General features: G+C 71.2%; 53 protein-coding genes. 22 read left to right on the top strand and 31 right to left on the bottom strand.

Annotated features, from left to right (window positions below; genetic code table 11):
- Nucleotides 1–61: 61 nt before the first annotated feature.
- From ABZW17_RS39180 to ABZW17_RS39150, 7 genes are all read right to left on the bottom strand, one after another.
- Complete coding sequence (locus ABZW17_RS39180) at nt 62–1162, bottom strand: glycosyltransferase (RefSeq protein ID WP_354825677.1); 1101 nt, start codon at nt 1160–1162, stop codon at nt 62–64.
- Nucleotides 1163–2722 (bottom strand): ABC transporter ATP-binding protein, encoded by a 1560-nt coding sequence (locus ABZW17_RS39175; protein WP_354825674.1) that lies wholly within the window; start codon nt 2720–2722, stop codon nt 1163–1165. It lies immediately after the preceding gene.
- Entirely contained in the window at nt 2719–3543 is an 825-nt protein-coding gene (locus ABZW17_RS39170) for an ABC transporter permease (RefSeq protein WP_354825671.1), read from the bottom strand. The genes ABZW17_RS39175 and ABZW17_RS39170 overlap by 4 nt, the downstream gene beginning before the upstream one ends.
- Nucleotides 3536–4489 (bottom strand): ABC transporter permease, encoded by a 954-nt coding sequence (locus ABZW17_RS39165; protein WP_354825701.1) that lies wholly within the window; start codon nt 4487–4489, stop codon nt 3536–3538. Before ABZW17_RS39165 ends, ABZW17_RS39170 begins: the two co-directional genes overlap by 8 nt.
- Entirely contained in the window at nt 4486–6093 is a 1608-nt protein-coding gene (locus tag ABZW17_RS39160) for an ABC transporter substrate-binding protein (protein WP_354825668.1), read from the bottom strand. The genes ABZW17_RS39165 and ABZW17_RS39160 overlap by 4 nt, the downstream gene beginning before the upstream one ends.
- Before the next feature lie 126 nt (nt 6094–6219).
- Nucleotides 6220–6858 carry an HNH endonuclease family protein gene (locus ABZW17_RS39155; RefSeq protein WP_354825665.1) on the bottom strand — a complete coding sequence of 213 codons (639 nt, stop codon included), beginning with the start codon at nt 6856–6858 and terminating at the stop codon, nt 6220–6222.
- Between the two features lie 90 nt (nt 6859–6948).
- The gene (locus ABZW17_RS39150; protein WP_354825698.1) at nt 6949–7593 is read right to left on the bottom strand and encodes a hypothetical protein; all 645 of its coding nucleotides are present in this window, start codon (nt 7591–7593) and stop codon (nt 6949–6951) included.
- Nucleotides 7594–7704: 111 nt separating this feature from the next.
- Here ABZW17_RS39150 and ABZW17_RS39145 point away from each other — a divergent pair, with 111 nt between their 5' ends.
- A complete protein-coding gene (locus tag ABZW17_RS39145; RefSeq protein WP_354825662.1) occupies nt 7705–8991 on the top strand; it encodes an adenylosuccinate synthase in 1287 nt (428 codons plus the stop codon).
- An 11-nt stretch (nt 8992–9002) separates the two neighbouring features.
- Here ABZW17_RS39145 and ABZW17_RS39140 read toward each other — a convergent pair whose 3' ends face one another.
- Nucleotides 9003–9500, bottom strand: coding sequence for an OsmC family protein (locus tag ABZW17_RS39140; RefSeq protein ID WP_354825660.1), 498 nt, complete (start codon nt 9498–9500; stop codon nt 9003–9005).
- A gap of 128 nt (nt 9501–9628) precedes the next feature.
- Nucleotides 9629–11263, bottom strand: coding sequence for a Na+/H+ antiporter (locus ABZW17_RS39135; RefSeq protein ID WP_354825657.1), 1635 nt, complete (start codon nt 11261–11263; stop codon nt 9629–9631).
- Nucleotides 11264–11412: 149 nt separating this feature from the next.
- On the opposite strand from ABZW17_RS39135, the gene ABZW17_RS39130 reads away from it, so the two are divergent.
- Entirely contained in the window at nt 11413–12651 is a 1239-nt protein-coding gene (locus ABZW17_RS39130) for an aromatic acid/H+ symport family MFS transporter (protein ID WP_354825654.1), read from the top strand.
- A gap of 50 nt (nt 12652–12701) precedes the next feature.
- Here the strand turns inward: ABZW17_RS39130 and ribA are convergent, their stop codons facing one another.
- Nucleotides 12702–13415, bottom strand: coding sequence for a GTP cyclohydrolase II RibA (gene ribA, locus ABZW17_RS39125; protein ID WP_354825650.1), 714 nt, complete (start codon nt 13413–13415; stop codon nt 12702–12704).
- Nucleotides 13412–14884, bottom strand: a complete 1473-nt coding sequence (locus tag ABZW17_RS39120; RefSeq protein WP_354825648.1) for a PfkB family carbohydrate kinase — start codon at nt 14882–14884, stop codon at nt 13412–13414. Before ABZW17_RS39120 ends, ribA begins: the two co-directional genes overlap by 4 nt.
- Nucleotides 14885–15194: 310 nt before the next feature.
- Here ABZW17_RS39120 and ABZW17_RS39115 point away from each other — a divergent pair, with 310 nt between their 5' ends.
- The 7 genes from ABZW17_RS39115 (at nt 15195) to ABZW17_RS39085 (ending at nt 21479) form a co-directional block, all read left to right on the top strand.
- Nucleotides 15195–16460 (top strand): hypothetical protein, encoded by a 1266-nt coding sequence (locus ABZW17_RS39115; RefSeq protein WP_354825646.1) that lies wholly within the window; start codon nt 15195–15197, stop codon nt 16458–16460.
- Nucleotides 16461–16479: 19 nt separating this feature from the next.
- The gene (locus tag ABZW17_RS39110) at nt 16480–17346 is read left to right on the top strand and encodes a hypothetical protein (RefSeq protein ID WP_354825643.1); all 867 of its coding nucleotides are present in this window, start codon (nt 16480–16482) and stop codon (nt 17344–17346) included.
- Nucleotides 17347–17420: 74 nt separating this feature from the next.
- Nucleotides 17421–17726 (top strand): urease subunit beta, encoded by a 306-nt coding sequence (locus tag ABZW17_RS39105; RefSeq protein ID WP_354825640.1) that lies wholly within the window; start codon nt 17421–17423, stop codon nt 17724–17726.
- 1 nt (nt 17727) lies between these two features.
- Nucleotides 17728–19443, top strand: a complete 1716-nt coding sequence (locus ABZW17_RS39100; RefSeq protein ID WP_354825638.1) for an urease subunit alpha — start codon at nt 17728–17730, stop codon at nt 19441–19443.
- Nucleotides 19443–20114: an urease accessory UreF family protein gene (locus ABZW17_RS39095; RefSeq protein WP_354825635.1), complete on the top strand. Its 672-nt coding sequence runs from the start codon at nt 19443–19445 to the stop codon at nt 20112–20114. Before ABZW17_RS39100 ends, ABZW17_RS39095 begins: the two co-directional genes overlap by 1 nt.
- Nucleotides 20104–20787 (top strand): urease accessory protein UreG, encoded by a 684-nt coding sequence (gene ureG / locus ABZW17_RS39090; RefSeq protein WP_354825632.1) that lies wholly within the window; start codon nt 20104–20106, stop codon nt 20785–20787. Before ABZW17_RS39095 ends, ureG begins: the two co-directional genes overlap by 11 nt.
- Nucleotides 20784–21479, top strand: coding sequence for an urease accessory protein UreD (locus ABZW17_RS39085; protein WP_354825629.1), 696 nt, complete (start codon nt 20784–20786; stop codon nt 21477–21479). The genes ureG and ABZW17_RS39085 overlap by 4 nt, the downstream gene beginning before the upstream one ends.
- 159 nt (nt 21480–21638) lie before the next feature.
- Here ABZW17_RS39085 and ABZW17_RS39080 read toward each other — a convergent pair whose 3' ends face one another.
- Nucleotides 21639–22739 carry a lipase family protein gene (locus tag ABZW17_RS39080; RefSeq protein ID WP_354825626.1) on the bottom strand — a complete coding sequence of 367 codons (1101 nt, stop codon included), beginning with the start codon at nt 22737–22739 and terminating at the stop codon, nt 21639–21641.
- A gap of 89 nt (nt 22740–22828) precedes the next feature.
- Here ABZW17_RS39080 and ABZW17_RS39075 point away from each other — a divergent pair, with 89 nt between their 5' ends.
- Complete coding sequence (locus ABZW17_RS39075) at nt 22829–23539, top strand: TetR/AcrR family transcriptional regulator (protein ID WP_354825624.1); 711 nt, start codon at nt 22829–22831, stop codon at nt 23537–23539.
- 46 nt (nt 23540–23585) lie between these two features.
- Here the strand turns inward: ABZW17_RS39075 and ABZW17_RS39070 are convergent, their stop codons facing one another.
- Nucleotides 23586–25253, bottom strand: coding sequence for a hypothetical protein (locus ABZW17_RS39070; RefSeq protein ID WP_354825621.1), 1668 nt, complete (start codon nt 25251–25253; stop codon nt 23586–23588).
- A 230-nt stretch (nt 25254–25483) separates the two neighbouring features.
- Between ABZW17_RS39070 and pdxH the strand changes: the two genes are divergently transcribed.
- The 3 genes from pdxH (at nt 25484) to ABZW17_RS39055 (ending at nt 28084) form a co-directional block, all read left to right on the top strand.
- Nucleotides 25484–26161, top strand: coding sequence for a pyridoxamine 5'-phosphate oxidase (gene pdxH / locus ABZW17_RS39065; RefSeq protein WP_354825618.1), 678 nt, complete (start codon nt 25484–25486; stop codon nt 26159–26161).
- 67 nt (nt 26162–26228) lie between these two features.
- Complete coding sequence (locus tag ABZW17_RS39060; RefSeq protein ID WP_354825616.1) at nt 26229–27515, top strand: MFS transporter; 1287 nt, start codon at nt 26229–26231, stop codon at nt 27513–27515.
- 23 nt (nt 27516–27538) lie between these two features.
- Entirely contained in the window at nt 27539–28084 is a 546-nt protein-coding gene (locus tag ABZW17_RS39055; protein WP_354825613.1) for a DUF3558 family protein, read from the top strand.
- Between the two features lie 75 nt (nt 28085–28159).
- Here the strand turns inward: ABZW17_RS39055 and ABZW17_RS39050 are convergent, their stop codons facing one another.
- From ABZW17_RS39050 to ABZW17_RS39040, 3 genes are read right to left on the bottom strand one after another with little or no spacing between them, the layout of a single operon-like run.
- Nucleotides 28160–28984: an MBL fold metallo-hydrolase gene (locus ABZW17_RS39050; protein ID WP_354825610.1), complete on the bottom strand. Its 825-nt coding sequence runs from the start codon at nt 28982–28984 to the stop codon at nt 28160–28162.
- Entirely contained in the window at nt 28981–29853 is an 873-nt protein-coding gene (locus ABZW17_RS39045; protein ID WP_354825607.1) for an MBL fold metallo-hydrolase, read from the bottom strand. The genes ABZW17_RS39050 and ABZW17_RS39045 overlap by 4 nt, the downstream gene beginning before the upstream one ends.
- Nucleotides 29853–30431 carry a TetR/AcrR family transcriptional regulator gene (locus ABZW17_RS39040; protein WP_354825604.1) on the bottom strand — a complete coding sequence of 193 codons (579 nt, stop codon included), beginning with the start codon at nt 30429–30431 and terminating at the stop codon, nt 29853–29855. Before ABZW17_RS39040 ends, ABZW17_RS39045 begins: the two co-directional genes overlap by 1 nt.
- 65 nt (nt 30432–30496) lie before the next feature.
- On the opposite strand from ABZW17_RS39040, the gene ABZW17_RS39035 reads away from it, so the two are divergent.
- From ABZW17_RS39035 to ABZW17_RS39025, 3 genes are all read left to right on the top strand, one after another.
- Nucleotides 30497–31402, top strand: coding sequence for an aldose 1-epimerase family protein (locus tag ABZW17_RS39035; RefSeq protein WP_354825601.1), 906 nt, complete (start codon nt 30497–30499; stop codon nt 31400–31402).
- Complete coding sequence (locus ABZW17_RS39030; RefSeq protein WP_354825598.1) at nt 31369–31851, top strand: GNAT family N-acetyltransferase; 483 nt, start codon at nt 31369–31371, stop codon at nt 31849–31851. The genes ABZW17_RS39035 and ABZW17_RS39030 overlap by 34 nt, the downstream gene beginning before the upstream one ends.
- Nucleotides 31852–31951: 100 nt before the next feature.
- Nucleotides 31952–33169 carry an amidohydrolase gene (locus ABZW17_RS39025; protein WP_354825595.1) on the top strand — a complete coding sequence of 406 codons (1218 nt, stop codon included), beginning with the start codon at nt 31952–31954 and terminating at the stop codon, nt 33167–33169.
- A 48-nt stretch (nt 33170–33217) separates the two neighbouring features.
- Here ABZW17_RS39025 and ABZW17_RS39020 read toward each other — a convergent pair whose 3' ends face one another.
- The 3 genes from ABZW17_RS39020 to ABZW17_RS39010 form a co-directional block, all read right to left on the bottom strand.
- Complete coding sequence (locus tag ABZW17_RS39020) at nt 33218–33823, bottom strand: Uma2 family endonuclease (protein WP_354825592.1); 606 nt, start codon at nt 33821–33823, stop codon at nt 33218–33220.
- 112 nt (nt 33824–33935) lie between these two features.
- Nucleotides 33936–34469 carry a Uma2 family endonuclease gene (locus tag ABZW17_RS39015; protein ID WP_354825590.1) on the bottom strand — a complete coding sequence of 178 codons (534 nt, stop codon included), beginning with the start codon at nt 34467–34469 and terminating at the stop codon, nt 33936–33938.
- Nucleotides 34470–34519: 50 nt separating this feature from the next.
- Complete coding sequence (locus ABZW17_RS39010) at nt 34520–35656, bottom strand: acyl-CoA dehydrogenase family protein (protein WP_354825587.1); 1137 nt, start codon at nt 35654–35656, stop codon at nt 34520–34522.
- An 88-nt stretch (nt 35657–35744) separates the two neighbouring features.
- Here ABZW17_RS39010 and ABZW17_RS39005 point away from each other — a divergent pair, with 88 nt between their 5' ends.
- The 4 genes from ABZW17_RS39005 to ABZW17_RS38990 all read left to right on the top strand — a co-directional run bounded on the left by ABZW17_RS39005 (nt 35745) and on the right by ABZW17_RS38990 (nt 40232).
- On the top strand, nt 35745–36326 hold the full coding sequence (locus ABZW17_RS39005) for a TetR/AcrR family transcriptional regulator (protein ID WP_354825585.1): 582 nt from the start codon (nt 35745–35747) through the stop codon (nt 36324–36326).
- 41 nt (nt 36327–36367) lie between these two features.
- Nucleotides 36368–37309 carry a carbohydrate kinase gene (locus ABZW17_RS39000; RefSeq protein ID WP_354825582.1) on the top strand — a complete coding sequence of 314 codons (942 nt, stop codon included), beginning with the start codon at nt 36368–36370 and terminating at the stop codon, nt 37307–37309.
- A 198-nt stretch (nt 37310–37507) separates the two neighbouring features.
- Entirely contained in the window at nt 37508–38821 is a 1314-nt protein-coding gene (locus ABZW17_RS38995) for a citrate synthase (protein ID WP_354825579.1), read from the top strand.
- A 61-nt stretch (nt 38822–38882) separates the two neighbouring features.
- Complete coding sequence (locus ABZW17_RS38990; RefSeq protein WP_354825576.1) at nt 38883–40232, top strand: deoxyribodipyrimidine photo-lyase; 1350 nt, start codon at nt 38883–38885, stop codon at nt 40230–40232.
- Nucleotides 40233–40281: 49 nt separating this feature from the next.
- Here ABZW17_RS38990 and ABZW17_RS38985 read toward each other — a convergent pair whose 3' ends face one another.
- From ABZW17_RS38985 to ABZW17_RS38960, 6 genes are read right to left on the bottom strand one after another with little or no spacing between them, the layout of a single operon-like run.
- Entirely contained in the window at nt 40282–41472 is a 1191-nt protein-coding gene (locus ABZW17_RS38985) for an ABC transporter permease (protein ID WP_354825574.1), read from the bottom strand.
- Complete coding sequence (locus ABZW17_RS38980; RefSeq protein WP_354825571.1) at nt 41469–42398, bottom strand: ATP-binding cassette domain-containing protein; 930 nt, start codon at nt 42396–42398, stop codon at nt 41469–41471. The genes ABZW17_RS38985 and ABZW17_RS38980 overlap by 4 nt, the downstream gene beginning before the upstream one ends.
- Nucleotides 42391–42939 carry a hypothetical protein gene (locus ABZW17_RS38975; protein ID WP_354825568.1) on the bottom strand — a complete coding sequence of 183 codons (549 nt, stop codon included), beginning with the start codon at nt 42937–42939 and terminating at the stop codon, nt 42391–42393. The genes ABZW17_RS38980 and ABZW17_RS38975 overlap by 8 nt, the downstream gene beginning before the upstream one ends.
- Entirely contained in the window at nt 42936–43205 is a 270-nt protein-coding gene (locus tag ABZW17_RS38970) for a helix-turn-helix transcriptional regulator (RefSeq protein ID WP_354825565.1), read from the bottom strand. The genes ABZW17_RS38975 and ABZW17_RS38970 overlap by 4 nt, the downstream gene beginning before the upstream one ends.
- Nucleotides 43206–43263: 58 nt before the next feature.
- Complete coding sequence (locus ABZW17_RS38965; RefSeq protein ID WP_354825563.1) at nt 43264–44808, bottom strand: glycerol-3-phosphate dehydrogenase/oxidase; 1545 nt, start codon at nt 44806–44808, stop codon at nt 43264–43266.
- The gene (locus tag ABZW17_RS38960) at nt 44805–45368 is read right to left on the bottom strand and encodes a helix-turn-helix domain-containing protein (protein ID WP_354825695.1); all 564 of its coding nucleotides are present in this window, start codon (nt 45366–45368) and stop codon (nt 44805–44807) included. Before ABZW17_RS38960 ends, ABZW17_RS38965 begins: the two co-directional genes overlap by 4 nt.
- Before the next feature lie 298 nt (nt 45369–45666).
- On the opposite strand from ABZW17_RS38960, the gene ABZW17_RS38955 reads away from it, so the two are divergent.
- Nucleotides 45667–47085, top strand: coding sequence for an FAD-binding oxidoreductase (locus ABZW17_RS38955; protein WP_354825692.1), 1419 nt, complete (start codon nt 45667–45669; stop codon nt 47083–47085).
- Here the strand turns inward: ABZW17_RS38955 and ABZW17_RS38950 are convergent.
- The 4 genes from ABZW17_RS38950 to ABZW17_RS38935 form a co-directional block, all read right to left on the bottom strand.
- Nucleotides 47063–47617 (bottom strand): gamma-glutamylcyclotransferase family protein, encoded by a 555-nt coding sequence (locus ABZW17_RS38950; protein ID WP_354825560.1) that lies wholly within the window; start codon nt 47615–47617, stop codon nt 47063–47065. The two genes, ABZW17_RS38955 and ABZW17_RS38950, sit on opposite strands and share 23 nt — an antisense overlap.
- A 65-nt stretch (nt 47618–47682) precedes the next feature.
- Nucleotides 47683–48780, bottom strand: coding sequence for an S-(hydroxymethyl)mycothiol dehydrogenase (locus ABZW17_RS38945; RefSeq protein WP_354825558.1), 1098 nt, complete (start codon nt 48778–48780; stop codon nt 47683–47685).
- A gap of 104 nt (nt 48781–48884) precedes the next feature.
- A complete protein-coding gene (locus ABZW17_RS38940) occupies nt 48885–49358 on the bottom strand; it encodes an HAD domain-containing protein (protein ID WP_354825555.1) in 474 nt (157 codons plus the stop codon).
- 52 nt (nt 49359–49410) lie between these two features.
- Nucleotides 49411–50265 carry a sigma-70 family RNA polymerase sigma factor gene (locus ABZW17_RS38935; RefSeq protein ID WP_354825552.1) on the bottom strand — a complete coding sequence of 285 codons (855 nt, stop codon included), beginning with the start codon at nt 50263–50265 and terminating at the stop codon, nt 49411–49413.
- 76 nt (nt 50266–50341) lie between these two features.
- Here ABZW17_RS38935 and ABZW17_RS38930 point away from each other — a divergent pair, with 76 nt between their 5' ends.
- Nucleotides 50342–50791, top strand: coding sequence for a carboxymuconolactone decarboxylase family protein (locus ABZW17_RS38930; RefSeq protein WP_354825549.1), 450 nt, complete (start codon nt 50342–50344; stop codon nt 50789–50791).
- A 39-nt stretch (nt 50792–50830) separates the two neighbouring features.
- Here the strand turns inward: ABZW17_RS38930 and ABZW17_RS38925 are convergent, their stop codons facing one another.
- Entirely contained in the window at nt 50831–52093 is a 1263-nt protein-coding gene (locus tag ABZW17_RS38925; RefSeq protein ID WP_354825547.1) for a peptidase C39 family protein, read from the bottom strand.
- Between the two features lie 71 nt (nt 52094–52164).
- Entirely contained in the window at nt 52165–52566 is a 402-nt protein-coding gene (locus tag ABZW17_RS38920) for a PaaI family thioesterase (protein WP_354825544.1), read from the bottom strand.
- Nucleotides 52567–52637 lie beyond the last annotated feature (71 nt).

The following is a 52637-nucleotide window of genomic DNA, read 5'->3' as shown; positions in this document are numbered from 1 at the left end:
GGTGGCGGGGTTGTCCGTGGCGCTGGTTTGTGTTAAGGCGCGTTAGAACGCGCCTTACCACTCACGAGGCCCAGGCGACCAGCTCGCGGAGCACCGCCTCCGGTGCGGGCATTCCGGCGATTTCCCGCGCGACGCGCTGGGCGATTTCGCGGGGTTTCGGGTCGGTCAGGAGGGTGTGGGCTGCGGTCTCGATCGCGTCGATCCGGACCGCGTCACCGACGAGCGCCTTGGCCGCGCCGAGCGAGCTCAGCGTGTCGGCGTTGGCGAACTGGTCGGCCCCCTGGGGGAGGATCAGCTGCGGCAGCCCGGCGGCGAGGGCGGCGAGGGTCGTGCCCGTGCCGCCGTGGTGCACCACCAGACCGGCGTGCTCGAGCACCTCGGCCTGCGGGACGAACCCGGTGGCCCGCACGCGGTCCGGCAGCGGGCCCAAGGCCGCGGGATCGCCCGGGCCGAGGGCCACCAGCACGTCGAAGCCGGACAGGGCGCGGATCGCCCCGCGCAGCACCTGCGTGGCGCCGTAGACGACGGTGCCGAGCGTCAGGTAGACGAAGCCGTCGTCCGGAAGGGGCGGGAGCGGGACGTCGGGGTCGTAGGGCGTCGGGCGCATCCGGAAGACCGTGGGCACCTCGGCGGTGCCGGGATCGCGGACGCTGTCGGGCCAGACGTCGACGCAGGCGTCGCCGAGCAGCGCATCGGCGGGCAGCGCACCCCACAGCGGCCGCAGCCGCTCGGCGGCGACGGCCAGGACGTCCGGCGGCATCGACCGCCCGATCACCACCGAGACGGCGGGAACCCCGGCGCGCCGGGCCGCGATCCCGGCGCCGACGTCGCTCATCTCGTGGACGACGAGGCCGGGCCGCAGCTGCGGAAGGAGCGGCGTGAGGTCGTCGAGCAGCGAACGCGGCAGCAGCTCGGCGAACATCGTGATGCCGACGTCGAGGAAGCCGGCGTCCTCGCCGTGCCGCCGCTTGGCCTCGGTTTCGGCCTCACCGATGCCGATCCCGGCGCGGTGGACTTCGAACCCGAGGTTCCGCACGTAGGGGACGAAGGCGTCCCCGGTACCGAAGACGACGTCGTGCCCGGCGGCTTTCGCGGCGTGGGCCAGCGGGAGCAGCGGGAAGAGGTGGCCGTACGCCGGGCGGCACGTGAAGAGGATCCGCACTCACCCGAGCGTACTGGTCAGGCGCTTCGAACGTCCCGGAATCGCCGCCAGCAGCTCCTTCGTGTACTCCGCCCGCGGCTGGCCCAGCACCTGCCCCGCCGCGCCCAGTTCCACCAGCACGCCGTCCCGCAGCACGCCCACCTGGTCCGCCAGCTGCCGCACCACCGCCAGGTCGTGCGAGATGAACAGATACGACAACCCCAGCGACGACTGCAACTCCGCCAGCAGCCGCAGGATCTGGGCCTGGACCGACACGTCCAGCGCCGACACCGGTTCGTCGCACACCAGCAAGTCCGGCTGCAGCGCCAAAGCCCGCGCGATCGCCACCCGCTGACGCTGGCCGCCCGACAGCTCGGCCGGTTTGCGGCGGGCCACCGTCGCCGGCAACGCCACCTGATCCAGGAGCGACGGGACCCGATCGCGGGGCAGCCCGAACGCCCGCAGCGGTTCCGCCACGACGTCCTCGATCGAAAACCTCGGGTTCAGCGACGCATACGGGTTCTGGTACACGATCTGCATCCGCCGCCGCAGCCGTCGCAGCTCGGCGCCACCCAGAGCCGTGATGTCCTGGCCGTCGAACACCACCGAGCCCGCCGTCGGGGTCTCCAGGCGCAGCACCATCCGGGCCGTCGTCGACTTGCCCGAGCCGGACTCGCCGACGAGCGCCAGGGTCTGGCCGCGCGGGATGTCGAACGACACCCCGTCGACCGCGCGGATGCCGCCGTCGAACGTCTTCGCCAGGTCGCGCACCGAAACCAGGGGTTCGGCCGGTGGGGCCGGAGGACGCGAAGCGCTCGTCATGCTCGGTGCCGCCGCGAGCAGCTGCCGCGTGTACGCGTGCGTCGGCGCGCTGACGACCGACGCGCCCTCCTCCACCACCGAGCCCTGTGACAGCACCACGATCCGTGACGCCCGGTCAGCCGCGACACCGAGGTCGTGCGTGATCAGCAGGATCGCCGTGCCCGAGTCGCGCGCCAACGCCGTCAGGTGGTCGAGGATCCGCCGCTGCACGGTGACGTCCAGCGCCGACGTCGGCTCGTCCGCGATGATCAGCTTCGGCCGGCCGGCCAGCGCGGCCGCGATCAGGACCCGCTGCCGCAAGCCGCCCGACAGCTGGTGCGGGTACTGCCGCGCGCGCAGCTCCGGAGACGGTACACCCGCCCGGGCGAGCAGCTCGACCGCCTGCACGGAGGCCGTCCGCCGGTCGGCGAGGCCGTGGATCCGCAGCACCTCCGCGACCTGGTCGCCGATCCGGTGCACCGGGTTCAGCGACACCGCCGGGTCCTGCGGCACCAGCGCGATCTCGCGCCCGCGTACCGAGCGCCACTGCCGGGACGACAACGAAAGCAGGTCCCGGCCGTCGAAGGTGATCGACCCGCCGTCGACGCGGCCGCCGCGGGGGAGCAGGCCGATCGCCGCGTGCGCCGTGGTCGACTTGCCCGAACCGGACTCGCCCACGACGGCCACCACCTCGCCCGCGCCGACGTCGAACCCGACGTCACGCACGGCCGGCACCCCCTTGTACGACACGGCCAGGTCCGAAATCCGCAGCAGGGTCATCGGTCTCCTCCGTCCAGCGCGCGGGACAGCCGGTTCGCGGACAGCACCACCGCCGCCACCGTCAGCCCCGGGAACGTCGTCATCCACCAGGCCGTGGCCAGGAAACTGCGCCCGCCCGCGACCAGCGAGCCCCACTCCGGCGTCGGCGGCGTCGCGCCGAAGCCGAGGAAGCTCAGCGCCGACACCTCGAGCACCGCCGTGCCGAGCGTCAACGTCGCCAGCGCGAGCACCGGGCCCGCCGCGTTCGGCAGGACGTGCCGCAGCAGCACGCCCGACCAGCGCACCCCGGACGCCCGCGCGGCCTCGACGAACACGCCGTTGCGCACGCGGAGCACCTCCGCGCGCATGACCCGCGCGAAGGACGCCAGGTTCGCGATGCCGACGGCGATCGCGACGTTCGTCGTGCCGAACCCCAGCGCCGTGACCAGGGCCAGCGACAGCAGGATCGGCGGGATGGCCAGGAAGACGTCGACGACCCGCATGATCGCGGTGTCGAGCCAACCGCCGCGGAACCCGGCGAGCAGGCCGAGCGCCGAACCGGCCACCAGGGCCACCAGCACGGCGATCGCGGTCGCCCGCAAGGACAGCGCGGCACCGTGGATCACCCGCGCGTAGACGTCCCGGCCGGTCTCGTCGGTGCCGAACAGGTGCCGCAGCGACGGGCCCTGCAGCCGCTCCTTCGGGACGCCGCTGATCGGGTCGTACCCGGTCAGCAGGGCCGGCCCGAAGGCCGCGAGCAGCACGAACGCCAGCACGGCGACCGCCACCAGCACGCCGGGCGCCACCTGCACGCGGCGCCTGGACAGCGCGAGGTCAGCCACGGGCCACCGCCGGGGTGCGGGCGATGCGCGGGTCGAGCACCGGGTAGAGCAGGTCGACGGCCAGGTTGAGCACCACGAACACCAGCGCGGCCAGCACGATCACCGCCTGCACCACCGGCACGTCCTGCGCGGTGACGGCGGCCGCGGTGATCCGGCCGACGCCGTCGCGCGAGAACACCGTCTCGGTGATCACCGACCCCGCGACCAGGTTGCCCGCCACCACCCCGGCGACGGTCAGCGTCGGCACGGCCGCGTTGCGCAGCAGGTGTCCGAAGTGGACGCGCCAGCGGCTCGCCCCCTTGGCCGCGGCGATCTCCGCGTACGGCTGGTCCTGCTGCGTGGCCAGGCTCTTCGCCAGCACCTGGCCGATGATCGCGCCGGTCGGCAGCGCGAGGGTGATCGATGGCAGGATCAGCGCGGCGAACCCCTGCGTGCCCAGCGCGGGCAGCAGGCGCAGCCGGAACGAGAAGAACTGGATCAGCAGCAGCCCGACCCAGAACGGCGGCAGCGAGATCGCCAGCGACGGCAGGGACAGCAAAGCCTGTCGCAGCCAGCGGAACGTCGTGAACGTGCCGAGGAACGCCAAGCCGCCGCCGAACAGCACCGCGAGAACCAGCGCCAGCCCGGTCACCGCGAGCGTCGGCGGCAACGCCGTGACGACCATGTGCGTCGCGTCGTCGCCGGTCGCGACGCTGCGCCCGAAGTCGCCGTGCAGGGCCGCGACCAGCCGGTTCAGGTACTGCACCGGCAGTGGCGAGTCGAGGCCGTACTCCGCGCGGGCCGCGGCGACCTGCTCCGCCGTCATCGACGCCCCGGCCTCGCTGCCGGCGAGCTTCGCCGAAACGGCGTCACCCGGCAGCAGGTAGAGGATCAGGAACGACAGCGTGAACGCCGCCCACAGCACGAACACCGCCTGCCCGACGCGGCGGAGCAGGTAGCGCCTCACGACAGCCACGCGTCGAACAGCTGCAGCCGTGACGACGCCTCGAAGTCGACGGCGTGCGCCTTCGAGCTCAGCGCGACGACCTGGGTCAGCTCGAACACCGGGACGGCGTAGGCGTGCTCGACGATCAGCTTCTGCGCCCCGTCGGCCGACGGCTTGCGCAGCGTCTTGTCCACAGTGGACGACTGCGCGTCCAGGGCCGCGTCCAGGGGGTTGCCCGGGGTGAGCTTGCTGCGGTTGCCGGCCTTGGTGGAGAACTGGCTGCGCAGGATGTCCGGGTCGGCGCGGGTGACGTTGTACCAGAGGAAGTCGTAGTTCCCGGACAGCTGGATCTGCGTGGTCTCGGCCGTCGTGTGCTGCTCGATCTCCAGGTCGAAGCCGATCTTGCGCAGCTGTTGCTGGATCAGCTCCAGCACGCTGCGGTTCTGGTTGAACACCGGCGAGAACACGACGGACGCGCGCAGCTTCTGCCCGTTCTTCGTGCGGATCCCGTCCGGCCCGGGTACCCAGCCGTCGCCGTCGAGCAGCGCGGCCGCCCCCTTCCGGTCGTACGCGAGCTGTGGCGAGAGGTCGCTGACCAGCGGCGTCGCCGACCCGAGGATGCTGGTGGCCGCCTTGTAGCTCGGCGTCAGCACGGTGTTCACGACTTCGGCGCGGTCGACGCCCTTGAGCACGGCCTGGCGCACCTTCTCGTCGGTGAGCACGCCGCGGGTGGTGTTCGCGTGCAGGTTGAACACGACACCGGGGTTGGGCCGGATGTTCTCGCCGAACCCGTTGCCGGTGAACTGCGGCTCGTCGACCGGCTGGATGTCGGTGGCCGCGTCGAGCTGGCCGGAGGCGAGGCTGCCGGTGCGGACGCCGGGCTCGGGCACGATCCTGTAGTCGATCTTGTCGAGGTATGCCTCGCCCTGGTGCTTGAACAGCGACGAGCCCCACGCGTAGCCCTTCCGCTTGGCCAGGACGATTTCCTGGTTCTGCTTCAGGCTTTCGAAGACGAACGGCCCGGAGCCGATCAGGCCGGTGCCCTGGCAGCGTTGTTCCGGCGTGCTCTCGAACGCGGCGGGCGCGAGGACGCCGAGCGACATCGTCGAGCTGGCCTGCAGGAACTGCGCGCTGGGTGCGGAGAAGTCGAGGCGCACGGTCTGCGGGTCGACGACGGCCGAACCCCGGTATGCGGCCAAGTAGCCGTAGCCGAGCTGGGCTTTCGTGCCGAGGGCCTTGACGGCGTCGAAGCTGGTCTTCACGGCGGCGGCGTCGACCGGGCTGCCGTCGGAGAAGGTCGCGCCGGAGCGCAGGTGGAAGGTGAACGCCGTCGAACCGGCGTTGATCTCCCACTTTTCGGCCAGCCACGGCTTGATCTCGCCGGTCTGCGGGTCCTGGTCGGTCAGCGAGTCGACGAGCTGGCGCCCGACGTTGATGGACGCGTTCGTGGCGGCCTGCTGCGGGTCGATGCAGTCGGGCGCGGACGAGATGCCCAGGCGCAGCGTGCCACCGGGCTTGGGCGGCCCGGAAGCGGCTTGTTCGGTGCCGGCGGCGGCGCAGGCGGTCAGCAGGACGGGTAGGGCGAGCAGGGCCGCGGCGTTGCGGGCGCGGGAAAGCAGGGACACCGGACGGCCTCCAGCGGGAGTGACTGCGTCTTCAACCGCCGACGCTAACCACGCGCTGAAGGCCGTCTCAGCAGGCGAACGCGGGTCCCATTCCCTGGCACCGCAGGGATCGGCCCTTGACAGCGGTCAGCAGCGGCCGAGCATGTCCGTCAGCGCCGTCTTTTCCGCCGAGTTGATCGTCAGCTTGAACTTGTACTTCACCGCGACCCACATCTTCGCGTAGGTGCACCAGTAGCTGACCAGCGGCGGCTTCCACGCGTCGGGCGACTTGTCGCCCTTCTCCTGGTTGACGTTGTCCGTCACGGCGATCAGCTGCGGGTCGGTGAGGTCGTTCGCGTACGCCTGGCGCTGCGCGGTCGTCCACGACGACGCGCCGGTGCGCCACGCGTCGGCGAGCGGGACGACGTGGTCGATGTCCACATCGGACGCCGCCGTCCAGGTCGCGCCGTCGTACGGGCTGAACCACTTGCCGGAGGTCGCGGCGCAGCTGGAGTCGGTCACCACGTTCGTGCCGTCGCGCTTCAGCACCACTTCGCGGGTGTTGCAGCTGTTGCCCTGGTCGATCCAGTGCGGGAACTTGTCGCGGCTGTAGCCGGTCTGCGAACCGTCGGCCTTGACGGTGAGGGTCGCGAGCTCGGACTTCGCGGTGGTCGCCGACGGGATGCCCGGCGGGGTCGCGGCCGCGACGCCGGCCAGCGTGCCGGACAGCACCGCGGTGACGGCAAGGACTGTGAACGAATGACGAACAGCACGCCTGGTTGGCATTTTGCTGCCTCCGGGTCAGAAGTGGGGACAGCTAACCCTGAGGCACCGGAATGGCGCGTACAACACGTATAGGTGACAAGTTGCTGTCCGTCAAACGGCGCCTCGGACCAGCCGCAGGTCCTCGGTGTGCCGGTACCAGGTCCACTTGTTCACCGCGCGCTCGTAGACGACGTCGTCGCGCACCGGCCGGGTCGGGATGCAGCCGATCTGGAACGCCCGCGAGTACAGCGTCGTCGGCCGCTTGAAGATGGTGCCCTTCACGACGCGGACGGCCATCCCGGGGCCGCCCGGGTCCGGCACCACTTCGATGGTCGCGGCGGGCCCGCGCAACGCGACCTGCTCGTCGGCGTAGGCCACCCCGCGGACCATCCGCAGCTGCCCGCGCCCCACGAGCACGCCGCCGACGTCGTCGCGGATCAGCGGCACCGGGTCGACCTCCCCGCGCAACGCCAGCGCGAGCGCCTGCAGCGGCGTTTTCGGCAGCCCCCAGAGCGTGGCCACGGACGAGTCCGGCGACGACGGCACGAACCCCACCGACACGCCGGAGACCGCGTCCTTCCGCAGCAGCCGCAGCACGACCGCGGCCAGGTCCGCGTCCGTGCCGGACACGACCAGGTGATCGTGTTCGCCCAGCAAGGGGTCGATTTCCGCCTTGCCGGGACGGCTCGGCACGCGGATCGACTCGACGTCGTCGACCTCCTCGAAGCCGGCCGCCTCGTCGCCACAGGCCACCACTATTCCGCGCACCCGCGGGTCCTCCGTTACAGTCATGCACCGGCATTTAGCAGCGCCACCGGTGTCCGTCCGGGACACTTAACCTCAGTCGTCGAACACCTGGAGTGTCACATGCCGGCCATCGTGCTCATCGGTGCCCAATGGGGAGACGAAGGCAAGGGCAAGGCCACCGACCTGATGGGTGACCGCGTCCAGTGGGTCGTCCGCTACCAGGGCGGCAACAACGCCGGTCACACGGTCGTCCTGCCGAACGGCGAGAACTTCGCCCTGCACCTCATCCCGTCCGGCATCCTCACCCCGGGCGTGACGAACGTCATCGGCAACGGCGTGGTGGTGGACCCGGGTGTGCTGCTCGAGGAGCTGTCGGGGCTGGAAGCGCGGGACGTCGACACGTCCAAGCTGCTGATTTCGGCCGACGCGCACCTGATCATGCCGTACCACGTGGCCATCGACAAAGTCACCGAGCGGTACCTGGGCAGCCGCAAGATCGGCACCACCGGCCGCGGCATCGGGCCGTGCTACCAGGACAAGATCGCCCGGGTCGGCGTCCGCGTGCAGGACCTGCTGGACGAGAAGATCTTCCGCCAGAAGGTCGAAGCCGCGCTGGAGTTCAAGAACCAGGTGCTGGTGAAGGTCTACAACCGCAAAGCGCTCGACGCCGACCAGGTCGCCGACGAGGTGCTGGCGGCGGGCGAGAAGTTCGCGCACCGCATCGCGGACACGCGCCTGCAGCTCAACCAGGCCCTGGAGCGCGGCGAAACCGTGCTGCTGGAGGGGTCGCAGGGCACGCTGCTGGACGTCGACCACGGCACGTACCCGTTCGTGACGTCGTCGAACCCGACGTCCGGCGGCGCGAGCGCCGGCTCGGGCATCGGCCCGGGCCGCATCACGACCGTGCTCGGCATCCTCAAGGCGTACACCACCCGCGTCGGCTCGGGCCCGTTCCCGACCGAGCTGCACGACGAGTCGGGCGAGTACCTGCGCAAGCAGGGCGGCGAGTTCGGCGTGACGACGGGCCGCTCGCGCCGCACCGGCTGGTTCGACGCGGTGATCGCGCGGTACGCGGTGCGCGTCAACGGCATCACCGACTACTTCCTCACGAAGCTGGACGTGCTGTCCGGCCTGGAGAAGGTGCCGGTGTGCGTCGGCTACGAAGTCGACGGGTTCCGCACGCAGGACATGCCGATGACGCAGACCGACGTGCACCACGCGATCCCGATCTACGAAGAGCACCCGGGCTGGTTCGAGGACATCTCGGGCTGCCGCACGTTCGAGGAGCTCCCGGCGAACGCCCGCGCGTACGTCGAGCGCCTGGAGGAACTGTCGGGCGCCCGGATCTCGGCGATCGGCGTCGGCCCGGGCCGCGACCAGACGATCGTGCGGCACACGTTCGTGTAGGGCACTGTCGTCTAGGTCAGCTTGGTGCTGACGGGCGTTTCGTTGCGGAACAGGTCGAGCACCGGGCAGTGCTCGTCGACCTCGCGCTTGAGGTCTTCGTAGCGCTCCCGGCTGGCCGGCCCCTCGAGTTCGACGGACACCCGGACGTCCCCGAAACCGGGGCGGGTGTTGAAGGAGAAGCCGAAGAAGCCGTGCAGGTCGAGGTCGCCGTCGACGGTGACCTTGATCGAGTCGAGCGGGATCCCGCGCTTCGCCGCCCAGAACTGGTACGTGACGACCTGGCACGACCCGAGGGCGGCGAGCGCGTACTCGACCGGGTTGGCGGCCTGATCGGTCCCGCCGAGCGCAGCCGGCTCGTCGACGGTGAAGGCGTGGTCCCGCACGGTCACTTCGACTTCGGTCCGGGTCCCGGGCTTGAGCGTGTTGGCAACGGAGAAGGAGACGGCAGCGTTGTGCGGGTCGGCGTCGACGGCCTTGCGCGTGCCTTCGATGACGTCGGTCAGCGACATGGGGCGCTCCTCGGTGATCGGTATTTCGCCACAGAGTGGGCGAGATCCGCGGCCCCCGCTCGGGTTCTCAGTTCCTGGGAAGCAATGGCGCGGCTCGAGCGAAGCGCGGCCGCGGACCTGGGAGGTCGTCAGCTCAGGCGGTTCGTGAGAGTCGCCGACACCGACATCTCCTCCAAATCCAGCTCCCGCAACACCTTCCGCAGCACTTCGTCGTCGAGCCGGCCCGCGCGGTTCTCCTCGATCATCGCCTTGCGCTGGGTGATCAGCAGCTCCCGCCGGGCCTTCGCGAACTGCGCCTGCGGGCTGCCCGACCGGTCTTCGCCGGACAACGTGATCGCGGCCTTCGCGAACCGGTACCGCGTATCGATCAACCGCTGCAGCCGTTCCTTGAGCCGGTCGACCTTCTCCTGCGGCAAGTCCAGCGCAGCCAGCCGCTCGCGGCTGATCTCGCGCAGCCTGTCCTGCGCGGCCTTCTTCGCGACTTCACGCGCGGCGAGCTCCTCGGCCTCGTCCCGCGACGCCTCCTCGGGGTCCTCCACCTTCAGCAGCCGGATCAGCGGCGGCAGCGTCAGCCCCTGGATCAGCACCGTCCCGATGGCCACCGTGAACGCGAACAGCTGGATCTCCTCGCGGCCCGGGGCGTCCGCCGGGACACCGGCCGCGGCGGCGAGCGTCACGACCCCGCGCATGCCGGTCCAGGACACGACCGCCAGCGTCCGCCACGACGGCGCCGCGCGGTCGCGGCCGAACAGCCGGACCGTCTGCGGCAGGTACGCCGAGACGAACACCGCCGGGACGCGCACGAACATCGTCACCGCGAGCACGGCCACCGCGACCAGCGCGAGCGTCCCGTTGTCGCGGGCCGCGTGCTGCGCGTCCTCCAGGACGAACGGCAGCTGCAGGCCCATCATCGCGAACACCAGGGCCTCCAGCAGGACGTCGATGGACGCCCACACGGACCTGTCCTGCATGCGCGTCGCGGGGGACGCGTACAGCGCGCGGTGGCCCAGCAGCAGGCCGGCCGCGACGACGGCGAGCACGCCGGACCCGCTGAAGTCGTCGCCGAAGGGGTGCAGGTGCTCGGCGGTGACGTACGCCGCGAACGGCACGATGATCCCGAACGCCGACTCCACCAGCGGGTCGTCGAGCTGCCGCCGGATCAGCACCACGAGCGCGCCGATCGCGAGGCCGACGCCGATGCCGAGCACGGTGGCGACGCCGAACACCGCGAAGCCGTGGCCGGCCGAGCCCGCCGTGCCCGCGACGGCGGCGAGCGCGACCTTGTAGAGCGTCAGCGCGGCGGCGTCGTTGACCAGGCTTTCGCCGGTCAGCACGGTCATCACCCGCCGCGGCAGGCCGAGCTTGCGCCCGATCGCGACCGCGGTCACCGCGTCCGGCGGCGCCACGACCGCGCCGAGGACCAGCGCGGACGCGAACGGCACGTCCGGCAGCAGCAGGTGCACGACGAGGGCGACGACCACCGCGGTCACCGCGACCAGCACCACGCCGAGCGCGACGATCGGCCGGAGTGCGCGTTTGAAGTGCGTCAGCGAGCTTTCCAGCGACGTCGAGTACAGCAGCGGCGGCAGGACCACGGTGAGCACCAGCTCGGGTTCCAGCTCGAACCGCGGCACCCCGGGGATCAGCGCGACGGCGAGCGCGACGACCACCACCAGCAGCGGCGCGGACAGGTTGTAGCGCCGGGCGAGCGCGGTCAGCGCCAGCGAGCCCGCGAGCACGCCCATCAGCGTCAGGATTTCCACGCGCTGGATCTTTCCGCAGGTCGCGCGGCCCTGCCCGACTTCCGCCCAGTGGAACCGCGCTGGATTCTGTCGGACCCCCTGTGCATACTTGTGCGCAATCCGCACACGTGTGCGGAAGACGTGCACCGACGCACATCCGGAGGTACCCGATGTCCCCTGGCACCCGCTCCTGGGTCGTGCCCCTGGCCTGGACCGCCGTCCTGCTCGACGGGTTCGACCTGGTCGTGCTCGGCACCGTGCTGCCCGTCCTGCTCCGCGGCCACGTCTGGGGCCTGACGCCCGGCACGGCCGCGGTGGTGTCGACCGTCGGGCTCGCCGGGATGATGCTGGGCGGCCTGGCGATCGGCACGGTCACCGACGTCATCGGCCGCCGGAAGTCGCTGATCATCTCGGTGGCGCTGTTCTCGGTGTGCACGCTGTTGTGCGCCTTCGCGCCGTCGACGTTCGTCTTCGGGCTGCTCCGGTTCGTCGCCGGGCTGGGCCTCGGCGGCTGCCTGCCGACGGCGATCACGCTGGTCACCGAGTACGCGCGCCACGGCAGGGCCGGCAGCGCGACGACCACGGTGATGACGGGCTACCACGTCGGCGCGGTGCTGACGGCGCTGCTGGGCATCGTGCTGATCTCCCCGCTGGGCTGGCGCGCGATGTTCGTCGCCGGTGCGCTGCCGGCCGCGGTGCTGATCCCGCTGATGCTGAAGTACCTGCCGGAGTCGGAGACGTTCCAGCAGGTCCGCGAGACCGAGCGTTCGGCAGGCCACGCGGTCGCCGGCCTGTTCCGGGGCGGCCTGCTGCGCGCGACGATCGCGTTCTGGGTGACGTCGTTCATGGGCCTGCTGCTGGTGTACGGCCTGAACACGTGGCTACCGGAGATCATGCGCCAGGCCGGCTACCCGCTGGGCGCGGCGCTGAGCCTGCTGCTGACCCTGAACGTCGGCGGGATCGCGGGCCTGCTCGTCGCGGGCCGGGTAGCGGACCGCGTCGGCATCCGCCCATCGGCGATCGTCTGGTTCTGCGCGGGCGCGCTGTTCCTGGCGCTGCTGAGCGTGAAGCTGCCCGCGGCCGGGCTGTACGCGGCGGTGTTCCTGACGGGCTGCTTCGTGTTCAGCGCCCAGGTACTGGTGTACGCGTACATCGGCCGCCTCTACCCGGACGCGATCCGCGCAACGGGCCTAGGCTGGTCGGCGGGCATCGGCCGAATAGGAGCGATCTCCGGCCCGGTCCTGGGCGGCGCCCTCCTGACGGCGGGCATCGCGTACCCGTGGGGCTTCTACGCGTTCGCGGCAGTAGGCGCCCTGGGCGCGGCGGCGGTGACGGCGGTCCGCCCGGGCCGTCTTTCCCCGGCCCAAGACCCCGCCCCGGCAACGGAATCCCGCCCGGCGACCACCTGAACAGGACCGCTTGTTCCGGGCAGCCGCGTCGGGGCTGCCCGGAACGGTGGTCAGGCGGCTTGCTCCTGGCGCTCCCGGGTGCCGGCCGGCTGAGCCGGACCGGCAGCCGCCTTGCGCAGTGCGGCCCGGCGACGGCTGAACCAGCGTGACCCGGCGAACCGGATGACGCGCCACCGCAGCCGCGCGGCGATCGACAGCATGTGTTCCTGGTTGTCGCGTTTGGCGACCAGGTAGGCGACCGTGTGCTCGCCCGGCTCCGGCATCACCAACGGCCGGTGCCGCACCTTGAGGCCGCCGACATCGAGCCCATCCAGTTTCCCGGGGTTGTTGGTGAGCAGCGTGACTTCCTTGAGCTCCAGCTGTTTCAGCAACGCCACCGCGTCCCCGTAGGACCGGGAGTCGGCCTTGCGCTCCATGGCCGCGTACGCGGCGAACGTGTCCACGCCGGTGTCCTGGCAGATCCGGTATCCGCGCGCCTTCGTCACGAGCCCGGCGCCACGGCCCTCCTGGTCCAGGTAGATGAGAACCCCGGAGTGCTGCTTGATCTCCTCGATCGCCTTTTCGAGCTGATAGCGGCAGTCGCAGTTCGTGGACCCGAATATCTCGCCGTAGAGGCACCGAGACTGAATTCGTACCAGACACCCGTCCCGCGGAGTGCCGAACACCGCCGCGCACGCCGGATTGGCCTGCTCTGTGTCGTCGAGGACAAAGACGCGGAAATCGCCGTCCGCATCCTTCAAATCGTGCTGCACGACCTCGGTCATGAGCTCTCCACGTCGGGTTTCCTCCACAGCCGGTCGACGTCTTCCGTGCCGGGCATGGAGTCGGTGATCTCCTCGAGCGAAAGGTTGACGGTCATGGCCCGGATCGCCCATTCGAGGGCGTCCCAGGTCAGATCCCCGCCGTCGCTGAGGAGCTGGAACGTGAGGGCCGCGGAGAAAGCCTCGCGCGCCCCGGGGGTGTCTTCGAGCGGAACGTTCGGGCCCTCGATGTCCCTGGACCTGGTCCGGGACCTGATCTTGGCGCCGAAGTTCTCGACCACGCAGACCGTCTCCACGCCGAGGTTGAGCAGTTCCTCAGCCAGCGCGTCGACCGTGGCGGGGCGGCCCGGGTTGGACAGCAGCCCGCGCAGTTCGCCTTCACGGCCGACGAGGTAATCGACGCCGTGAAGATGCCGGTACAGTTGTTGCGGCGTTTCCATGGGTGGTGAAGCCTGCAACAGGACCAGCGGTTTCGGCGATTGACGGGCGGCCGTTTCGAGCGCCCATTGCACCGTTTCCGCCGGTGGTTCCAAGGTGATCATGACCGCATCGGCGTCGGCGATAGCTCGTTTCGTGCGCGGTTGCTCGAATTCCGTGGTCGACAGCGAGACCTTACCTTTGTTCATCCAGCCCAGGTAACGCGTCTCACCCCTTTGTGTCACGAGCATCAGCGCCCGCGGATTCGCCTCTCCCGGCGTCGTGCGGATCAGCTCGGTCGAGAGGCCTTCTTGCTGCATGTAGCGCGTGAGCTCACGAGCGGCCTCGTCGCCCCCGATCGCGGCGCAGAGCCGCGCGCGGAGGCCGAACCGCCGCGCGGCGACCGCCAGGTTGAGCCCCTTGCCCCCGGGGTGCTCCTCGAACGACGTCGCCTGCACCGCGGCCCCGATTCCGGGCAGCTCGTCGGAGACCACGACCACGTCCGTCACCGCGCCGCCGACCACGACGATCGAGTTGCTGGGCTGGCGGGAATCGGTGGCCGGCTCCAGCAGCGAGGCTTCGGGGCTGTGCACGCAGCGATCCGCGAGCCGGACGAGCGCGCGCGCTTCGATCGAGCCGCGGAGGGTGCGCACGGTCGGCGCCTTGGGGATTTCGGCCACCCCGAGCAGGCGGTGGTAGGCCTCCCAGTGGTCGGCGAGCGCAGTGCGTCGCTCGCCGAGGTCTTCGGCGTACAGCTCGCGCAGCTTCGGCCGGTCGGCGAGCAGGTCCTCGAGCATGCCGAGGGCGAGCACGGCGTCGGCGATCAGCCGGTCGGTCGGCTCGAGATCGGCGGCGACCCGGGTGACGACGTCGACGATGGCCTGGTCGGTGGACACGGCGTGCTCACGCGCGTACCGGCGCACGACGGGCAGGTCGGCGAGCAGTACGACGTCGACCTCCGTCGCACCGAGCCGCTCGACCGTGAGGCCGCTGCGGGTGCGCAGCTTGAGAAAGACGTTTCGGACGCCTTCGACAGCGGCGTCGGGCTTCGCCATCAGGCCAGCCTACCCTTCCCCTGCCATTTGACGCCCCAAACATGACACTTGTTGGACAAACTCCGGGCGAGGCCATGGCAGATGCACGGGTGCGCGTCACGATTGGTTCACCTGCCGCGGCGAGGGTACCTCCTCCACTAGGCCGATCAGGTAACGGCTCCCCGGCTTCGACCGCTGCTCGACTCCGGAGCGACGAGACATCGAGGTTGCCGTCGGGAAAACGTCCAGAACCTCTATCGTCACGTCAATTGACATCGTTACTCGGCAAATGTCACCCTGTGGTTGCCTCATCGGCCCCAGGGAGGTCGTCATGAAGCCCTGCAACCTCGGTTCAGGCCAGGAAAACAGCTCCACTCGGACCGCGTCCGTGCTGCGGATTCCGCACGAAGTCGCCCCGATCGACGCCGGAACCCGCCGTCCTCCGGCAATTGCCGCCCTAAGCCTGCTGGCGCTGTCAGTTGCCGGGTGTGCCCTGTCCGCGAAGGCGATCAACCCCGCCGGCGGAGACAGGGTCGTCATCGTCGTCAGTGCCACCGCCAACGAGCCCCGCCCCGCCGTCACCGAAGTCGCCCGAAAGCTCCTCCTCGACGCCGCGAACAGCGGAAACGCCTCGCAGCAGGGCTCGGGCAACAGCAGCGTCGCGCTCGTCTCGGCCGCCGATGGCGCCGACTCGCGCCCGTTCGTCCTGACGCCGAGGCGGCCCGACGGCTCGCTGGAGCACGGGCTGCAACGACCGTCGCTCATCGAGCGCAACGTCCAGGCCGTCGCCGACGCGGTTGCGGCCACCGCCGCCGCGCGGGCCGGGCTCGACTTGCTCGGCGGCGTCGACAACGCCGTCCGCGGGGTCGTCCCCGGGCGCTTGATCGTGGTGAGCAGCGGGCTGAGCACGGCCGGGGCCTTCGACCTCCGGCAGGTCGGCTGGGACGCCGACCCGGCGACCGTCGCCGCCCAGCTCGCCGCCAAGAACGCGTTGCCGCACCTAGAAAACTGGCACGTGCTGTTCACCGGGCTCGGCAGCGTCGCCGGTGCGCAGCCGCCGCTGCCCGGCCCCGCCCACGACAAACTCCTGCAGTACTGGCAAGCGATCTGCACCCGGGCTCAGGCCGCCGGCTGCGATTTCGATGACAAGCGCGTCGCCGCCGGGCCGCCTCGTGCCACGGTGGCCACGCCCGTCGTCCCCGTGCCCGGGGTGACGTCGGTGGTCGGGCCCGCGGGCCGGGTCAGCACCACCGTCTCCGACAGCGCGCTCGGGTTCAGCGGCGACTCCGCCGTGCTGTCTTCTGGCGCCGTCGACCTGCTGCGGACTCTCGCCGGAAGCATCATGGCGGGCCCGCCCGGTGCGGTGGTGATCGTCCGGGGCTACGCCGCCGATCCGCCTGGGTCGACCGCGGCCGGCCGGCAGGCCCTCGCCGACCTGCGTGCGGGGGTCGTGGCCGACGCGCTCCGGCAGGCCGGGGTGAGCCGGCGGGTCGACGCTGCCGGCGTCGGCACCCAGCCCGGCCGGACGGCGATGGCCGGCGGCCGGTTCGACGAAACCGCGGCTGCCGCGATGCGGCGGGTGGAGATCGTTTACTAGCAGACGAGGAGGTACCGCCATGACCAGCAGCGACGAGATGCGCAACCTGCCGCTCCCGCAGCCGCGGCGCCCGCGGGAACAAGCCGGGGGCACCGCCATCACCCAGGCGGACCGGCTGCTCGCCCGGATCCGTGAGCTGCGCTACCTGTCCGACCGGGTGCTGGACGACCACGTCGTCGGCCCGCACGGGCAGAACCTGACGGTGGCCGAGGCCCACGCCAGGGCCGGGCTGCTCGACGGGCTGATCGAGCTGGAGCAGGTGCGCGGCAGCCTGCGCCACCGCCGCGTCAACCGGCTCACGCGGGTGCTCACCCTGCTCACCGTCACCGTGGTCGACCTGCCGATCATGGTGTGGCTGGCCAGTTCGGTGTTCAACGTCGACTGGACGGCGCCGCTCGGCCTGCCGCTGCTCATCAGCCTGGTGATCTCGGTGCTGGCCACCGTCGGCGCCGCCACCGCCCTGCAGCACCTGGGCCACAACCAGCGGCAGCACAAGAACCACCGCCGCCAGCTGGAGTGGCGCAAGCTGTCCACCGGCGCCAAGCTCAGCCTGCTCACCGTCGGGCTGCTGGTCGGCCTGATGGGCGTGGTGATGTTCGTCCGGGTGTACACCGAGGGACTGCTGTCCGGGATGAACGGCCTCGCGGTGCTGATGGCGGTGCTCGTCGCGCTCGTCATGGTCGTGTCGGCGACGCTGGTGTTCTGGACCGCCTTCCGCGACGGTTCCCTGGAACAGGACGACCTGCGCCACTACAGCGAGTGCGTCCGCCCGCACCTGGCCGCCAAGCGTGAGTACGAGGACCAGGCCTACGAACTCGGTTGCCAGTACGACCTGCTGCGCCGCCACGCCGAACGGGAGGACGCCATCGGTGCACCCGCCGAGTGACCGCCGTCGTGAGTGGTAAGGCGCGTTCTAACGCGCCTTACCACTCACGACCCCACCCGGAGGACGGGAGCTGCATGCGCCCTGGCGAGATCATCCCCGGTGACACGCCGGTCGAGCTGAACCCCGGCCGCCCGCGCGTCCGGCTGCTGGTGCGGAACCTCGGCGACCGGCCGGTGCAGGTCGGCTCGCACTACCACTTCGCCGCGGTGAACCCGGGCCTCGAATTCGACCGCGACGCCGCCCGCGGCCACCGGCTCGACGTCCCGGCGGGGACGTCGGTGCGGTTCGAACCCGGCGTCGAACGGGAAGTCGCCCTCGTTCCCCTCGCCGGCGCGCGGCGCGTGCCCGGCCTGCGGTCCGAATTCTCCGGGGAGTTCTGAAATGCCGCAGATCGACCGCGAGCGGTACGCCGAGCTGTTCGGTCCGACCACCGGCGACCGGATCCGGCTCGCCGACACCGACCTGCTGATCGAGGTCACCGAGGACCGTTCGATGGGCCCCGGCGGCTCCGGCGACGAGGTCCTCTTCGGTGGCGGCAAGGTCATCCGCGAGTCCATGGGCCAGGCCACCGCGACCCGGGCCGAGGGCACGCCCGACCTGGTCATCACCGGCGCGGTGATCCTCGACCACTGGGGTGTCGTCAAGGCCGACGTCGGCGTGCGCGACGGCCGGATCGTCGGGATCGGCAAGGCGGGCAACCCGGACACGATGGACGGTGTCGACCCCGCCCTGGTCATCGGGCCGTCGACGGAAGTGCTGTCCGGCAACGGCAAGATCCTCACCGCGGGCGGCATCGACTGCCACGTCCACTTCATCTGCCCGCAGCTCGTCGACACGGCCCTGGCCGCCGGGCTGACCACTTTGGTCGGTGGCGGCACCGGTCCCAACGAGGGCACGAAGGCCACCACCGTCACGCCCGGCGCGTGGAACCTCGGCCGGATGCTGTCCGCCATGGACGGTTACCCGGTCAACGTCCTGTTGCTGGGCAAGGGAAACACGGTTCGCCCCGAAGCGCTTCGCGAACAGCTCGCGGCGGGGGCGGGCGGGTTCAAGCTCCACGAGGACTGGGGCACCACGCCGGCCGCCATCGACGCCTGCCTGACCGTCGCGGACGAAGCCGGCGTCCAGGTGGCGATCCACACCGACACGCTGAACGAGGCCGGGTTCCTGGAGTCCACTGTGGACGCAATCGGCGGCCGCTCGATCAACGCGTACCACACCGAAGGCGCCGGCGGCGGGCACGCGCCGGACATCATCCAGGTCGTCTCGCTGCCGAACGTGCTGCCGTCGTCGACCAACCCGACCCGCCCGCACACGGCGAACACCCTCGACGAGCACCTCGACATGCTGGTGGTCTGCCACCACCTCAACCCGTCGGTGCCCGAGGACCTGGCCTTCGCCGAGAGCCGGATCCGGCCGACCACGATCGCCGCCGAGGACGTCCTGCACGACATGGGCGCCATCTCGATGATGAGCTCGGACTCGCAGGCGATGGGCCGGATCGGCGAGGTGATCATCCGGACGTGGCAGACCGCGCACGTGATGAAACGCCGCCGCGGCGCCCTGCCCGGCGACGGCGCGGCCGACAACCTGCGCGCACGTCGCTATGTCGCCAAGTACACGATCAACCCGGCCATCGCGCACGGCATGGAGACCGAGATCGGCTCGGTCGAGGTCGGCAAACTCGCGGACCTCGTGCTGTGGGAGCCGAAGTTCTTCGGCGTCCGCCCGCACGTGGTGCTGAAGGGCGGCTTCCCGGCGTGGGCGGCGATGGGCGACGCGAACGCGTCCATCCCGACGCCGCAGCCGGTGCTCGCCCGGCCGATGTTCGGTGCGTCGATCGGGGCGGCGCTGAGCCTGCACTTCGTCGCGCCGTCCGCTTTGGACAGCGGGCTGCGTGAGACGTTCGGCATCACGCGGCCGCTGGTCGCGGTGTCGAACATGCGCGCGCGGACGAAGGCGGACATGGTGCTCAACGACACCACGCCGGACGTCCGGGTCGAGCCGGACAGCTTCGCGGTGCACGTCGACGGCGAGCTGATCGAGCCGCAGCCGGTGACGGAACTGCCGATGGCCCAACGGTACTTCCTGTTCTGATGGACCTCTCGGCGCTGATCCTCGCGGACTCCCGCTTCCCCGGCGGCGGGCACGTCCACAGTGGCGGGCTGGAGGAAGCCGTCTCCCGCCGGCTGATCGGATCCGTGCGCGACCTGCCGGGATTCCTTTCCGGACGGTTGCGGACGGCGGGCTTCCTGGCGGCGGTGTTCGCGGCTGCTTCAGCTCATGCAGCGGCAGCGGGTGGGAACTGGTCGCGTTTGGACAGTGAGCTGGATGCGCGCACGCCGTCGCTCGCGCAGCGCGAGGCGTCCCGGGCGCAGGGCCGCGGGACCGCGCGGGCTGGGCGCGTTGCGTGGCCTTCGCCGGTTTTGGAGGCATTGCTGGCCGAGACGCCGCGGCCCCACCACCCGATCGTGCTGGGCGCGCTGGTCGGCATCGCGGGTGGCTCGCCGTACGACGCCGCGATGGCGGCCGCCTACCTGTCGGTGAGCGGTCCGGCGAGTGCCGCGGTCCGGCTGCTGGGGCTCGATCCCTTCGCGGTGAACGCGGTCGTGGCCCGGCTGGATCTGGCCGCCGTTTGTGCGGAAGCGGCTGCCGTGGCGGGCGACGACCCGGCGTCGCTGCCGTCGCCGGGTTCGCCCGCGTTGGATCTGTTCGCCGAGGCCCACGCCCGGCACCACCAGGAAGAGGTGCGTCTCTTTGCCAGCTGAAGGTCACGGCCATTTTCACGCCGTCAACTTCGACCCGACGGCCAGCGAGCCCGACCACTACGACCCGGCGCCGGCCGCCGGGCGGGCGTACCGGATCGGCATCGGCGGCCCGGTCGGCTCGGGCAAGACGGCGCTGACCGCGGCGTTGTGCCGCGCGCTGGGCGACGAGATCAACCTCGCCGTGGTCACGAACGACATCTACACGACCGAGGACGCGGACTTCCTGCGCCGGGCGGGCGTGCTGGACCCCGAGCGGATCGAGGCGGTGCAGACGGGCGCGTGCCCGCACACGGCGATCCGCGACGACATCACCGCGAACCTCGACGCCGTCGAGCGGCTGGAAGAGAAGTTCCCCGGCCTGGACCTGGTCATCATCGAGAGCGGCGGCGACAACCTGACGGCGGTGTTCAGCCGTGGCCTGGCGGACAGCCAGATCTTCGTGGTCGACGTGGCGGGCGGCGACAAGGTGCCGCGCAAGGGCGGCCCCGGCGTCACGACGGCGGACCTGCTGGTGATCAACAAGATCGACATCGCCCACCTGGTCGGCGCGGACATGGCGGTGATGACGTCGGACGCGCACCGGATGCGGGGATCCCTGCCGGTGATCACGCAGTCGCTTGTGGACACTCCGGACGCGCCCGAGGTGGCGGGCTGGGTCCGTTCCCTGCTGTGAAGGCCCACGCCCGGTTGACCGCGTGTTTCGACGGCTCGCGCACGGTGCTGCGCGAGCTGCGGTCGATGGCACCGCTGACGCTGTTCCCCCGCCGCGGTCCCGGTTCGACGGCGGTGGTGCACCTGGTCAACTCGGCGACTTCGCCGTTGGGTGGGGACGATCTCCTGCTGTCCGTCCGGGTGGGGCCAGGTGCTTCCCTGCGGTTGTCCGGAGTGGCGGCCACCTTGGCTCTGCCGGGCCTGCACGGCGAGTCTTCTCTGTCCACTGTGGACGTGGTGGTGGAGGAGGGCGGGTCGCTGGAGTACCTGCCGGAGCCGACGGTGGTCACCGCGCGGGCCCGGCACAACGCGGTGTTCCGGGCTTCCCTGGCTTCGGACGCTTATCTGCACACGCGCGAGGTGCTGGTGCTGGGGCGGGCGGGGGAGAAACCGGGTTCGCTGACGACATCGCTGTCCGTCACGCGGGGAGCGGTCCCGGTGGTGCGCCAGACGCTGTCGGTCGGCGACCCGGCATCGGACGCGAGCCTGGCGGTGCTGGCGGGACGCCGGGTGCTGGTGACGGACCTGGAGGTCGGCGGCCCGGAGCTGCCGGCGGCGTCGGGTGAGTGGTGGTCGCGCACCCCGCTCGCCGCGGGCGGGACGCTCATGACTTCCCTGGCGCCGGACGCGGTGACGGCCCTGCGGCCGTTCTGAGCAGCCCCCGTTTTCCACGCTACCGGGAGGGACCGACAGTTTCGGGTGACGACGGTTTCTGGTGACCCACGGAACCCTTGGATGACCCGCGGAATCCTTGGATGACCCGCGCCGCTCGCCGGGGAGGGCCCCCTGCGGCCTCCCCGGCGAGCGGAACCCTCAGAACTTCGTGCCCAGCCAGGTCATCGCCACCGGGCCGCCGATCGACACGCCCGCGATGTGCTCCAGCAGCGGGAACTCCTGCCACGTCACCTTCGCGCCGGCGGACTTCCACCTGTCGCGCAACCCCGTGCCCACGCTGAACGGGATCAGCTCGTCCAGCGTTCCGTGGTACAGGTACACCGGGGCCTTCGGCGCCGTCGTGCCCAGGTAGTTCGCGGCCAGCCGGGCCTGCCAGCGCGGGTCGTGGATCGGGTCCGGCACCGTCACGAAGTCCTGCAGGTGCGCGAACGGCGCCGCCGCTCCGAGCTCCACCGTGCACGCCTGGGACACCCGGGCCACCGCCTCGCGGCCGCGGTCGTTCAGGATCGACGCGAACGGGACGTCCGGGTACGCCGCCGCGAAGCCCGTGGCCGCTCCCAGGACCAGGCCGAACGCCGCGCCGCCGTCGTTGGACGCGAACACCGCGTTCAAATCGGCCGGGACGCCGCCCGCCGCCACGCCGACGACGTTCAGCGAAGGCGCGTACGTCGCTTGCAGCTCGGCCGCCCACGCCGCGGCCTGGCCGCCCTGCGAGTAGCCGAACACGCCCACCGGGCCGGACGGTGACAGCCCCGCGCCGGTCACCCGGGACGCCGCGCGCGCCGCGTCGAGGACCGCGCGGCCTTCGGACTGGCCGACCGCGTACGTGTGCGTGCCCGGGGTGCCGAGCCCTTCGTAGTCGGTGACGACGACCGCCCAGCCCTGCGTCAACGCCTGCGCCAGCAACGCGCTTTCGTTCTCGATGCCGTGGGCCAGCAGGTTGGAGGGCGCGCACTGGTCGCCGAGGCCGTGGGTGCCGACCGCGTACGTGATCAGCGGGCGCGGGCCGCCGCGCAGCCACGGGGTCGGCGGCACCAGCAGCGTGCCGGAGACCGCGTTCGGCGCCCCGGTCGCCGACGTCGAGCGGTAGAGCAGGTGCCAGGCTCTCACCGGGGCCGGGAAGGGGCCGACGAACACCGTCGTCGTCTGCTGTTCCAGGAGGACGCCCGGTTCGGCCTGCGCCGCGGGCGCGGCGGTTGCGAACAGGAGCGCTACGGCGACCAGTAACCGACGAAGCATCGTTGCCTCCGGTTGTGTGGTAATCGAGGTTTTCACAATTTAGCCAGGCCGGTAGGATCCGGCAATCCCTCAGAAGGAGGAGACCACCGTTGGCTCGCACGTACGGCGGCGTCGCACCCGAGCAACGCCGCGCCGACCGCCGCGAGCGGCTGCTCGCGGCGGGGCTCGAACTGTTCACCTCGGCCGGCTTCCGGCAGACGAAGATCACCGAGATGTGCGCCCGGGCCGGCGTGTCGACGCGGAACTTCTACGAGGAGTTCACCGGCAAGGAGGACGTGCTGCGCACCCTCCACGACCGGATCAACGGTCTCGCCCTCGAGCACGTCACCGCCGCGCTGGGCAAGGTCGCCGAGGCCGACGCGATGACCCGCATCGCCACGCTGCTCGACGTCTTCATCGACACGGTCACCGTCGACCCCCGGCTGCCGCGGCTCAACTACGTCGAAGCGGTCGGCGTCAGCGCGGAGCTGGAGGAGCAGCACCAGGTGTGGGTCGACCGCTGGGCGACCTTCATCGAGACGGAGGCGCGCCGCGCGGCCGAGCACGGCGCCGCGCCCGACCGCGACTACCGGCTGACCGCGATCGCCCTGGTCGGCGCGGCCACCGGGCTGCTGCGCGAGTGGCAGGCGCACGAGCCGCCGCTGCCGGTCGAGGACGTCGGCGCGGAGCTGCGCGCCCTGATGCTGGCGGCCATCATGCGGCCGCAAAAGATCTTGGAAATCCCGGGCAACCGCGGCGCGGCTTCGGACGTGAAGGAGTCGAGCCGGGAGGGGGAACCGGGGGGACGCCGGCTCACGTGAGGGCCCTTTCCCGGCCGCGGACGCCGGGAAAGGGTCCTCACGGACGTTACGGCGTCCGCGCGGCCGGCAGGCCCAGGTCGACCGGGCCGGTCGTCCGGCACATGTCGTGGCAGGTGTCGTCCAGCGTGCAGCACAGCGAACAGATCGGGCCGTCCTGCTTGGCGCAGTCGGCGACGTCCGGCAGCTCGTACGGGTCGCCGCAGACCGAGCAGGTGTGCGTCGCCCGCAGGTCGGCCCCGGCGACCGCGACCGTGTTCTCCCGCGCCAGGTAGTACTTCCCGCGGGTCGCCACGGCGAGTGCCGGGACCCCGACGATGGCGATGACCAGCGCGAGCAGCGGGCTGAACGCGGCCAGGAACGGCCCGAACGCACCGAAGTACGCCACGATCGACACCGCCGACGCGACCACCATCGAGCCGAACCCGACCGGGTTGATCTTGTGCAGGTAGGCCCGCTTGAACTCGATGTACCGCGGCGAGAGGCCCAGCGGCTTGGCGATCACCAGGTCGGCGCAGACCGCGCCGATCCACGCGATGGCGACGTTCGAGTAGAAGCCGAGGATCTTGTTCAGGAAGCCGAACGCGCCGAACTCCATCAGCGCGAGCGCGATCCCGCAGTTGACCAGCACGTACCAGACGCGGCCGGGGTGGCGGTGCAGCACGCGGGAGAAGAAGTTCGCGAACGACAGCGAGCCGGAGTAGGCGTTCGTCGTGTTGATCTTGATCTGTGAGACGACGACGAACAGCGCGGCGAAGGTCAGCGCGACCGGCCCGAGCGCCGGCTTCACCGCTTCGAGGTAGGGCGCGATCGGCTCCAGCGCGTGCGCCTTCCCGACGACGCCGAGCGCGAGGAAGGCCAGCAGTGCGCCGCCGATCTGCTTCGCGGCGCCGAGGATCACCCAGCCGGGGCCGGCGGCGAGCACCGCGGCCCACCACGAGCGCTTGTTCTCCGCCGTCTTCTCGGGCATGAACCGCAGGTAGTCGGCCTGCTCGCCGATCTGCCCGATCAGTGACAGGGCGACACCCATCCCGAGGCCGAAGCCGATCGCGGAGAACCCGGCGCCGGCGCCTTCAGTACCCCCGAAGTGGGTGAATTCGGCGAACTTGCCGGGCGCCCGGACCAGCACGACGACGAAGGGCAGCACCAGGCCGGCGATCCACAGCGGCTGCGTCCAGGTCTGCATCTTCGCGACCGCGCCCATGCCGTAGAGGGCGAAGGGCAGCACGATGAGCGTGGCCAGCAGGTAGCCGACGGGCAGCGGGATGCCGAGGGCGAGCTCGAACGCCTGGCCCATGATCGAGCCTTCGAGCGAGAAGAAGATGACGGTGAAGCTCGCGTAGACGAGCGAAGTCAGCGTCGACCCGAAGTAGCCGAAGCCGGCTCCGCGGGTCAGCAGGTCCATGTCCACTCCGGACTTCGCGCAGGCGGCCGCGATGGGCACGCCGGTCACGAAGATGACGACGGCCGCGGCGAGGATCGCCAGCACGCCCGAGGTGAAGCCGTAGGAGAGGACGATGCTGGCGCCGATCGCGAAGTCGGCGAGGTAGGCGATGCCGCCCAGCGCCGTCGTCGCGACCACGAACGGGGACCATTTCCGGAACGAATGGGCGGCGAAGCGCAGGGAGTAGTCCTCGCGGTTTTCGTTCGCCGCGAGCGGGGCGTACCGGCGTTTCGGCGGGGCGGTCTTTTCGGCGTCGGACAGGGTCTCGGTCATGCCTGCCTCCGGGGGTGGTGGGGAACGCGCCGAAGGTAGGTCTTTCCTGTATCGATCCTGGTCCGGGAGGTAACGCGGGGGTTACGGCTTGTTGTCCAGCGGTTACGGCCGGGTGGCGAAAAAGAGGTGTCGGGTGTCACCGTTAGGTGGGTTCCGCTGCCGGTCGCGAGGCCCTAACGTGCTCAGAGCCGAAGTCGACTGATGCCCCGACCGGGCGTGGAGGTTTGGCGATGATGCCGGAAATCGAGGACCAGGTGGAAGACGCCGTCGTACGCCTTCCCGGAATGCGCGTGGCCTACGACGGTGCCGCGTTCGACGAATCCGCGCTCGCCGCCACCTGGACCGATCAGCTGCAGGGCTGGCTGAACCAGGCGGTCGCGGCGGGCATCGCGGAGCCGAACGCGATGGTCCTCGCCACGGCCGACGCCGAAGGCCGCCCGTCGTCCCGCACCGTGCTGTGCAAGGGCCTCGACGACCGCGGCGTCGTGTTCTACACGAACTACACGTCCTCGAAGAGCCACGACCTGACGGCGACCCGGTACGCCTCGGTGACGTTCCCCTGGTACGCGCTCCACCGCCAGGTCCACGTCCGCGGCGAGGTCGAGAAGGTCGGCGTCAAGGAGACGGCGGAGTACTGGGCCCAGCGGCCCCGCGGGTCCCAGCTCGGGGCGTGGGCGTCGCCGCAGTCCCGGGTCGTCGACGGCCGGCGCGCGCTGGACAACGCGCTGCACGGGATCGAGCGGCGCTTCGCGGACGTCGAGCGGATCCCGGCCCCGCCGCACTGGGGCGGCTGGCGGATCCGCCCGGACCTGGTCGAGTTCTGGCAGGGCCGCGAGGACCGCATGCACGACCGGCTCCGGTTCGTGCGCAACGACGACGGCTGGAACATCGAGCGCGTCGCGCCGTAGGCCCGGGGTTCCAGGGCGAGGTAAATCACCTGCGCGGTGATAGTTAGCCCCGCTAAGCTGATCTGTCGTGACTGGTGAACCGGGGACCTTGCCGCCCCGCTCGGGCCTCCGCAAGTTCCTCGGCCGCATCGTCGTCGACACCCGGCCGCTCAAGATCGCCGCGTTCCGGCGGCTGTGGCTGTCCACTGTGGTCACCGCCGTCGGGACGCAGCTGACCGCCGTCGCCGTGCCCAAGCAGGTCTTCGACCTCACCGGGTCGTCCGCCTACGTCGGGCTCACCGGCCTCGTCGCGCTCGTCCCGCTGCTGGTGTTCGGGCTCTGGGGCGGCGCCGTCGCCGACGCGGTCGACCGGCGGAAGCTGCTGTTCGTCACCAACGTCGGCGTCGCCATCACCTCCGCGCTGCTCTGGCTGCAGGCGTTCGCCAACTTCGGCTCGGTGTGGCTGGTCCTCGGGCTGCTCGCCGTCAACCAGGCGTTCTTCGCGATCAACATGCCGACGCGCGGCGCCGTCGTCGCGCGGCTCGTGCCCGACGAACTGCTGCCGTCCGCGAACGCCCTCAACACCACGATGTCCACCTTCGGTGCCGTCTTCGGTCCGCTGTTCGCCGGCGCGCTGATCCCCGTCCTCGGGCTCTCCACCCTCTACCTGATCGACGTCGTCGCCCTGACGATCACGCTGTTCGCCGTCTGGCGGCTGCCGTCGATCCCGCCGCTGAACGGCCCCTCGCGCCGCGCCGGCCTCCGCGACGTCGTCGACGGCTTCCGGTACCTCTCCGGGCAGAAGGTCCTGCTGGCCTCGTTCGTCGTCGACATCATCGCGATGGTCTTCGGCATGCCGCGGGCGCTGATCCCGGAGATGGCCGAGCGGACGTTCGGCGACCCGCCCGGCGGCGGCCCCGCGCTCGGCTGGCTCTACGCGGCCCTGCCGCTGGGCGCGATGCTGATCGGCCTCTTTTCCGGCTGGCTGACGCGCATCCACCGCCAGGGGGTCGCGGTCGTCGTGGCGATCTGCGCGTGGGGTGCCGCGGTCGCCGCGTTCGGGCTCGCGCACTCGCTGTGGCTCGCCGTCGTCTTCATGGCGCTGGCGGGCGCCGCGGACATGGTCAGCGCGGTGTACCGGATGGCGATCCTGCAGGTCGCGACCACCGACGAGATGCGCGGCCGGCTCCAGGGCGTGTTCACGGTGGTGGTCGCGGGCGGCCCGCGCATCGCGGACCTGACCCACGGCTGGGGCGCGGCGGCGTTCGGCACGACGGCGGCCGCGAGCGCCGGCGGCGTGCTGGTGATCGTGCTGGTGTGCGCGTCGATGTTCCTGCTCCCGGCGTTCTGGCGGTACCGGGCCCCCACGGCCTGATTGATCCGGGTTAGGGTGCGAGCATGCGTACCTTTTCTGTCCTTTTGGTCGCTTTCGTCGCTTTGACCGCGTGCTCGTCCGCGGAGAAGCCGGCGCCGTCCTCCTCCCCGGCGCCGAAGCCGGCCCCGAGCACGAACCCCGCCGCGGCGGCCCTGGACCCGTGCAAGCTGCTGCCCGCCGACGCCGTGTCGAAGGCCCTGTTCCTGGACAACCTCAAGGCGGTCCCGGGCCCGGCGGAGAACAGCACGGCCAACGGCGGCAAGGCCCGCAGCTGCGAGTACCAGCACGACGGCAAGGCCGCGGGCGCGCTGGCGGTGACCCGCTACGAAGGCAAGCAGGGCAAGCCGGCCGAGATGGTGGCATCGGTCAAGAAGGCCAAGCCGGGCGCAACGGACGTCCCAGGCTTCCCGGACGGCGGGGTCTACTACGTCGACGGCCAGAAGACGGCGACGCTCGCCTCGGCGGAGCTGGTGTCGGGCACCCCGGTGATGATCAGCTACACCGGCCCGGCGAAGGTGACGGCGGAGCAGATCGCGCCGCTGGTCAAGCAGGCCCTCGCCGCGAGCTGAGCAAGCCCGGCCGGCGAGCTGCCGCGCCGGGCCGCGCGGCAGCCAGCCCGCGCATCGGCGGAAGCTCGTCGAGGCTCACCGGCGCAGGGCGGCCAGCTCGACCGGGCTGTGCGCCGAGAACACCGTCACCTCGTCCTGGTGCGCCCGCGCCAGCTCGTGCAGCCGGGCCAGGTTCTCCAGTCTCGGGCCGCGCAGGGTCTGGACGATGTTCTGGAACGCCGTCAACCCCGGGGGGCAGTGCGGGGCCACCGGGTCCAGCTGGCCGTGGAAGAAGTACGCGTCGCCCGCGTGCAGGAGCCAGCCGGTGCCCGTGTCGATCGCCACGCCCGTGTGGCCGCGGGTGTGGCCCGTCAGCGGGACCAGCAGGATCTCCTCCGGCAGGCCCTTCAACGACCGGACCGCGTCGAACCCGAACCACGGCTCGCCGGTCTCGTCGTAGGTGCTCCACAGCGGGCGGTGCGCGAACTGCGCCGCGCGGTAGCGGTTCTTCTCGGCCGCGTTCGCCGGGGACGTCGCCGCGCGGTGCTCCTCCGCGCGGACGTGCACCGCGGCGTTCGGGAAGTCCGCCAGGCCGCCCGCGTGGTCGACGTCCAGGTGCGTCGCGACGACGTGCCGGACGTCGGCCGGGTCCAGGCCGAGGGCCTTGATCTGCGCGACCGCCGTCTCGGCGGCCGCCGGCTTCGCGCCGACCATCGCCAGGAACGGCCGGCCCAGCCACTCGCCGGGGCGCGCCACGCCCTGGGTGCCGAAGCCGGTGTCGACCAGCACCAGGCTGTCGCCGGTCTCGATCAGCAGGCAGTGGGCGACCAGCTCGGCCCGCCGCAGCAGGCCGGGCCGGCCGTCCAGGAACTTGCCGCCCGCCGGCCGCATCGTCCCGCAGTTCAGGTGGTGCACCTTCATCCGCTGCTCCTGCTCGTTTTTCGGGAGTCCGGGGCGAAGCTCCGGTCGGCACCAGCGCTCAGCCGGAGGAACTCCGTCTCGTCGTGCGCGGCGAAGACGGTCACCTCGCCGCCGTGCTCCTGAACAAGCTGGCGCAGGCGGCGGTGGTTGTCCAGTCTGGCGCGCTTCACCGTCTCCATGTGGCCCTCGAACCACCTCAGCCCGGGCGGGCAGTGCGGGTCGGCCGAGACCTGGCCGTGGAAGAAGAACGAGTCGCCCGCGTTGAGCAGCCAGCCGTGGCCGGTGTCGACGGCGACCCCGGCGTGCCCCCGCGTGTGCCCGGCCAGCGGGACCAGCAGGATCTCCGGCGGCAGGCCGTCGAGCTGCCGGACGGCGTCGAAGCCGAACCACGGCTCGCCGGTGTCCGCATAGGACGTCCACTGTGGACCATGAGCGAACTGGATCCGGCGGTACCGGCCGCGTTCGTCGGCGCGGGGCTCGGTGAACGCCCGCAGTTCTTCGGCGTGGACGTGCACCCGCGCCCACGGGAAGTCGATGAGCCCGCCGGCGTGGTCCAGGTCGAGGTGGGTCAGCACGATGTCCCGGACGTCCATCGGGTCGAAGCCGAGCGCGCGGACCTGGGCGATCGCGGTCTGCGCGGGGTCGGCGACCGGGTTGGACTGGCGGACGAACCCCGCGCCCAGCCAGGCGTTCCGGTCGACCGCGGCCGGCGTGCCCATGCCGGTCTCGACGAGCACCAGCCCCGTGTCGGTTTCGAGCAGCAGGCAGTGGCAGACCATGGTGGCGCGCCGGAGCAGCCCCGGCCGGCCGTCGATCAGGCGGCCGCCGAGCGGGCGCATGGTGCCGCAGTTCAGGTGGTGGACGCGCATCAGGAGAACTCCCGGTCGAGGGTCGTGTGCAGGTGGGCGGCGACGGCGCGCAGCGGCGCCAGGTCACGGCGGGTGCGGGCCAGCAGCAGCCCGCCCTCGATCGCGGCGAGCACGATCGTCGCGAGCTCATCGGCGCGGGCGGTGGAAAGCCCTTGTGCAGCAAGGTATTCGCTGAGAACGCCGTGCCAGGACGCGTAGCCGTCGGCGCAGGCTTCCCGGATGGGTTCGCTCGACGCAGCGGCGTCCAATGCAACCGTCGCAAGGGGACAGCCACGCTGGAAGTCCGATCCGGTCAGGAAAGTCCCGAGCGCGTCGACGGCCCGGTCGATCGCGGTCGCCGGGTCGGGGGCGTCGGCCAGGATCGCTTCGAGGAGGGCGCCGGTGCGCTCACCCGACAGCCGGACGGCTTCGGCGGCGAGCTGCTCCTTGCCGCCGGGGAAGTGGAAGTAGAGCGACCCCTTCGGCGCGCCCCCGGCCGTCGTCAGCTGGGTGAGGCCGGTGGCGTGGTAGCCCTGGGTCTGGAACAGGTCGGCGGCGGTGTCGAGCATCCGCTGCCGCGTGTCGGTGCGGCGAACCATGGGGGAACCGTAGCGCAAACTATGACGACCGGTCTAGTTAGTCCATGGATCGGTAAGGTCGTGCCATGGGCAACCCGACCGGTCAGCAGTTCGAGATCACCCGCGGCAACGCTCGCGCCGTCGTCACCGAAATCGGCGCCGGCCTGCGCGCGTTCGAAGTCGGCGGCGTGCCGTACGTCGAGGAGTTCCCCGAGGACGCGCACCCGCCGAAGGCCGCCGGGCAGATCCTGCTGCCGTGGCCGAACCGGACCAAGGGCGGCCGGTGGACGTTCCAGGGGGAGACCCAGCAGCTGGAGATCACCGAGGAGGCGCGCGGCAACGCCATCCACGGCCTGACCCGCCACCTCGAGTGGGAGCTGGTGGAGCACGCCGAGTCGTCGATCACGCTGGCCGTCGACGTCGAGGTGCAGCCGGGCTGGCCGGTGCCGCTGCGCGCGACTGTTACGTATGAGATCGCCCCGCGCGAGCTGATCGTCACCCACGAGATCCGCAACGAGGGCGAGCAGCCGATCGGCGTCGGCGTCGGCACGCACCCGTACTTCCGGCTCGGCGACGTCCCGACCGACGAGGTGACCCTCACGCTGTCGGCGAGCCGCGTCCGCCCGTCGCGGCCCGACGAGCAGATGCCCTACGCCGAGGAGCAGGACGTCGAAGGCACGGAGTACGACTTCCGCGGCGGGCGGCTCCTGGCCGGCGCCGACCTGGACACGGCGTTCGGCGGCCTGGCCGCCGCCGAGGACGGCCGCCACCACATCGTCCTGTCCCACGACGAGCAGCAGCTGCTGGTCTGGACCGGCCCCGACTTCCGCTGGGCGCAGGTGTTCACCCCGGACGACCTGGTCGGCCGCGGCCGGGCGGTCGCGATCGAGCCGATGACCTGCCCGGCCGACGCGCTCAACACGGGCACCGACCTGATCGAGCTGGAGCCGGCGGCGTCGTGGTCGGGCAGCTGGGGCATCCGGCTCCCGTGAAGCCGCTTCGCCTGAGCGTCGCCGACGCGGGCGAAGTGCTGACGCTGCAACGCGCCGCGTACGTCACCGAGGCTCGCGCGCACGGGGACCTGGATCTGCCGCCGTTGCTGGAGACCCTGGACGAGACGCGGGTGGCGCTGACCGGGCTGTCCTGGGGAATCCGCGAGTCGGGGCGTCTGGTCGCTTCGGTGCGGCTGACGGTGACCGGCGCCGTGGGCGTGATCGGCCGCCTGGTCGTGGCGCCGGATCGGCAGGGAGCCGGCCTGGGCGGCGGCCTGCTGCGGTTCACGGAGTCGGCGGCCCCGGCGGAGGTGACGCTGTTCCGGCTGTTCACGGGCTCGAAGAGCGACGGGCCGCTGCACCTGTACGCCAAGCACGGGTACCGCGAGACGCACCGGACGCCGGAGCACGACCACGAACTGGTGCACCTGGAGAAGCCTCGGACTTAGGCTGCTCCGGTGCAGTCGGTGTCGTTCTGGCAGGCCTGGGCTCCTGGCGAGCTGAGCCCGGCGGTTGCGCGCCGCGGTGAGTTCGTTAGCGTGGCGAACTATGGCGAAGGCAATTGTCGGGGGCTACGTCGTCCCCATCGACGGTGATCCCATCGAGGGCGGCACGGTTCTGATCGACGGCGGCCGGATCGTCGAGGTCGGCACCGAGGCCGACGTCGACATCCCGGAGGACGCCGAACTGGTCGACGCGGCCGGCACCTGGGTGCTGCCCGGCTTCATCGACGCCCACGCCCACCTCGGCGTCCACGAGGAGGGCGAAGGCTGGTCGGGCAACGACACGAACGAGATGACCGACCCGAACGGGGCCCGCTTCCGCGCCGTCGACGGCATCGACCCCTACGACTCCGGCTTCGACGACGCGCTGGCGGGCGGCGTCACGAGCGTTGTCATCAAGCCCGGTTCGGGCAACCCGATCGGCGGCCAGACGATCGGCGTCAAGACGTGGGGCCGCACCATCCTGGACATGGTGTTCGCGGAGCACGTCAGCGTGAAGAGCGCGCTCGGCGAGAACCCGAAGCGCGTGTACGGCGAAAAGAAGCAGACGCCGTCGACGCGGCTGGGGGTCGCGGCGATCCTGCGCGAGGCGTTCACGAAGGCCCGCAACTACCAGGCGAAGCGCGCGCACGCGGAGTCCGAGGGCAAGCCGCACGAGGTCGACCTCACGATGGAGACGCTGTCGAAGGTCCTCGACGGCGAGCTGTACTGGGACCAGCACGTCCACCGCGCGGACGACATCGTGACGGCTCTGCGGCTGGCGGACGAGTTCGGCTACAAGCTGGTGATCAACCACGGCACCGAGGGTCACCTGATCGCGGACCTGCTGGCGTCCCGGGAGGTCCCGGTGATCCTCGGGCCGCTCTTCACGACGAAGTCGAAGGTGGAGCTGCGCAACCGCACGCTGCGGTCGGCGGGCATCCTGGCGCGGGCCGGGGTGAAGATCGCGATCACGACGGACCACCCGGTGATCCCGATCAACTTCCTGGTGTACCAGGCGGCCCTGGCGGTGAAGGACGGCCTCGACCCGGCGACGGCGCTGCGTTCCCTGACGACCAACCCGGCGTCGATGCTGGGCCTGGACGGGCAGATCGGGTCGTTGAAGCCGGGACTGGACGCCGACGTGGTGCTGTGGTCGGGCGACCCGCTGGACGTGATGAACCGTGCTCTGCGCGTGTTCGTCCGCGGTGACGAGGTGTACCACTTCGACGAGTCGACGGGCGAGGGCGTGTCGAGGGACCGCCGGTACCGGGAGACCCACTGAGTTTCGGGCGGCACGCCGGTAACCGGGCGGTTCCGGCGTGCTGCCCGATCAGTCGAGGAGGGCGTCGAGGTCGAGCTTGACCGGGAACGGGACGTCGGTGGTGAAGGTGCCGGTGACCGCCGCGGCGTCCAGGTAGCCGAACTCGCCCGCCTGGTGGCACGCAACCAGCGAGATGGGCTCGCTCGTGTCGATGATCCAGTAGTGCGGGATTCCCGCGTCGGCGTACTCGTCGTGCTTCACGTAGTAGTCGGTGCGCTTCGACCCGGGAGAGACGACCTCGATGACAACGGCTACTTCCTCGGCTCGCACCATGGCGCCGTCCCGGCGAATCCGGGCAATACCCGCTCTCTCGACGATGAGCAGGTCCGGGCGCCGGGAAAAACCTGGTTTGCCTTTGGGTGCCAGGCCGAGGTTCACATCTGTTTCCGGTAGGACGCGAAGGTGGCTCGGCAACTGCCCGGCAAGGTGCTGTCCGAGTTCGAAGACCACGATGTTGTGATCGGCGACGGGGCTCGGTGACATCACGACGCGGCCTTCCACGAGTTCGGTGAAACCTGTATCGGTCTCACCGAGCGCCGCGTACTCCTCGATCGTCAGCAGGTGATCGGGGATTTCCCACCGGCTGGCCGACTTGGGCTGGGGAACTGCGTTCACAGCCTCTCCTCACGTCCCCGGAATTGTCTCACGGGCTCAGGTGCAACCATCCGTAACGCTATCTGTACCGAGCGTGTGACACCTCGCCTCGAACCGGTGAACCAAGCCCCGCTCAAGGGACCAAGGCATCCAGGTCGATCCGCACCGGAAACGGCACCTCGGCGACGAAGGTCCCGCTGACCGCGGGCGCATCGCGGTAGCCCTGGCACGCGACCAGCGAAACCGCCTCCCTGACGTCCACGATCCAGTAGTGCGGGATCCCCGCGTCCGCGTACTCGTCGTGCTTCACCTGGTAGTCGGTGCGTCGGGAATCCGCGGCCACGACCTCGGCGACCACGACCACCTCGTCCGCCCGGAACAGCCCGTCGCCGCGGGTGAGGGCGGCTCGGGTGACGATCAGGACGTCCGGGCGGCGGGCGAAGCCCGGCTCGCCGTGCGGGGCCAGGCGCAGGTCCACCTCGTTGCGGACCACGAACGCCAGCCCCGGTGGCAGCTGCCGTTCGAGCTGGGCGGCCAGCAGGCACACCGCCACGTCGTGGCGGCGGCCGGAGCCGGGGGACGTCACCACGCGGCCCTCCACCAGCTCCGTGAAACCGGTGCCGTCGAGGGCCGCGTACTCCTCGACGGTCAGGAGGTGACCGGGCATGCCACCGACGGTATCCGTCCCCGGACGGCGACACCGGTCGCTCGATCGGGCTAAGCCTGCTTCAGCTCCCGCGCGATGACGACCCGCTGGATCTGGTTCGTCCCCTCGAAGATCTGCGGCACCTTCGCCTCGCGCAGGTACCGCTCCACCGGGAAGTCCCGCGTGTACCCCGCCCCGCCCAGGACCTGGACCGCGTCCGTCGTCACCTTCATCGCGCCGTCCGTGGCCACCAGCTTGGCGATCGACGCCTGGCGCTGGAACGGCATCCCGCGGTCGCGTCGCCGGGCCGCGTCCAGGTAACACGCCCGCGAGGACTCCACCACCGCCGCCATGTCCGCCAGCAGGAACTCCACCCCCTGGAAGTCCGCGATCGGGCGGCCGAACTGCGAACGCCCCTTCGCGTACGCCACGGCCTCGTCGAGCGCCGCCTGCGCCAGGCCCACCGCGCACGCCGCGATCCCGAGCCGGCCCGAGCTCAGGGACGCCAGCGCGATCCGCAGCCCCGCTCCCGGGGCGCCCAGCAGCCGCGCGGAAGGCACCCGGGCGTTCTCGAAGACCATCTGGGCGGTCGGGGACCCGGTGAGCCCCATCTTCCGCTCGCGCGGGGCCGCCGAAAGGCCTTCGGTCGCCGCCGGGACCAGCAGGGTCGAAATCTCCGAAGCGTCCGTGCGGACCATCGTCGTGTAGAAGTCCGCCACCCCCGCGTGCGTGATCCACGCCTTCGTGCCGTTGACGACGTAGTCCGAGCCGTCGAGACGCGCGCGCGTCGTGAGCGCCGCCGCGTCCGAACCCGCCTGCGTCTCCGACAGCGCGTACGCGCCCAGCAGCGAACCTTCGAGCATCTCCGGCAGCCACTGCTCACGCTGCTCGTCGGTGCCGTACTCGGCCAGCGCGTAGCAGGACATCGTGTGCACCGACAGTCCGACGCCGACCGTCATCCACGCGGTCGCGATCTCCTCCAGCACCTGCAGGTAGACCTCGTACGGCAGCTCGCCGCCGCCCCAGCGCTCCGGGTACGGCAGGCCCAGCAGGCCGGACTTGCCCAGCAGGCGGAACTGCTCGCGCGGGAACTGCTCGGCTTCCTCGGCCGCCGCCGCTCGCGGGGCGAGCTCGTCGCGCGCGATCTCCCTGGCCAGGGCGACCAGGTTCTCGGCGTCGGAGTCGGGGAGCAAGCGTTCGGCGGGCATCGTTGTCCTCCAAAGCGGTACTGAAAACAGTACTGTGGGCCTGTCCAGAGTACAGTAGCGGGCGGAAGACGTAGGAGATAGTGAGCGAATGCGCCCCGAACCCCGCCGCCGGCCGACTGCTCGCCAGCGCGCCCTGCTCGCCGAGCTCGAGGCGCTCTTCCTGGCCGAGGGCTTCGCGGACTTCACCCTCGACGACCTCGCCGGCCGCCTCCGCTGCTCGAAGTCGACGCTCTACGCGCTCGCGCCCAGCAAGGAGCAGCTCGCCGTCAAGGTCGTCACGCAGTTCTTCCGGGGCGCCGCGGAGCGGATCGAGGAGCGCGTCGCCGGCATCGACGACGCCCGCAAGCTCATCGCCGAGTACCTGGCCGGCGTCTCCGAGCACCTCAACCGGGCGTCCGCCGCCTTCATGCGCGACCTCGCCGCCTTCGGCCCGGCCCGCGAGGCCTACCAGCTCAACAGCCGGTTCGCCGCGCAACGGCTCCGGCACTTCATCGACCGGGGTGTCGCCGACGGCGTCTTCCGCGACGTCCACGCCCGGCTCGTCGCCGAGATGACCGGGCTGATCATCGAGGGCATCCAGACCGGGGTGCTCGGGCGGCGGACCGACGTCTCCGACGCCGACGCGTTCACCGCTTTGGGGGAACTGCTGCTCGGGGGGCTCGACAAATAGCGGACAGGAATTGTCAGGCCGGGGTCAATTAAACTGCCGCCGTGATCGTCGTAGGCGGAGAAGCTCTGGTCGACCTGGTTCCCGGCGACCCCCTGGATTCCACTGTGGACGGTGGGCTGCGCGCGCTGCTGCCCCGGCTCGGCGGCGGCCCGTACAACGTCGCGCTGGCCGCCGGCCGGCTCGGCGTCCCGACGTCGTTCCTCTCGCGGGTGTCGACCGACCGCTTCGGCGAAGCGATGGTCGAACGGCTGCACGCCTCCGCCGTCGGCACGTCGCTGCTGCAGCGCGGCGACGAACCGACGACGCTCGCCGTCGTGGCGCTCGACGCGAAGGGCGCCGCGCGCTACACGTTCTACGTCGACGGCACCGCCGACCGGCTTGTCGCGGACCCCGGCCCGCTGCCCGAGAACGTGACCGCGCTCTCACTCGGCACGCTCGGCATGGTCCTCGAGCCCGGCGCCTCCGCCTACGAGGCGATGCTGCGGCGCGAGGCGGCCCGCGGTGTCCTGACCGCGCTCGACCCCAACATCCGCGAGGCGCTGATCACCGACCCGGCCGCCTACCGGGCCCGGTTCGCGTCGTGGCTGCCGGACGTCCGGCTGCTGAAGATCTCCGACGACGACGCCGCGTGGCTCACCGGCGGCGCCGACCCGGTCGCCGCGGCGAAGACGTGGGTCGAGTCCGGTGTGGACGCCGTGGTGCTCACCCGGGGCGCCGACGGGCTCTCGGTGATCACCGCCGCAGGTGAGCTGGCCCACGTGCCGTCGCGAAAGGTCACCGTCGTCGACACGATCGGCGCGGGCGACACCGTCCAGGGGGCGCTGCTGGCGTGGCTGCACACCCACGAGGCCGCCGACCTGGCCTCCCTCGACGCGGCCGCGTGGCGCGAGGCCCTCGCCTTCGCGGCGAAAGCGGCGTCCATCACGGTGTCCCGCAGCGGCGCCGAGCCGCCGACGTCCGCCGATCTGGCGTCCACCGTGTGAACCTGGTCCCAAAGGGGGCCCCAGGAGCAACGCCACCGCTGCGCGAAGGCGGGTTTCTCGACTAGCGTGGTGGGGCATTCTTCATACCCCAGCGGGGCGGTGTGCAGCGAGGCGCCAGTGTTTCCTCGCGTGAACACGTGGCTACCTGTGAAACGTACAGGCGCCGCCGGCCCGTGCCCGAACGTGAGAGGGACTTGCATGTCCGACGCGACGACTGCGGGGCAGTCCGGCGGAACCGCGAAGCTGACCCTGCCGAATGGCGAGCACGAGTTCAAGATCGTGCACCCGGTCGAGGGCGCGCCGGGGATCGAACTGGGGAAGCTGCTGGCGCAGACGGGGTACATCACCTACGACCCCGGTTTCGTCAACACCGGCGCCGCGTCGTCCGCCATCGCCTACATCGACGGTGACGCCGGCATCCTCCGCTACCGCGGCTACCCGATCGAGCAGCTGGCCGAGAAGTCGACCTTCGTCGAGGTCTCCTACCTGCTGATCTACGGCGAGCTGCCGACCGAGACCCAGCTGGCGGACTTCACCGAGAAGATCCAGCGCCACACGCTGCTGCACGAAGACCTGAAGGCGTTCTTCAGCGGCTTCCCGCGGGACGCCCACCCGATGCCGGTGCTGTCCAGCGCGGTTTCGGCGCTGTCGACCTTCTACCAGGACTCGCTCGACCCGTTCGACGAGCCGAACGTCGAGCTGTCGACCATCCGCCTGCTGGCCAAGGTCCCGACCCTGGCCGCGTACGCCTACAAGAAGTCCGTCGGGCAGCCGCTGCTGTACCCGGACAACTCGCTCGGCCTGGTCGAGAACTTCCTGCGGATGACCTTCGGCTTCCCGGCCGAGCCGTACGACGTCGACCCGGACGTCGTCAAGGCGCTCGACCTGCTGTTCATCCTGCACGCCGACCACGAGCAGAACTGCTCGACCTCGACCGTGCGCCTGGTCGGCTCGTCAGAGGCGAACCTGTTCGCCTCGATTTCGGCGGGCATCAACGCGCTGTTCGGCCCGCTGCACGGCGGCGCGAACGCGGCGGTGCTGGACATGCTCGAGGGCATCCAGGCCGACGGCGGCGACGTCGCGAAGTTCGTCGAGCGGGTGAAGAACAAGGAAAAGGGCGTGAAGCTGATGGGCTTCGGGCACCGGGTCTACAAGAACTACGACCCGCGCGCGAAGATCATCAAGAACACCGCCGACGAGATCCTCGGCAAGCTGAAGGGCGGCGACCAGCTGCTCGACATCGCCAAGAAGCTCGAGGAAACCGCGCTTTCCGACGATTACTTCATCGAGCGCAAGCTGTACCCGAACGTGGACTTCTACACCGGTCTGATCTACCGGGCGCTGGGCTTCCCGACGAAGTTCTTCACGGTGCTGTTCGCGCTGGGCCGGCTCCCGGGCTGGATCGCGCACTGGCGCGAGATGATCAACGACCCGGCTACCAAGATCGGCCGCCCGCGGCAGATCTACACCGGCCACGCGTCGCGGGACTACACCCCGATCACCGAGCGCTGATCACCTTTTCGAAAGCGCCCCGCCGTGCGAATGCACGGCGGGGCGCTTATCGTTTACCGTCGTGACTCGAGAAGCGCCGGTCGTCCTGTGGTTCCGCCGAGACCTACGGCTGGGTGACCATGCCGCTCTGCTGGAGGCGTCGAAGCACAGCAAGCACGTCCTCGCGCTGTACGTCCTCGACGAAGCGCTGCTCAAGCCCGGCGGGGCCCCGCGTGAAGCGTTCCTGTACGGCTCGCTCGAGAAGCTGAACGAGCAGCTCGGCGGACGTCTCATGCTGGTCCGCGGCGAACCGGCGGCCGAGGTCGTGAAGGCGGCGAAGCGGATCGGCGCGGCCGCGGTGCACGTCAGCGCCGACACCGGCCCGTACGGCCGCCGCCGGGACGCGTCGGTGGCGAAGGCGTTGGCCGAGAACAACATCGACTGGGTCGAGACGGGCTCGCCGTACGCCGTGACGCCGGGCCGCGTCACCAAGCCCGACGGCGAGCCGTACCGCGTCTTCACACCGTTCTTCCGCGCCTGGACCGCGCGCGGCTGGCACTCGCCGGCCGACACCGGACCGTCCCTTGTGGACTGGGTCGAGCCGCCGAAGTCGCTGAAGATCCCCAAGCCGCCCAAGGTGTCCGCGGCCCTGCCCCAGCCGGGTGAGCAGGCCGCCCTGGAGGTCTGGCACGACTTCCTGGACGGCCCGATCGAGACCTACGACGCCGACCGCGACCGGCCGGACCGCGAGGGCACCACCCGGCTTTCGCCGTACCTGCGCTGGGGGAACATCCATCCGCGGACCCTCCTGGCCGACCTGACCGGCGACGACCGCGTGGGCGCCAAGTCCCTGCGCAGCGAGATCTGCTGGCGCGAGTTCCACGCCGACGTCCTGTGGCACCGCCCGGAAACGGCCCGCGAGAACTACGACAAGCGCTTCGACCTCATGAAGCACGACGACGACCACGAGGCGTTCGAGCGGTGGTGCGCGGGCAAGACGGGCTACCCGATCGTGGACGCCGGGATGCGCCAGCTGCTCGCGGAAGGCTGGATGCACAACCGGGTGCGGATGGTCGTCGCGAGCTTCCTGGTGAAGGACCTGCACCTGCCGTGGTGGCTGGGCGCCCGCCACTTCATGCGGCACCTGGTGGACGGCGACCTGGCGTCGAACCAGCTGAACTGGCAGTGGGTGGCGGGCTGCGGCACCGACGCGGCCCCGTACTTCCGCATCTTCAACCCGACGACCCAGGGCGAGAAGTTCGACCCGGACGGCGACTACGTCCGCAAGTACGTGCCGGAGCTGCGCTCGGTGCCGGGCAAGGCGGTCCACAAACTGAAGGACCGCCCCGCGGAGTACCCGGCACCGATGGTCGACCACGCCCACGAGCGGCAGGTGTCGCTGGACCGGTACGGGAAGATCACGGCCCGCTGACCGGACGGACGCGCGCGGTGCGTCCGGCGTCGATCAGCGGCGCCGGACCTCAGCCACGCAGGGCCTCCGAAAGCTTGATCCGGCTGCCGATCCGCAACACGCTGTTGCCGTAGATCTTCCCGCCCAGCCACGTCAGCAGCGCGACCGACGCGACCGTCAGCGTCAGCGACAACCCGATCTCCCAGCCCGTCGCCGCGCCCGTCGAAATGCGGGCCGGCATCAGGATCGGGGACAGCAGGGGGATCAGGGACACGATCTTCGTCGCCGAGCCCGCGGGGTTCTGCACCAGCAGGTTGAACCCGGCGATGAAGCCGACCACCAGGATGATGTTGAGCGGCCCGACCACCGACTGGGTGTCCTCCTGGCGCGACACCAGCGAGCCCAGCGCGCCGTAGATCGTGGCGTACAACAGGAATCCCAGCAGGTACCACAGCAGGCCCCACAGCACCGCGCCCGTCGCGAAGCCGGACAGGGTGAACACGCCGGTCACCGTGGCCGCGCCCAGGCCGACCACCGCGAGGATCACCAGCTGGGTCAGGCCGACCAGGCCGAGGCCGATCACCTTGCCCAGCAGCAGCTGCCACGGCCGCACGCTGGCGAGCAGGATCTCCACCACCCGGCTCGACTTCTCCTCGACCACGCCCTGGGCGACCATCATCCCGTAGGTGATGATGCTCATGTACAGCAGGAACGCCACGACCAGCCCGACGACCAGCCGCTGCGTGTGGTCCGCCGGCTGCGGTTCGAGCGCGTCGTCCTGCACGTGGGTGCCGTTGACCCTGGCCATCACCTCGGCCGGTTCGAGCTGCGCCGACGACAGCACGCCGTCGAGCACCTGCTGCTGCGCGACCTGGTCGAGCACCCGGCGCAGCTGGTCGTCCAAAGAGGACTTGTAGGTGGCGGTCAGCTGCGCCGCGCTGCCCGAGACGAGGGCGTCGAGGTCGCCGCTCTCCACCTTCTGCCTGCCCTCCGCCGGATCGGTGACGACGACGGTGGTGATCTCGCGGCCCGCGAGCGCGGCTTCGGTCTGCAGCTGGCGGGCGATCCCGATGGCCTGGCCGGTCAGCCCGACCGTGCTGCGGTCCGACGAACCGGCCAGCGCCGTCTGGAACACCACGTAACCCAGCAGCAGCACCAGCAGCACCGCGGTGCCGACCACGAACGACCGCGTGCGCAGCCGCGTGTTCAGTTCGCGCTTCAGCACGAGCCAGACCGCCCGGCGGCCACTCAGCGTCCTCATCGCGGTTCCTCCCCTGGGGACCGGGCGCCGTCGGAAACGGCGTCGCGGAAGAGCTCGGTCAGCGAGCGGCGACGGCGGCTGAACTCGGTGACCGGCCCGGTCGCCAGCGCCGCGGCGAGCACGGCCTGGTCGTCCGCGCTCGGTTCGAGGTCGAGCACGGTGGTGGTGCCCTGCTGTTCCAGCACCCGCACGCCGGGCAGGCTCGCCGCCCAGCCGGGCTGCGCGGCCGGCGCCGTCACGACCAGCTTGCTGCGCGCGCCGGCGGTCAGGTCGGCGACCGTGCCGACGGCGACCATCCGGCCGCCGCGGATGATCCCGACCCGGTCGCACAGCCGCTCGACGAGGTCGAGCTGGTGGCTGGAGAACACCACCGGCACCCCGGCCGCGGCCTTCTCCCGCAGCACCCCGCTCATCACGTCGACGGCGAGCGGGTCGAGGCCGGAGAACGGCTCGTCGAGCACGAGCACCGCGGGGTCGTGCACCAGCGCCGCGGCCAGCTGGACGCGCTGCTGGTTGCCCAGCGACAGCTTCTGCACCTCGTCCTTGCGGCGCTCGGCCAGCCCGAGCCGGGTGACCCAGTTCTCCGCGTTGCGGTGGGCCTCGTTGGCGCTCAGCCCGTGCAGCTCGGCCAGGTAGACGAGCTGGTCGAGCACCTTCATCTTCGGGTACAGCCCGCGTTCCTCCGGCATGTAGCCGATGTGGGTGCGGGTCTCGTGCGTGATCGGCTCGCCGCCGAACCGGACTTCACCGCCGTCGGCGGCCAGCACGCCCAGCGCGATCCGCATGGTGGTGGTCTTGCCGGCGCCGTTGCTGCCGACGAAGCCGAACAGCTCCCCGGCGCGGACGTCGAACGAGACGCCGTCCAGCGCGACCTTGGCGCCGTAGCGCTTGGAGATCCGGTCGATCTCCAGCGTCCCCTCAGGCATTCCCCATCCCCTCTTCGAAGTCTTCGGGGTCGTCGTCCGGCAGCGCCCAGCCCAGCATGACGGACGGGAGGGTGGTGCCGGTGACCAGCAGCGCGGACAGCATCATCGCGCCGCGCAGGCCGCCGTCTTCGGTGTGGGCGACGACGAGGCTGTAGATCATCGCGGCGATCATCAGGTAGCCCAGGATCTGGAAGGCGACGTAGGTGACGCGGTGGCGCCACTCGCGTTCGCGTTCGTCCAGCAGCCGCGAGAACCCGCCGCTCATCCGGCCGGTGAGGATCCGCAGCAGCACGAACGCGCCGCCGCCGGCCACCGCGCTGCCGATCCAGAGAACACCGAACAGCACGTCGCCCCGCCCGGTGAAAACGGACGCGCCGGCGATCAGCCCGAGGTCGGCCAAGCCCATGACGGCGGCGAGCACCCGGCGGCGCCGCCGGGTCCGCCAGCCGGGCAGCCGCTTGGCGTGCCGCCGTTCCCGTTCGTCCATCTTGTCCAGCTGACGTTCCCAGTAGGCCGCGAGCCGGCCGGTCGATTCGGTCATGCTCCCCCCTCGCGGTAGACCTGAGTGGACAGCGGCGTGAACGGTTCACGGCTGAACACGGCTTCGACCGGCAGGTCGAAGACGCCGCAGATCCGGAACGCCAGGTCCAGGCTCGGATAGTGGTCGCCCCGCTCGAGCGCGCCGATGGTCTGCGGGTTGACCTCGACGGCGTTCGCGAGCGCGGCCCTGCTCATCCCGCGTTCGGCGCGAAGCACGGGAAGCCGGTTGTAGATCGGCAGCTCTTTACCGCGTCTGACCGGGCTCATGCGTCCAACTGTTGCAAAAACCCAACGAGACGTCAAATCAAGAGAACATCAAGTCCGGTTAATCCGCGAGACCCGCTAGCGACTTGTCGACAAGTTCCGCCACCCGGGCTCGGGCGGCCTCGGCGTCCGACGGGATCAGCGACAGGCGTGTCCGGCGCTCCAGGACGTCCTCGACGTCGAGCGCCCCTTCGTTCCGGACCGCCCACACGACCTCGGCCGCGGTGATCTCCGTCCCCGGCCCCACCGGGGCCGCGAACTCCGCGTCCAGCTCGCCGAGCGCCGCGACGCGCGGCGCTTCCGTGCCGTACCGGGTCACCAGTCTCGGCGATGCGTCCACAAGGGACAGTTCCGGCCGGGGAGCCGCGCCCAGCAACGGCAACCGCGCCGTCCGGCAGGGGGCCGCCGGCAGGCCCGCCAGGCGGACCGCCGCGTCGACCGCGTCCTCGGCCATCCGGCGGTACGTCGTCAGCTTGCCGCCGACCACCGTCAGCAGCCCGTCCGGACCCGCGAGGACCGCGTGCTTGCGGGACAGGTCCGCCGACCGGCCGCCGGTTCCCTCGACCAGCGGCCGCAACCCCGCGTACGACCCGGAGACGTCCGCCCGGGTCAGCGGCCGCGCCAGCACGGAAGAGGCCAGCTCCAGCAGGAAGTCCACATCGGACTCGGGCACGGCCGGCACCGGCGGGATCGGGCCGGAAACCGGTTCGTCCGTCAGTCCCAGGTAGACCCGGCCGTCCGGCTGGGGGAGCAGGAACACGAACCGGTTGGTCTCGCCGGGCACGCCGATGTTCACCGACGTCGTCCCCATCGGGACCGTCCCCGGCGCCAGTACCAGGTGCGATCCGAGCGACGGCCGCAGCCGGACCGCACCCGTCAGCGTGCCTGCCCACACGCCCGTCGCGTTGATCACCTGACGGGCGTGGATGTCCATTGTGGAGCCGGAAAGGCCGTCCGCGACCGTGACCCGGTCCGCGTGCACCGAAGACGCCGAAAGCCGCGTGAGGATCCGGGCGCCGAAGGACGCGGCGGTCCGCGCGAGGGTGACCACCAACCGGGCGTCGTCGACCAGGGCGCCGTCGTAGGCCAGCAACGCGCCGCGCAAGCCGTGCCCGGAAAGGCCCGGGGCCAACGCGAGGGCCTCGGCGGCGGGAACCGAGCGCGGCCGCGGCAGCACGGACGACGGCGTGCGCGCCGCCCGCCGCAGTACGTCCCCGGCGCGCAAGCCGGTCGCGACCATGCGCTCCTGGAGGCGGGAAGTGCTGGGGTACAACGGGAACAGCTGCGGCATCGCGCGCGTCAGGTGTGGTGCCGTGCGGGTCATCAGGACCCCGCGCTCCACCGCGCTCTCGTGCGCGAGGCCGAATTCGCCGTGGGCCAGGTACCGCAGGCCGCCGTGCACCAGCTTCGACGACCAGCGGGACGTCCCGAACGCGAGGTCGTGCGCCTCCACCAGTGCCACCGAGAGGCCCCGCGAAGCCGCGTCCAGCGCGATGCCCGTGCCGGTGACGCCGCCGCCGACCACGACGATGTCCACGCGCTCGCCCGCCGCCAGCTCCGCGAGCTCGCGTTCGCGGCGCCGCGCGTTGAGCGAGCCCGACGTCACGGCTTCAGCGCCGCGTCGAGCACGTGGGTGAACTCCGCCATCAGCGCCGCCTCGGGCACGTCCGCCGTCGCCGGCCGCAGCGAGAACGCGAACGACTGCACCACCAGCAGCACCGACCGGGACTGGACGGCGACCGGCGCCCGCCGGATCGACCCGTCCTGGTGGCCGGCCTCCAGCAACTGGTGCAGCGCCTGTTCGGCGAACTTCTGCGTCGCGCCGAGCCGCTCCACGATGTACGGGAGGACGAGTTCGGGGTCGACGTCGAGCAGCGTGCGGAACAGCGGATCGGTCGACAGCGCGCGCACGCCGGCCGCGGCGATCAGCACGAGCCGGTCGCGGCTGTGCGCGGCATCGGCGCCGCCTTCGCTCGCCGTGCGCAGCAGCCCGCTGAACTCGCGGGTCATCAGCGCGGCGAGCACGCTGCGGACGTCGGGGAACCGGCGGTAGACCGTCATCCGGCTGACGCGCGCGGTGCGGGCGATCTCGGCGAGTGTGGTGCGGCGCACACCGACGGCCAGCACGCACGAGCGCGCGGCGTCGAGCAGCACGTCATCGGCCACGCGCGTCGCCGTCTGGCGGTTGCGGGTGTCCGCGAGCGCGGAGGAACCCGCGGTCTGGGTGGTGTGACGTTTCACGTCCATATGTCACACTGTAGTCGTGAACCCGCTCATTGACCACCGCCTCCGCCGGTCCTGGACCGAGGACGCCGCCGACGCCGCCCCGCTGCCCGCGCGGGCGGCCAGGTGGCTCGACCAGCGTATCGGTCCGGTCGCCCCCGCCGCCGCTCCAGCGCGGGAAATGCCGGTGGAAATACCGTCACCGAAACTCGCGAAGTCTGCTGAGGACGACCTGGCGAAGGTGGTCGGCGCGGAAAACGTGCTGGTGGACGACCCGGCGCGGCTCGCGCGGGCGACCGGGCTGTCCTACCTCGACCTGCTGCGGCGCCGGTCGCCCTCGGTGGACTTCCCGGTGCCGGACGCGGTGGTGCTCCCGGCCGATCCCGACGAGGTCCAGGCGGTCCTCGACGTCTGCGTCCGCCACGACGTCGGGGTGGTGCCGTTCGGCGGCGGCACGTCGGTGGTCGGCGGCGTCGCGGCGGTGCGCGGCGAAAAGGCGTCGGTGATCGCCCTGGACCTCGTCCGGCTCGACGCGCTGGTTTCGGTGGACGCCGAGTCGCGTATCGCCGTCCTGCAGGCCGGGGTCCGCGGGCCCGAGGCGGAGCGGCTCCTCGGCGAGCACGGCCTGACGCTCGGGCACGTGCCGCAGTCGTTCGAGCGCGCCACGATCGGCGGCTTCGCGGCGACGCGCTCGGCGGGCCAGGCGTCCTCGGGGTACGGGCGCTTCGAGGACATGGTGACCGGCGTGCGGCTGGCCACCCCGCGTGGCGAGTGGAAGCTCGGCGTCGCACCGGCGTCGGCGGCCGGGCCGGACCTGCGCCAGCTCGCCGTCGGCAGCGAGGGGACGCTCGGCGTCATCACGGAGGTCTCGCTGCGGGTGCGGCCGGCGCCGCGGGTCCGGCGGTACGAGGGGTACGCGCTGCCGGGCTGGGCGGCCGGTGCCGAAGCGGTGCGGGATCTCGCGCAGCACCACGCGCTCGCCGACGTCACCCGCCTGTCCGATGTGGACGAAACCGAGGTGTCGCTGGCGCTGAACGCGGGCCTGAAGACGGCGGCGCTACGCCGCTACCTGGCCGCGCGCGGGGTGCGGCGGCCGTGTTTCCTCATCGTCGGCTGGGAAGGCACCGCGCACGACGTGGCGCGGCGCCGCCGTGAGACGACGCGGCGGCTGAAGGCGTTGGGTGCGGTGCGCGTCGGCAAGGCGCTCGGCGAGTCGTGGCGGCACGGCCGGTTCGCGGGCCCCCGGCAGCGGGATGCCCTGCTGGGCATGGGTGTCTGCGTCGAGACGCTCGAAACGGCGGCCTACTGGTCCACTGTGGACGAGCTGCGCGACGACGTCCGCGCGGCCTTGACCGCCGCGCTGGGCCGCGCGATCGTCATGTGCCACATCTCCCACGCGTACGAAACGGGGGCGTCGCTGTACTTCACGGTGCTGACGGCCCGGGACGAGCACGATCCGGTCGGCCAGTGGCAGCGGGCCAAGGCGGCCGCGTCCGAGGCGATCACCGGGCTGGGCACGATTTCCCACCACCACGCCGTCGGCGTCGACCACGCGCCCTACCTGAGCGCGGAAATCGGCTCGCTGGGCGTCGAAGTGCTGCGGGCGGCCAAGTCCGCGGTGGACCCGACCGGGATCCTCAACCCGGGAAAGCTGGTGTGACGACTTCGCACGGCACGCCGTGGCCGTCGGCGGCGACGCCTTCGAGCTTCGCCGCCTCGGCCTGCGGGACGTCGGCGGTGCGCACCGGAGCGCCGTCGACCAGCAGCGGGTAGCGGATCGGCGCGGCGCCGACGTAGGTGTGGACCTCGGTCAGGCGCGTGCCGTCATCGAGGGTGACGTCGGGTTCGGTGAGCCGGGCCAGGTGGTAGCGCGTGCCGCGGCCCTCGCAGCGGTCGAGGACCGCGAGCTGCTCCGGCGTCACGAACCAGATGGCGTGGTCCTCGGCGCCCTCCAGCGCGGTGAGGGTGGCCGGGCGCTGGTCGTCGACCACGCGGAAGCCGGCGGCCCACACCGCGGCGAGCCCCGCGCAGCGCGCGTGCGCCACGACGACCGGGCCTGCCAGCCCGAGCCGCGCCCGCAGCCAGGTGATCTTCGACGGGTTCGCGTTCGAACCGTAGGCCAGCACGGCCAACCGGTCACGCCAGCCCGCCGGGGCGGTGTCGAGCGGGTGCCCGACGCCGTCGACGTGCACGAACGAGTAGCCCGGCCGGGTGCCCGGGTAGGGCTCGGCCGGGTACTCGTCGTCGGTGAAGAGGGTCAGAACGTCACCACGCTGCGCAGCACGTCCCCGTGGTGCATGCGCTCGAAGGCCTGCTCGACGTCGTCGACGCCGATCCGCTCGGTGACGAACTTGTCCAGCGGCAGCCGGCCCTGCAGGTAGAGGTCGACGAGCATCGGGAAGTCCCGGCTGGGCAGGCAGTCGCCGTACCACGACGACTTGAGCGAGCCGCCGCGCGAGAAGAAGTCGATCAGCGGCAGGTCGTCCAGCCGCATCTCCGGCGTCGGCACGCCGACCAGCACGACCGTGCCGGCCAGATCGCGCCCGTAGAAGGCCTGCCGCCAGGTTTCGGGCCGGCCGACGGCGTCGATGACGACGTCGGGGCCGAAGCCGCGGGTGGCGTCCTGCATGGCCTCGACGACCTGTGCTTCGGACAGGCCCTTGCTGTTGACGGTGTGCGTCGCGCCGAAGTCCTTCGCCCAGGCGAGCTTCCGGTCGTCCATGTCGATGGCGACGATCGTGGTGGCTCCGGCCAGTTTCGCGCCCGCGATGGCGGCGTCCCCGACCCCACCGCACCCGATGACGGCGACCGAGTCGCCCCGCGTGACGGCGCCGGTGTTGATGGCGGCGCCGAGCCCGGCCATGACGCCGCAGCCGAGCAACCCGGCGACGGCGGGTTCGGCTTCGCGGTCGACCTTCGTGCACTGTCCGCTGTGGACAAGGGTCTTCTCGAGGAAGGCCCCGATGCCGAGCGCGGGTGAGAGCTTGGTGCCGTCCTGGAGGGTCATCGGCTGGGCGGCGTTGAAGGTCGAGAAGCAGTACCACGGCTTGCCACGCCGGCAAGCCCGGCAGGTGCCGCAGACGGCCCGCCAGTTGAGGATGACGTAGTCACCGGGTTCGAGATCGGTGACGCCGTCGCCGACGGCCTCGACGACCCCGGCGGCCTCGTGGCCGAGCAGGAACGGGAAGTCGTCGTTGATGCCGCCTTCGCGGTAGTGCAGGTCGGTGTGGCAGACCCCGCAGGCCTGCACGTTCACGACGGCCTCACCGGGACCGGGATCGGGCACGAGGACGGTCTCCAGCGAGACGGCCTCGCCCTTACCCCGCGAAACGACCCCCTGCACCTCGTACGGCATGCGAATCCACCTTCCGGCTCTGGCTGGTCTTGACGGCAGCTAATCACGGATCACGCGGACATGGCGACATCCGCATGAGTGAGGTTCGTGCAACATGTTGCGTATTACGCAACTGTGCGGAGCCAAGTGGCGATGGCCGTGATGTCTCCGCCGGTGAGCCCGGTGCTCGCGTCGACGGCGTGCAGCAGCGCCGCTCCCGTGTGGTGGCTCTCGACCCAGGCCCGGTCGGCGCCGGTGATTTCGTCGTCGACCCAGGCGAACGGGCGGCCGGCCGCCCACTCGACGATCGGCCGGGTTTTCCAGTGGAGTCCGCGATCGTCGCCTTCGGGCACGTCGAGCACCGGGAGCTCCGGGAGACCGAGCAGCGGGGCGACGCACTCGTTGGCGTCCTCGAACCAGGTGGTCGCCCACACGAGGTCGCAGCCGAGGGCCAGCAGCCGCGGGCCGAGGCCCGGGTCGGCCCGGGACAGCAAGGGATGGCCCAGGTCGGCGTCCGTGAAGACCTCGTACGACCCGGAAGTTCGCCCGAACGGGATCAGCGGACCGTCGACGTCGAGGAAGAGCAGGGGGCGGGGCATGGTTTCCGCAGTTTGGCACGGCGGCGCTGGCCTCCGGCCCCCGTCTTCCAGCTTACCGGGCACCACCGACAGTCTCGGGTGGTTCCGGCAGCTCCATCGACGCGAGCTTCGCCGGGTCCGCCACCGACGCGATGCTCACGATCCGGCCGCCGGCCACCGTGAACGCCACCACCGACATCGGGGTCCCGTCCTCGCGCCACGCCACCACGCCCGGCTGGCCTCCGACGAGCACCGCACGGCCGCCCGCGGCCGCGCCGATGCGGGCGCCCGCCGCCACGTTCGTCGCGCCGAGGACCACCACCACGCCGTCCGGGGTGTCGACCGTCAGGCGGACCTCCGGGTCGAGGATGCGCAGCAGCTGCTCGAAGTCGCCGTCGCGGGCTGCCGTCAGGAACGCCTGGACCACCTCGCGCTGGGATGGCCCGGCCGGCGTTGACGGCGTTCGGACCTTCCGGCGGGCCCGGCTCGCCAGCATCTTGGCCGCCGCCGTGGACTTGCCCAGGATGCGGGCGATCTCCTCGAACGGCACCGCGAACAGGTCGTGCAGCACGAACGCCAGCCGCTCGCGGGGCCCGAGCGACTCCAGGACCACCAGGAGCGCCAGCCCGACCGAGTCGGCCAGCTCCGCGTCCGCCTCGGGGCCCTCGTCCACCGCCACCACGATCTCGTCGTAGGGCGACTCGGGGCGGGACCTGCGCGCCCGCAGGACGTCCAGGCTGATCCGGCCGACCACCGTCGTCAGCCAGCCGTCGAGGTTGTCGATCTCCGCCGCGTCCTGGCGGGCCAGGCGCAGCCACGCCTCCTGGACCGCGTCCTCCGCGTCGGCGTGCGAGCCCAGCAGGCGGTGCGCCACCGCGTGCAGCCGGTCGCGCCGGGCTTCGAACGCCGCGGCCACCGTGTCGGACATGTCGTTACCTTCCTCGATCCTGCTCCGTCGTGGACATGACGAGCCCGGAGGGGCACAGGTAACCGATGGAGGAACGATGGAACCACGGCTGAAGAGCACGAGCAGTCCCGAGGTCACCGGCGCGGTCCAGCAGCTGTTCAAGGCGGTGCACAGCGCCGGGGTCGACCCGCTGCTGCTGGAGCTGGTCCACCTGCGGGCCAGCCAGATCAACGGCTGTGCCCCGTGCACCTACGCCGGCGTCCAGTCGGCGAAGAAACAGGGCGAGACCGACGACCGGCTGCACAGCGTCGTCGCCTGGCGCGAGACGCCGTTCTTCACCGAGCCGGAGCGGGCCGCGCTGGAGCTGACCGAAGCCGCGACGCGGATCCAGGACGGCCAGCCCGGCGTCACCGACGAGATCTGGGCGGCCGCGGCCGCGCACTTCGACGAGCGGCAGCTGTCCGCGATCGTCCTGCACATCGCGCTCAGCGGGTTCTTCAACCGGATCAACCGCGCGATCCGGGAGCAGGCCGGCAAGACCTGGTGAGCCCGGCGGGGCGCCGGTCGCGGCGCCCCGCCGACCGCCTCAGGCCGGGGTGATGATGTACGCGATGCCGCCGGGGCCGCCCGCCACGGTCCCGTCCGCGCGGTAGCGCTTCGTCCGCTGCCAGATCTTCTCGAACTGGTCGCGCTTGTAGATGTTGCGGACCCGGTCGTTGCTGCTCGACGCCGGGTCGTTCGCGATCACGTCGCCGTCCTTCGTGAAGCCGACGACGACCATGATGTGCCCCGCCGTCCCGTAGCCGGCGCCGTCGAGCTCCGACGACAGGAACGACTGCGACGTGATCACCGGGATCCCGCGGACGATGTAGTCCTCGAGCTCGTTCAGCGAGTGCAGCCGCGTGATGTGGCCGCGCAGCCCGCGCGACGCCGCGTATGCCGTGTTGAACGGCCAGTTGCCGGTGCCGTCGTAGGCGTGGTCGTAGGTGTAGCGCGCCGCGAACGCCACCTGCGGGTCGACGTAGTCCGCCGGGATCCACGACATCTCTTCGGCCGAGGGCTTCTTGCCCCAGTACTCGGCCACCATCTCGGTCGACGTCGGGCTGCACCAGGCTTCGCCGCCCCCGCCGTACTGCGGGAACTGTCCCTTGTGGAGGTTCTGCGCGTACGCCGGCACCTTCAGCTCGATCCCGGCGGCCCGCCCCGGCTTCGTGGTCCGGACGTCGAAGCGGTCCGGGACGGCCGAAGTCATCGCGCCCAGCAGGCTCACCGACGGCGTCGCGCCCGACCCGGCTTCGCGGTACAGGCTGATCCGCAGGTGGTAGGACTTCAGCGTGACGCCGGTCTTCATGACCAGCGTGTCGACGTCCACCATCGCGTTGGCGTCGTCCTGGCCGTCGACGCTGGTGCGCAGGACGTCGGCGTCACCGCTGGCCCACCGGCCCATCACGTACCACGCGGTTTCGGCGCCCGCCGACGTCCGGCCCTGCGCCTCGACCTGCAGCCAGGTCTTCGCCGGCGTCCGGGCGTTCCACGACGCGACCAGCTGCGTCGCGCCGAACCCCGGCCGGTACGACGGCGACGTCCACTGGCCGTATTCGTACGTTCTCGTCGTGCCGAGCTCCGGTTCGGTGTGCTGCACCGTGCCGATCGGGTGCGTGATGCGCAGCCCGTCCCGGTTCACCCCCAGCCCGGCGAAGCCGCCTTCGTGGAAGCGGCCGCCGGTCCATTCGTGGTAGTCGATCGCCTCGTCGTCGCGGGGCCGGACGGGCCCGGCCTCGGCGACCTGCGTGGTTACAACGGATAACACAACCACTGACAATAAGGTGAACAACTTGCGTACGCGCATCCCGGCTCCCTGATCGGCCCACCCAGTAGCCAGGGATTTTCGCCGGTCCGGCCGGGTATGTAAACAGGTACCTACAGGACGGCCTGCGTCTGTGTCACTTTCGCGACCAACTTGCCGTCGTCGTCGTGGATTTCGGTTTCCACCACGACGAACTTGCGGCCCGCGTGCAGTGGTCTGGACGACGCAACGGCGTAGCCCGAACGCACCGCCCGCAGGAAGTTCGTCTTCGATTCGACGGTCGTCGTGCCCTGCCCGCCCTCGGGCAGGTTGAGGAACGCGCACACGGCACCGGTCGAGTCGGCCAGCGCCATGAGCGCGCCCCCGTGCAGCGCACCGCCGAGCGTGCAAAGGCTCTCGTCCCACGCGAGCCGGCTGCGGACGAGCTCACGCCCGTGCTCCAGCACCTCGACGCCGAGGCGTTCGGAGAACGGCATGGAACGGTGGAAGAGCTGCGTGCCCTCAAGATCGGTCATACCGCCACTGTGCCGCACCTTCCGCCGGTCGTGAGTGGTAAGGCGAGTTCTAACCCGCCTTACCACTCACG

Origin of the sequence: Amycolatopsis sp. NPDC004625 (assembly GCF_040609695.1) — a bacterium.
Lineage (GTDB): Bacteria > Actinomycetota > Actinomycetes > Mycobacteriales > Pseudonocardiaceae > Amycolatopsis.
This window is presented reverse-complemented; position numbering and strand designations above follow the sequence as displayed.

Bases quoted from the DNA above. Each gene is read 5' to 3' on its own strand.
- ABZW17_RS39145 (WP_354825662.1), top strand. From the start codon at position 7,705: ATGCCGGCCATCGTGCTCATCGGTGCCCAATGGGGAGACGAAGGCAAG.
- ABZW17_RS39100 (WP_354825638.1), top strand. From the start codon at position 17,728: ATGCCGCAGATCGACCGCGAGCGGTACGCCGAGCTGTTCGGTCCGACC.
- ABZW17_RS39035 (WP_354825601.1), top strand. From the start codon at position 30,497: ATGGGCAACCCGACCGGTCAGCAGTTCGAGATCACCCGCGGCAACGCT.
- ABZW17_RS39140 (WP_354825660.1), bottom strand. From the start codon at position 9,500: ATGTCGCTGACCGACGTCATCGAAGGCACGCGCAAGGCCGTCGACGCC.
- ABZW17_RS38995 (WP_354825579.1), top strand. From the start codon at position 37,508: ATGTCCGACGCGACGACTGCGGGGCAGTCCGGCGGAACCGCGAAGCTG.
- ABZW17_RS38975 (WP_354825568.1), bottom strand. From the start codon at position 42,939: ATGACCGAATCGACCGGCCGGCTCGCGGCCTACTGGGAACGTCAGCTG.
- ABZW17_RS38985 (WP_354825574.1), bottom strand. From the start codon at position 41,472: ATGAGGACGCTGAGTGGCCGCCGGGCGGTCTGGCTCGTGCTGAAGCGC.
- ABZW17_RS38920 (WP_354825544.1), bottom strand. From the start codon at position 52,566: ATGACCGATCTTGAGGGCACGCAGCTCTTCCACCGTTCCATGCCGTTC.
- ABZW17_RS39095 (WP_354825635.1), top strand. From the start codon at position 19,443: ATGGACCTCTCGGCGCTGATCCTCGCGGACTCCCGCTTCCCCGGCGGC.
- ABZW17_RS39025 (WP_354825595.1), top strand. From the start codon at position 31,952: ATGGCGAAGGCAATTGTCGGGGGCTACGTCGTCCCCATCGACGGTGAT.
- ABZW17_RS39105 (WP_354825640.1), top strand. From the start codon at position 17,421: ATGCGCCCTGGCGAGATCATCCCCGGTGACACGCCGGTCGAGCTGAAC.
- ABZW17_RS39010 (WP_354825587.1), bottom strand. From the start codon at position 35,656: ATGCCCGCCGAACGCTTGCTCCCCGACTCCGACGCCGAGAACCTGGTC.
- ABZW17_RS39120 (WP_354825648.1), bottom strand. From the start codon at position 14,884: ATGGCGAAGCCCGACGCCGCTGTCGAAGGCGTCCGAAACGTCTTTCTC.
- ABZW17_RS39005 (WP_354825585.1), top strand. From the start codon at position 35,745: ATGCGCCCCGAACCCCGCCGCCGGCCGACTGCTCGCCAGCGCGCCCTG.
- ABZW17_RS38945 (WP_354825558.1), bottom strand. From the start codon at position 48,780: ATGCCGTACGAGGTGCAGGGGGTCGTTTCGCGGGGTAAGGGCGAGGCC.
- ABZW17_RS39045 (WP_354825607.1), bottom strand. From the start codon at position 29,853: ATGCGCGTCCACCACCTGAACTGCGGCACCATGCGCCCGCTCGGCGGC.
- pdxH (WP_354825618.1), top strand. From the start codon at position 25,484: ATGATGCCGGAAATCGAGGACCAGGTGGAAGACGCCGTCGTACGCCTT.
- ABZW17_RS39055 (WP_354825613.1), top strand. From the start codon at position 27,539: ATGCGTACCTTTTCTGTCCTTTTGGTCGCTTTCGTCGCTTTGACCGCG.
- ABZW17_RS39155 (WP_354825665.1), bottom strand. From the start codon at position 6,858: ATGCCAACCAGGCGTGCTGTTCGTCATTCGTTCACAGTCCTTGCCGTC.
- ABZW17_RS38935 (WP_354825552.1), bottom strand. From the start codon at position 50,265: ATGTCCGACACGGTGGCCGCGGCGTTCGAAGCCCGGCGCGACCGGCTG.
- ABZW17_RS39130 (WP_354825654.1), top strand. From the start codon at position 11,413: ATGTCCCCTGGCACCCGCTCCTGGGTCGTGCCCCTGGCCTGGACCGCC.
- ABZW17_RS38925 (WP_354825547.1), bottom strand. From the start codon at position 52,093: ATGCGCGTACGCAAGTTGTTCACCTTATTGTCAGTGGTTGTGTTATCC.
- ABZW17_RS39050 (WP_354825610.1), bottom strand. From the start codon at position 28,984: ATGAAGGTGCACCACCTGAACTGCGGGACGATGCGGCCGGCGGGCGGC.
- ABZW17_RS39175 (WP_354825674.1), bottom strand. From the start codon at position 2,722: ATGACCCTGCTGCGGATTTCGGACCTGGCCGTGTCGTACAAGGGGGTG.
- ABZW17_RS39070 (WP_354825621.1), bottom strand. From the start codon at position 25,253: ATGACCGAGACCCTGTCCGACGCCGAAAAGACCGCCCCGCCGAAACGC.
- ABZW17_RS39040 (WP_354825604.1), bottom strand. From the start codon at position 30,431: ATGGTTCGCCGCACCGACACGCGGCAGCGGATGCTCGACACCGCCGCC.
- ABZW17_RS38940 (WP_354825555.1), bottom strand. From the start codon at position 49,358: ATGCCCCGCCCCCTGCTCTTCCTCGACGTCGACGGTCCGCTGATCCCG.
- ABZW17_RS38980 (WP_354825571.1), bottom strand. From the start codon at position 42,398: ATGCCTGAGGGGACGCTGGAGATCGACCGGATCTCCAAGCGCTACGGC.
- ribA (WP_354825650.1), bottom strand. From the start codon at position 13,415: ATGACCGAGGTCGTGCAGCACGATTTGAAGGATGCGGACGGCGATTTC.
- ABZW17_RS38930 (WP_354825549.1), top strand. From the start codon at position 50,342: ATGGAACCACGGCTGAAGAGCACGAGCAGTCCCGAGGTCACCGGCGCG.
- ABZW17_RS39110 (WP_354825643.1), top strand. From the start codon at position 16,480: ATGACCAGCAGCGACGAGATGCGCAACCTGCCGCTCCCGCAGCCGCGG.
- ABZW17_RS39015 (WP_354825590.1), bottom strand. From the start codon at position 34,469: ATGCCCGGTCACCTCCTGACCGTCGAGGAGTACGCGGCCCTCGACGGC.
- ABZW17_RS39115 (WP_354825646.1), top strand. From the start codon at position 15,195: ATGAAGCCCTGCAACCTCGGTTCAGGCCAGGAAAACAGCTCCACTCGG.
- ABZW17_RS39080 (WP_354825626.1), bottom strand. From the start codon at position 22,739: ATGCTTCGTCGGTTACTGGTCGCCGTAGCGCTCCTGTTCGCAACCGCC.
- ABZW17_RS38970 (WP_354825565.1), bottom strand. From the start codon at position 43,205: ATGAGCCCGGTCAGACGCGGTAAAGAGCTGCCGATCTACAACCGGCTT.